At 69.2% G+C, this 53,982-nt stretch carries 65 protein-coding genes (1 of these 65 only partly in view); 34 read left to right on the forward strand and 31 right to left on the reverse strand.

The window, feature by feature from the left end:
* The first annotated feature begins 261 nt into the window (after nt 1-261).
* The 7 genes from BLW43_RS17255 to BLW43_RS17285 all read left to right on the forward strand — a co-directional run bounded on the left by BLW43_RS17255 (nt 262) and on the right by BLW43_RS17285 (nt 6,792).
* Complete coding sequence (locus tag BLW43_RS17255; RefSeq protein ID WP_093255479.1) at nt 262-801, forward strand: recombinase family protein; 540 nt, start codon at nt 262-264, stop codon at nt 799-801.
* A 392-nt stretch (nt 802-1,193) separates the two neighbouring features.
* The gene (locus BLW43_RS17260; protein WP_093255374.1) at nt 1,194-2,282 is read left to right on the forward strand and encodes a LacI family DNA-binding transcriptional regulator; all 1,089 of its coding nucleotides are present in this window, start codon (nt 1,194-1,196) and stop codon (nt 2,280-2,282) included.
* A gap of 4 nt (nt 2,283-2,286) precedes the next feature.
* Nucleotides 2,287-3,282, forward strand: a complete 996-nt coding sequence (locus BLW43_RS17265; RefSeq protein WP_093255375.1) for an ABC transporter substrate-binding protein — start codon at nt 2,287-2,289, stop codon at nt 3,280-3,282.
* Nucleotides 3,283-3,352: 70 nt separating this feature from the next.
* Nucleotides 3,353-4,156 (forward strand): ABC transporter permease, encoded by an 804-nt coding sequence (locus tag BLW43_RS17270; protein WP_093255376.1) that lies wholly within the window; start codon nt 3,353-3,355, stop codon nt 4,154-4,156.
* A gap of 4 nt (nt 4,157-4,160) precedes the next feature.
* Nucleotides 4,161-4,949 (forward strand): ABC transporter permease, encoded by a 789-nt coding sequence (locus BLW43_RS17275; protein WP_093255378.1) that lies wholly within the window; start codon nt 4,161-4,163, stop codon nt 4,947-4,949.
* Nucleotides 4,946-5,977 (forward strand): ABC transporter ATP-binding protein, encoded by a 1,032-nt coding sequence (locus tag BLW43_RS17280; RefSeq protein WP_093255379.1) that lies wholly within the window; start codon nt 4,946-4,948, stop codon nt 5,975-5,977. The genes BLW43_RS17275 and BLW43_RS17280 overlap by 4 nt, the downstream gene beginning before the upstream one ends.
* Nucleotides 5,977-6,792, forward strand: coding sequence for a phosphodiesterase (locus BLW43_RS17285; protein ID WP_093255380.1), 816 nt, complete (start codon nt 5,977-5,979; stop codon nt 6,790-6,792). The genes BLW43_RS17280 and BLW43_RS17285 overlap by 1 nt, the downstream gene beginning before the upstream one ends.
* Before the next feature lie 467 nt (nt 6,793-7,259).
* On the opposite strand, the gene BLW43_RS23030 is transcribed toward BLW43_RS17285, so the two are convergent.
* The 4 genes from BLW43_RS23030 to BLW43_RS17300 form a co-directional block, all read right to left on the reverse strand.
* On the reverse strand, nt 7,260-7,508 hold the full coding sequence (locus BLW43_RS23030; protein ID WP_139284117.1) for a hypothetical protein: 249 nt from the start codon (nt 7,506-7,508) through the stop codon (nt 7,260-7,262).
* 357 nt (nt 7,509-7,865) lie between these two features.
* Entirely contained in the window at nt 7,866-8,957 is a 1,092-nt protein-coding gene (locus tag BLW43_RS17290; protein ID WP_093255381.1) for an endonuclease/exonuclease/phosphatase family protein, read from the reverse strand.
* A gap of 225 nt (nt 8,958-9,182) precedes the next feature.
* Nucleotides 9,183-9,596 carry a MaoP family protein gene (locus BLW43_RS17295; protein ID WP_139284118.1) on the reverse strand — a complete coding sequence of 138 codons (414 nt, stop codon included), beginning with the start codon at nt 9,594-9,596 and terminating at the stop codon, nt 9,183-9,185.
* Nucleotides 9,597-9,631: 35 nt separating this feature from the next.
* Entirely contained in the window at nt 9,632-9,964 is a 333-nt protein-coding gene (locus BLW43_RS17300) for a hypothetical protein (RefSeq protein WP_093255384.1), read from the reverse strand.
* Nucleotides 9,965-10,127: 163 nt separating this feature from the next.
* On the opposite strand from BLW43_RS17300, the gene BLW43_RS17305 reads away from it, so the two are divergent.
* The gene (locus tag BLW43_RS17305) at nt 10,128-10,376 is read left to right on the forward strand and encodes a hypothetical protein (protein WP_093255385.1); all 249 of its coding nucleotides are present in this window, start codon (nt 10,128-10,130) and stop codon (nt 10,374-10,376) included.
* On the opposite strand, the gene BLW43_RS17310 is transcribed toward BLW43_RS17305, so the two are convergent.
* The 24 genes from BLW43_RS17310 to BLW43_RS17415 all read right to left on the reverse strand — a co-directional run bounded on the left by BLW43_RS17310 (nt 10,361) and on the right by BLW43_RS17415 (nt 35,201).
* Nucleotides 10,361-10,543 carry a hypothetical protein gene (locus tag BLW43_RS17310; protein ID WP_093255386.1) on the reverse strand — a complete coding sequence of 61 codons (183 nt, stop codon included), beginning with the start codon at nt 10,541-10,543 and terminating at the stop codon, nt 10,361-10,363. The genes BLW43_RS17305 and BLW43_RS17310 overlap by 16 nt on opposite strands.
* Before the next feature lie 4 nt (nt 10,544-10,547).
* On the reverse strand, nt 10,548-10,781 hold the full coding sequence (locus BLW43_RS23035) for a hypothetical protein (protein WP_139284119.1): 234 nt from the start codon (nt 10,779-10,781) through the stop codon (nt 10,548-10,550).
* Nucleotides 10,781-13,855, reverse strand: a complete 3,075-nt coding sequence (locus tag BLW43_RS17315) for a conjugal transfer protein TraG N-terminal domain-containing protein (protein ID WP_093255387.1) — start codon at nt 13,853-13,855, stop codon at nt 10,781-10,783. Before BLW43_RS17315 ends, BLW43_RS23035 begins: the two co-directional genes overlap by 1 nt.
* 13 nt (nt 13,856-13,868) lie before the next feature.
* Entirely contained in the window at nt 13,869-15,254 is a 1,386-nt protein-coding gene (locus BLW43_RS17320; protein ID WP_175478972.1) for a conjugal transfer protein TraH, read from the reverse strand.
* Between the two features lie 56 nt (nt 15,255-15,310).
* Complete coding sequence (gene traF / locus BLW43_RS17325; protein WP_093255390.1) at nt 15,311-16,282, reverse strand: conjugal transfer protein TraF; 972 nt, start codon at nt 16,280-16,282, stop codon at nt 15,311-15,313.
* Nucleotides 16,270-16,824, reverse strand: coding sequence for a YcbK family protein (locus BLW43_RS23040; protein WP_139284120.1), 555 nt, complete (start codon nt 16,822-16,824; stop codon nt 16,270-16,272). Before BLW43_RS23040 ends, traF begins: the two co-directional genes overlap by 13 nt.
* Entirely contained in the window at nt 16,821-17,411 is a 591-nt protein-coding gene (locus BLW43_RS23045) for a hypothetical protein (RefSeq protein ID WP_139284121.1), read from the reverse strand. Before BLW43_RS23045 ends, BLW43_RS23040 begins: the two co-directional genes overlap by 4 nt.
* The gene (gene traN, locus BLW43_RS17335; protein WP_093255391.1) at nt 17,408-20,149 is read right to left on the reverse strand and encodes a conjugal transfer protein TraN; all 2,742 of its coding nucleotides are present in this window, start codon (nt 20,147-20,149) and stop codon (nt 17,408-17,410) included. Before traN ends, BLW43_RS23045 begins: the two co-directional genes overlap by 4 nt.
* Nucleotides 20,146-21,156 (reverse strand): TraU family protein, encoded by a 1,011-nt coding sequence (locus BLW43_RS17340; protein WP_093255392.1) that lies wholly within the window; start codon nt 21,154-21,156, stop codon nt 20,146-20,148. The genes traN and BLW43_RS17340 overlap by 4 nt, the downstream gene beginning before the upstream one ends.
* Nucleotides 21,153-21,425: a hypothetical protein gene (locus BLW43_RS17345; protein WP_093255393.1), complete on the reverse strand. Its 273-nt coding sequence runs from the start codon at nt 21,423-21,425 to the stop codon at nt 21,153-21,155. Before BLW43_RS17345 ends, BLW43_RS17340 begins: the two co-directional genes overlap by 4 nt.
* Nucleotides 21,426-21,665: 240 nt before the next feature.
* Nucleotides 21,666-22,922, reverse strand: a complete 1,257-nt coding sequence (locus BLW43_RS17355) for a TrbC family F-type conjugative pilus assembly protein (protein WP_093255396.1) — start codon at nt 22,920-22,922, stop codon at nt 21,666-21,668.
* Entirely contained in the window at nt 22,919-23,488 is a 570-nt protein-coding gene (gene lepB, locus BLW43_RS23675; protein WP_175478973.1) for a signal peptidase I, read from the reverse strand. The genes BLW43_RS17355 and lepB overlap by 4 nt, the downstream gene beginning before the upstream one ends.
* Nucleotides 23,485-24,036 (reverse strand): hypothetical protein, encoded by a 552-nt coding sequence (locus BLW43_RS23680; protein WP_175478974.1) that lies wholly within the window; start codon nt 24,034-24,036, stop codon nt 23,485-23,487. Before BLW43_RS23680 ends, lepB begins: the two co-directional genes overlap by 4 nt.
* A gap of 27 nt (nt 24,037-24,063) precedes the next feature.
* A complete protein-coding gene (gene traC / locus BLW43_RS17365; protein ID WP_093255398.1) occupies nt 24,064-26,460 on the reverse strand; it encodes a type IV secretion system protein TraC in 2,397 nt (798 codons plus the stop codon).
* On the reverse strand, nt 26,457-27,242 hold the full coding sequence (locus BLW43_RS17370; RefSeq protein WP_093255399.1) for a thioredoxin domain-containing protein: 786 nt from the start codon (nt 27,240-27,242) through the stop codon (nt 26,457-26,459). Before BLW43_RS17370 ends, traC begins: the two co-directional genes overlap by 4 nt.
* A gap of 15 nt (nt 27,243-27,257) precedes the next feature.
* The gene (locus tag BLW43_RS17375; protein WP_093255401.1) at nt 27,258-27,584 is read right to left on the reverse strand and encodes a hypothetical protein; all 327 of its coding nucleotides are present in this window, start codon (nt 27,582-27,584) and stop codon (nt 27,258-27,260) included.
* Between the two features lie 198 nt (nt 27,585-27,782).
* Nucleotides 27,783-28,469 carry a TraV family lipoprotein gene (locus BLW43_RS17380; RefSeq protein ID WP_093255402.1) on the reverse strand — a complete coding sequence of 229 codons (687 nt, stop codon included), beginning with the start codon at nt 28,467-28,469 and terminating at the stop codon, nt 27,783-27,785.
* Nucleotides 28,466-29,881, reverse strand: a complete 1,416-nt coding sequence (locus BLW43_RS17385) for a TraB/VirB10 family protein (RefSeq protein ID WP_093255403.1) — start codon at nt 29,879-29,881, stop codon at nt 28,466-28,468. The genes BLW43_RS17380 and BLW43_RS17385 overlap by 4 nt, the downstream gene beginning before the upstream one ends.
* Before the next feature lie 13 nt (nt 29,882-29,894).
* Nucleotides 29,895-30,845, reverse strand: coding sequence for a TraK domain-containing protein (locus BLW43_RS17390; protein ID WP_093255404.1), 951 nt, complete (start codon nt 30,843-30,845; stop codon nt 29,895-29,897).
* Complete coding sequence (locus BLW43_RS17395; protein ID WP_093255405.1) at nt 30,842-31,441, reverse strand: TraE/TraK family type IV conjugative transfer system protein; 600 nt, start codon at nt 31,439-31,441, stop codon at nt 30,842-30,844. The genes BLW43_RS17390 and BLW43_RS17395 overlap by 4 nt, the downstream gene beginning before the upstream one ends.
* Complete coding sequence (gene traL, locus BLW43_RS17400) at nt 31,438-31,719, reverse strand: type IV conjugative transfer system protein TraL (RefSeq protein WP_175478975.1); 282 nt, start codon at nt 31,717-31,719, stop codon at nt 31,438-31,440. The genes BLW43_RS17395 and traL overlap by 4 nt, the downstream gene beginning before the upstream one ends.
* 221 nt (nt 31,720-31,940) lie before the next feature.
* Nucleotides 31,941-32,693: a hypothetical protein gene (locus BLW43_RS17405; RefSeq protein ID WP_093255408.1), complete on the reverse strand. Its 753-nt coding sequence runs from the start codon at nt 32,691-32,693 to the stop codon at nt 31,941-31,943.
* Nucleotides 32,694-32,847: 154 nt separating this feature from the next.
* Entirely contained in the window at nt 32,848-34,671 is a 1,824-nt protein-coding gene (locus tag BLW43_RS17410) for an AAA family ATPase (RefSeq protein ID WP_139284122.1), read from the reverse strand.
* A gap of 158 nt (nt 34,672-34,829) precedes the next feature.
* A complete protein-coding gene (locus tag BLW43_RS17415; protein ID WP_175478976.1) occupies nt 34,830-35,201 on the reverse strand; it encodes an RNA chaperone Hfq in 372 nt (123 codons plus the stop codon).
* Nucleotides 35,202-35,347: 146 nt separating this feature from the next.
* Between BLW43_RS17415 and BLW43_RS17420 the strand changes: the two genes are divergently transcribed.
* From BLW43_RS17420 to BLW43_RS17540, 26 genes are all read left to right on the forward strand, one after another.
* Nucleotides 35,348-35,617, forward strand: a complete 270-nt coding sequence (locus BLW43_RS17420) for a type II toxin-antitoxin system ParD family antitoxin (protein ID WP_093255411.1) — start codon at nt 35,348-35,350, stop codon at nt 35,615-35,617.
* Complete coding sequence (locus BLW43_RS17425) at nt 35,614-35,934, forward strand: type II toxin-antitoxin system RelE/ParE family toxin (protein WP_093255413.1); 321 nt, start codon at nt 35,614-35,616, stop codon at nt 35,932-35,934. The genes BLW43_RS17420 and BLW43_RS17425 overlap by 4 nt, the downstream gene beginning before the upstream one ends.
* Nucleotides 35,935-36,051: 117 nt before the next feature.
* Nucleotides 36,052-40,365 carry a strawberry notch-like NTP hydrolase domain-containing protein gene (locus tag BLW43_RS17430; protein WP_093255414.1) on the forward strand — a complete coding sequence of 1,438 codons (4,314 nt, stop codon included), beginning with the start codon at nt 36,052-36,054 and terminating at the stop codon, nt 40,363-40,365.
* A 108-nt stretch (nt 40,366-40,473) separates the two neighbouring features.
* The gene (locus BLW43_RS17435) at nt 40,474-40,896 is read left to right on the forward strand and encodes a hypothetical protein (RefSeq protein WP_139284123.1); all 423 of its coding nucleotides are present in this window, start codon (nt 40,474-40,476) and stop codon (nt 40,894-40,896) included.
* Entirely contained in the window at nt 40,893-41,324 is a 432-nt protein-coding gene (locus BLW43_RS17440) for a hypothetical protein (RefSeq protein ID WP_093255416.1), read from the forward strand. The genes BLW43_RS17435 and BLW43_RS17440 overlap by 4 nt, the downstream gene beginning before the upstream one ends.
* Nucleotides 41,324-41,515, forward strand: coding sequence for a hypothetical protein (locus BLW43_RS17445; protein WP_093255417.1), 192 nt, complete (start codon nt 41,324-41,326; stop codon nt 41,513-41,515). The genes BLW43_RS17440 and BLW43_RS17445 overlap by 1 nt, the downstream gene beginning before the upstream one ends.
* Complete coding sequence (locus BLW43_RS17450) at nt 41,512-41,811, forward strand: zinc finger domain-containing protein (protein ID WP_175478977.1); 300 nt, start codon at nt 41,512-41,514, stop codon at nt 41,809-41,811. The genes BLW43_RS17445 and BLW43_RS17450 overlap by 4 nt, the downstream gene beginning before the upstream one ends.
* 80 nt (nt 41,812-41,891) lie before the next feature.
* Nucleotides 41,892-42,410 (forward strand): DUF7007 domain-containing protein, encoded by a 519-nt coding sequence (locus BLW43_RS17455; protein WP_093255419.1) that lies wholly within the window; start codon nt 41,892-41,894, stop codon nt 42,408-42,410.
* Nucleotides 42,407-42,925, forward strand: coding sequence for a hypothetical protein (locus tag BLW43_RS23685; RefSeq protein ID WP_093255420.1), 519 nt, complete (start codon nt 42,407-42,409; stop codon nt 42,923-42,925). Before BLW43_RS17455 ends, BLW43_RS23685 begins: the two co-directional genes overlap by 4 nt.
* Before the next feature lie 10 nt (nt 42,926-42,935).
* Nucleotides 42,936-43,403 carry a hypothetical protein gene (locus tag BLW43_RS17465; protein ID WP_093255422.1) on the forward strand — a complete coding sequence of 156 codons (468 nt, stop codon included), beginning with the start codon at nt 42,936-42,938 and terminating at the stop codon, nt 43,401-43,403.
* 71 nt (nt 43,404-43,474) lie between these two features.
* Entirely contained in the window at nt 43,475-43,816 is a 342-nt protein-coding gene (locus tag BLW43_RS17470) for a CCDC90 family protein (protein WP_093255423.1), read from the forward strand.
* Nucleotides 43,817-43,823: 7 nt separating this feature from the next.
* Nucleotides 43,824-44,000, forward strand: coding sequence for a hypothetical protein (locus tag BLW43_RS23690; RefSeq protein ID WP_175478978.1), 177 nt, complete (start codon nt 43,824-43,826; stop codon nt 43,998-44,000).
* 59 nt (nt 44,001-44,059) lie between these two features.
* Complete coding sequence (locus BLW43_RS17475; RefSeq protein WP_093255424.1) at nt 44,060-44,452, forward strand: DUF3768 domain-containing protein; 393 nt, start codon at nt 44,060-44,062, stop codon at nt 44,450-44,452.
* A 33-nt stretch (nt 44,453-44,485) separates the two neighbouring features.
* Nucleotides 44,486-44,698: a hypothetical protein gene (locus tag BLW43_RS17480; RefSeq protein ID WP_093255426.1), complete on the forward strand. Its 213-nt coding sequence runs from the start codon at nt 44,486-44,488 to the stop codon at nt 44,696-44,698.
* Nucleotides 44,691-45,116: a hypothetical protein gene (locus BLW43_RS17485; RefSeq protein WP_093255428.1), complete on the forward strand. Its 426-nt coding sequence runs from the start codon at nt 44,691-44,693 to the stop codon at nt 45,114-45,116. Before BLW43_RS17480 ends, BLW43_RS17485 begins: the two co-directional genes overlap by 8 nt.
* A 52-nt stretch (nt 45,117-45,168) precedes the next feature.
* Nucleotides 45,169-45,600, forward strand: coding sequence for a hypothetical protein (locus BLW43_RS17490; protein ID WP_093255429.1), 432 nt, complete (start codon nt 45,169-45,171; stop codon nt 45,598-45,600).
* Between the two features lie 58 nt (nt 45,601-45,658).
* Nucleotides 45,659-46,228, forward strand: coding sequence for a DUF6878 family protein (locus BLW43_RS17495; protein ID WP_093255431.1), 570 nt, complete (start codon nt 45,659-45,661; stop codon nt 46,226-46,228).
* Nucleotides 46,229-46,231: 3 nt separating this feature from the next.
* Nucleotides 46,232-46,981, forward strand: coding sequence for a DUF6915 family protein (locus BLW43_RS24415; RefSeq protein ID WP_245731108.1), 750 nt, complete (start codon nt 46,232-46,234; stop codon nt 46,979-46,981).
* Complete coding sequence (locus BLW43_RS17505; RefSeq protein WP_093255433.1) at nt 46,978-47,265, forward strand: hypothetical protein; 288 nt, start codon at nt 46,978-46,980, stop codon at nt 47,263-47,265. Before BLW43_RS24415 ends, BLW43_RS17505 begins: the two co-directional genes overlap by 4 nt.
* Nucleotides 47,262-47,552 (forward strand): hypothetical protein, encoded by a 291-nt coding sequence (locus tag BLW43_RS17510; RefSeq protein WP_093255435.1) that lies wholly within the window; start codon nt 47,262-47,264, stop codon nt 47,550-47,552. Before BLW43_RS17505 ends, BLW43_RS17510 begins: the two co-directional genes overlap by 4 nt.
* Nucleotides 47,549-47,857 carry a hypothetical protein gene (locus BLW43_RS17515; RefSeq protein WP_093255437.1) on the forward strand — a complete coding sequence of 103 codons (309 nt, stop codon included), beginning with the start codon at nt 47,549-47,551 and terminating at the stop codon, nt 47,855-47,857. Before BLW43_RS17510 ends, BLW43_RS17515 begins: the two co-directional genes overlap by 4 nt.
* A 142-nt stretch (nt 47,858-47,999) precedes the next feature.
* Nucleotides 48,000-48,221, forward strand: a complete 222-nt coding sequence (locus tag BLW43_RS17520) for a hypothetical protein (protein ID WP_093255439.1) — start codon at nt 48,000-48,002, stop codon at nt 48,219-48,221.
* A gap of 93 nt (nt 48,222-48,314) precedes the next feature.
* Nucleotides 48,315-48,542: a hypothetical protein gene (locus BLW43_RS17525; protein WP_093255441.1), complete on the forward strand. Its 228-nt coding sequence runs from the start codon at nt 48,315-48,317 to the stop codon at nt 48,540-48,542.
* Nucleotides 48,539-50,797: a ParB/RepB/Spo0J family partition protein gene (locus BLW43_RS17530; RefSeq protein ID WP_093255443.1), complete on the forward strand. Its 2,259-nt coding sequence runs from the start codon at nt 48,539-48,541 to the stop codon at nt 50,795-50,797. Before BLW43_RS17525 ends, BLW43_RS17530 begins: the two co-directional genes overlap by 4 nt.
* Before the next feature lie 90 nt (nt 50,798-50,887).
* Nucleotides 50,888-51,661 (forward strand): phosphoadenosine phosphosulfate reductase domain-containing protein, encoded by a 774-nt coding sequence (locus BLW43_RS17535; protein ID WP_093255445.1) that lies wholly within the window; start codon nt 50,888-50,890, stop codon nt 51,659-51,661.
* Nucleotides 51,662-51,701: 40 nt separating this feature from the next.
* A complete protein-coding gene (locus BLW43_RS17540; RefSeq protein WP_093255447.1) occupies nt 51,702-52,697 on the forward strand; it encodes an ArdC family protein in 996 nt (331 codons plus the stop codon).
* Between the two features lie 6 nt (nt 52,698-52,703).
* Here the strand turns inward: BLW43_RS17540 and BLW43_RS17545 are convergent, their stop codons facing one another.
* From BLW43_RS17545 to BLW43_RS17555, 3 genes are all read right to left on the reverse strand, one after another.
* Nucleotides 52,704-52,967, reverse strand: a complete 264-nt coding sequence (locus BLW43_RS17545; protein WP_093255450.1) for a hypothetical protein — start codon at nt 52,965-52,967, stop codon at nt 52,704-52,706.
* The gene (locus BLW43_RS17550; RefSeq protein WP_093255452.1) at nt 52,967-53,653 is read right to left on the reverse strand and encodes a ParA family protein; all 687 of its coding nucleotides are present in this window, start codon (nt 53,651-53,653) and stop codon (nt 52,967-52,969) included. Before BLW43_RS17550 ends, BLW43_RS17545 begins: the two co-directional genes overlap by 1 nt.
* Nucleotides 53,654-53,902: 249 nt before the next feature.
* Nucleotides 53,903-53,982 carry the 3' portion of a hypothetical protein gene (locus tag BLW43_RS17555; RefSeq protein ID WP_139284125.1) on the reverse strand. Its footprint extends 490 nt past the window's final position, so 80 of the gene's 570 nt are visible here — the last part of the coding sequence; the start codon falls outside the window, past its right edge; its stop codon occupies nt 53,903-53,905.

Here is a 53,982-nt window from a genome sequence, read left to right on the forward strand (position 1 = left end):
CGGCATCACTATCTGTTCTTCATCAAACAGGATGCCGCCGTCACCATCGTGGCGGTGTTGCACGAGCGGATGGACCTGATCGAGCGCCTGCACGAAAGGCTCTGACGTGCGCTCGCGATATCTCGCGAAAACGGTGGTTTTTGCGACGTCACGGGGCGAGTGAGTGCCATATGGCGTCTGGTTGCCGCAATACCCCCTTGCAAAACCTCTTGAGTTTAGCGAGGTTTTTGCGGTGGTTTGGACGAGGTGGTGGCGGCGATGATGACCCTGGGCTACGCGCGCGTCTCGACGCAGGGCCAGAACCTCGACAGCCAGAACGACGCGCTCGCCGCGGCGGGCGCCCAGCGCATCTTTACTGACCGCGTCACGGGCAAACTCCGCAACCGGCCGGAGCTGGACAAGATGATCGATCAGCTCCGTGCTGGCGACGTGGTAGTGGTTACGAAGTACGACCGCCTCGCGCGCTCGCTCAAGGATCTGCTGGAGATCGTCGAGGCGATCGCGGCCAAAGGCGCCGGCTTCCGGTCGCTGGCCGAGGAGATCGACACGACGACGCCGGCCGGCCGGCTGGTGTTCCACGTCTTCGGCTCCATCGCCCAGTTCGAGCGTGAGCGCATCACCGAGCGCACGCGCGAAGGCCTCGAGGCCGCACGCCGACGGGGAAGGGTAGGGGGACGGCCGAGGGCGCTGAGCCCCGACCAGGCGAGCGAGGCGCGCCGCATGCGCGACCAGGACGGGCGCCGGATCAGCGAGATCGCGCTGCTCTTCAAGGTGAGCCAGGACACGATCAGACGTGTGTGACGCCCATCCTCACGTTATCTCGGCGGCATCCAATGACCGGAGTGCGCACACTCCGGCCGTTCGTGTGGCGCGCGGCGAAAGGCGGATCGGAGCCCATAACGACCACGTTCGCACCTGCAGAATGCCGCCGGCGCAAAAAAGCCAGTGGGTTGCCGCCGGCCCTGAGCGGACCTTTGTGGTGTGACAAGATATTGCAGCGCAGCTTTGCTGAAGCGGACACTTCCTGCGAATGCATCGTGGATTTTGGAGATGTGTCCTTGGTCCTGAGGGGAATGCTTCTGTAACCCTGAACACTGCCTGTCACATTCCTGTAGCGAATCATCGGTATCACTTTTGGAAACGTTTCCATAAGATTCTCCTTGGATTGCACCTGAACCGGAAAGACTGCACGGATGGACCATAGGCAGAAAGTCACTATCAAGGATGTTGCCCGCAAAGCCGGGTGCGGGATCGCCACGGCCAGCCGGGTCCTGAACAAATCCGGCCCCGCCAGCGCCGAGGTGCGTGAACGCGTCGAGATGGCGGCGCGCGAGCTTGAATTTTCGTTCAGCGCCATCGGGCGAGCCCTGCAAGGGGGCCGCAGCATGACGATCGGCTGTCTTGTGCCATCGCTCGCCAACCCGGTCTTCGCGGAGGCGGTGCAGGGCGTGCAGGAGACGCTCTCGGGAACCGGCCACCAGCTTCTGATCGCCAGCTCGAACTATGACGGCAATGCCGATAACGAGGCGATTGCGACGCTTGTCGCGAAAGAGGTCGACGGTCTGATCGTGACGATGGTCGCACCCGAACGCAGCGTGGCGCTGAAGCAGGCGCGGAGCCGCGGCCTGCCGGTGTCGCTGATGTTTCACGACCCGGTCGACGGCTTCCTGACCGCCCATGTGGACAATTTCGAGGCGGCGCGGGAGGTGGCACGGCGGTTCGCCGATCTTGGGCACCGCAACACCGCATTTCTGGCGTTGCGCTTTTCCAGTTCTGACCGGTCACGCAACCGCTATGCCGGGTTTCACGCCGAATGCAGGGCTCGGGGCCTTCCGGACCCGGCCTTGATCGAACTCGGTGAGGCCGAGGTCAACACGCCCGAACTTCTGGCAGAGATCCTCGCCACCCTCGGCGCCGTGACGGCCATCTTTGCGTCGAACGATTTTCTTGCCATTGCCGTTCAGAAGGCCGCGCGCCTGATGGGCAAAAGCGTTCCGCAGGATCTGTCGGTCGTGGGTTTCGACGGGATCGAGATCGGCCGCCTGCTTGATGTGCCGCTCGCCACGATCGAGACCGCGCCGGACGCCATGGGCCGTCAGGCCGCGCAGACCCTTTTGGACATGTTGCAAGGAAAGGTCTGTGTGCAGCGGCCTCCCTTGTCCTTCGATTTCCGTGCGGGCGCCACGCTCGGCTGCCCCCGCACGGAAAGCCGCGACGACGACCAGGTTGCCTCCTGGCCGCCGTCTGTTCCCTCGCTCAAGACCGATCTCAAACAAGGATGAACCTATGAAACATACTGTTCTTTCGGCGCTTTTCGCAACCGCGATTGCCGCACCCGCATTGGCAGAGGATGCCATCTGTTACAACTGCCCACCGGCCTGGGCCGACTGGGCCTCGATGCTCGAAGCGATCGACGAAAAGCTCGACATCCAGATGCCGCATGACAACAAGAACTCGGGCCAGACCCTGAGCCAGCTTCTGGCCGAGCGCGCCAGCCCGGTGGCCGATGTTGCATATTACGGCGTGACGACCGGCATCAAGGCCGGCAACGAAGGCGTTGTGGAGCCCTACAAGCCCGCCGGTTTCGACGAGATCCCCGAGGGCCTGAAAGACCCCGAGGGCAAGTGGTTCGCCATCCATTACGGCACGCTGGGCCTGTTCGTGAATGTCGACGCGCTTGGCGGCGCGCCGGTTCCGCAGTGCTGGTCCGATCTGACCAAGCCCGAGTATCGCGGCATGGTCGGCTACCTCGATCCGTCCTCGGCCTTTGTCGGCTATGCCGGTGCCGTGGCGGTGAATCTCGCCAACGGCGGCGACCTTGGCAATTTCGACCCGGCAATCGAATATTTCAACGCCTTGGCCGAAAACAACCCGATCGTGCCCAAGCAGACGTCGTTCGCGCGCGTCGTGTCGGGTGAAATTCCGATCCTCTTCGATTATGATTTCAACGCCTATCGCGGCAAATACGAGGAAGACGGCAATTTCGAATTCGTGCTACCCTGCGAAGGGTCGGTGCGTGTGCCCTATGTCATGAGCCTTGTCGCCGATGCGCCTAACCCGGAACTGGGCAAGCGCGTTCTGGATTTCATCCTGTCGGATGAGGGCCAGGCGATCTGGACCAACGCCTACCTGCAGCCCGCCCGCCCGGTCGAGCTGCCCGCGGACGTGGCTGCAAAGTTCCTGCCAGCCTCCGACTACGAGCGGGCGGTCGCAGTGGACTATGCCGAGATGGAGCGCGCTCAGGCCGCCTTCGGTGAGCGTTACCTGAACGAAGTCAAGTAACCATCCCGACCTTTGGGCCGGGCAGGGCTTTTGCTCTGCCCGGCACCCTTCCGCGATTGGAGCCGCGTCCATGAACCAACGTCATTTCATCTTGCTGTGCCTGCTTCCGCTGGCCATCTTCACGCTTGCCTTTCTGGCCATCCCGCTCGGGCGGCTGATCCTCGCCTCGGGTGAGAGCGATGCAGGCTGGGGCATTTATCTTCAGATACTGCAGACCCCGCGCTATCTGTCGACCCTTGTGCAAACGGTTGTCGTATCGCTGGCCGTCACAGTTGCGGCGCTGGCGATTTCGACCACGGCGGGGCTCTTTTTGGTGCGCAACCGTTTCCGCGGCCGCAACGTCCTGCTTTCAATCCTGACGCTGCCGCTTGCCTTTCCCGGCGTCGTCGTAGGCTTCATGATTATCCTGCTGGGCGGAAGGCAAGGACTCGTGAACCAGATCCTGCCCGGACACTGGGTGTTCGCCTATTCAATCATCGGCCTGTTTCTTGGGTATCTCTATTTCTCGATCCCGCGCGTGTTGCTGACCGTGATGGCCGCCGCTGAAAAGATTGACCCCGCGCTGGAAGAGGCGGCGCAGACGCTGGGCGCGCCACCTTGGCGCGTCATCATCGACGTGCTTTTGCCTGCACTTTCACCCGCGCTGATCGCCGCCGGTGCCATCGCCTTTGCCACCGCCATGGGGGCTTTTGGCACCGCCTTCACGCTGGCCACCGATATCGATGTGCTGCCAATGGTGATCTACACCGAATTCACGCTGTCGGCGAACATTGCCATGGCCTCGGCTCTTTCGGTCGTGCTGGGTGTGGTGACCTGGGCCATGCTGCTGATCGCGCGTAGCTTCTCCGGCGAAGCCGTTGCGGCGGGAGGGTAAAATCATGAAATCCGTAACCAAATCCATCCCGCTGATCGTCACGCTTCTGGCCTGCGCTTTTCTGCTGATCCCGATCATCCAGTCGGTACTGGCCGGGCTGACGGTGAATTATTTCCGGGGCCTGTCCTCGGGTCTGACGCTGAAATGGGTCGGACAGGTCTGGGAGCTTTATTCCGGCAGCATCTTCCTGTCGATCTGGCTGGCGCTCGCCTGCCTTGTCGTCACCCTGATCCTCGGCGTGCCGGCTGCCTATGCGCTGGCACGCAACCCCGGTCGGGCCTCGCGTATCCTCGAGGAATTCATCTCCCTGCCGCTGGCGATCCCGGGCCTCGCATTGGCGCTGGCGCTATTGCAGCTTTACGGCACCTTGCAAGGCTTTCGCACAAGCTGGAGCTTCATCCTCGTCGGTCACGTGCTTTACACGCTGCCCTTCATGGTGCGTTCGGTCCTGTCGGTCCTGGCCGCGATCGACCTGAAATCGCTCGAGGAAGGTGCCGCGTCGTTGGGGGCCGGGCCCGCAAGGCGCTTTTTCGACATCGTTGTGCCCAACGCGCTGCCCGGCATCCTTGCCGGGGCGCTGACCGTCGTCACCCTGTCGATCGGCGAATTCAACCTCACCTGGATGCTGCACACGCCGTATCTGAAAACCCTGCCCGTGGGGCTCGCCGACAGCTACGCCTCGATGCGGCTCGAGGTGGCCTCGGCCTACACACTCGTCTTTTTCGTGATGATTGTTCCGCTTCTCATCGCCATGCAATGGGCCAGCGCCCGCGCTCAAAGGATCGTGCAATGACACTGACACTTACCAATATCGCCAAGACATTTCCCGGCGGCACCAAGGCGCTTTTGCCCACCGACCTGGAAATCTCGAAAGGCGAAATCGTCTCGCTTCTCGGCCCGTCGGGCTGTGGCAAGTCTACGCTGCTGCGGATCATCGCCGGGCTGGAAACCCCCGATGCAGGTGCGAAGATCGTCTTCGACGGCGAGGACGTAACGCATCAATCGGTCGAGACCCGCAAGATCGGAATGGTGTTCCAGTCCTACGCGCTGTTTCCCAATATGTCAGTGCGTGGCAATATCGGCTACGGTCTGAAGATGCAGCGCTTGCCAAGGGCCGAGATCGACTCGCGGGTGAACGAGGTCATCGCGCTCTGCCGTCTCGATGCCTATGCTGATCGTTCCATCACTGCGCTTTCGGGGGGGCAGCGCCAGCGTGTGGCGCTGGCCCGCGCCATGGCTCCGCGCCCGCGGGTGCTGCTGCTGGACGAGCCGCTTTCGGCGCTGGATGCCGCCCTGCGCGGCCAGTTGCGCGACGAACTGGCGCTTTTGCTGCGCCAGTTCGGGATCACCGCCATCTTCGTCACCCACGATCAGGACGAGGCCATGGCCATCGCCGACCGCGTCGCGGTGATGAGCCAGGGCGAGGTGGCCCAGATCGGCACGCCCGAGGTGCTGTATCGCAACCCCGCCACCGGCTTTGTCGCGCGCTTTGTGGGTGATGCCATGCCGCTGGAAGGCCGGATCGAGGCCGACCGGCTGCACCTGCGCGGCGGAGTGCTTGCCCTGCCGAAACCGGCAGACGGAAGCGAGGTTCTGGTCCGGGCCGAGGATATCCGGATCGACCCCGAAGGACCGGTTTCGGCCCGCGTCGAGACGGTGACCTTTCTCGGCACGCATTACCGCATCGCGTTGGGTGGGCTGGCGGAGGGACCACTTTTTGCGCTGCACACCGGCCTCAGCGCGCCGAAGCCCGGTGAGGATGTGCGTCTATCCATCGCCAGCGAAGCGCTGCTGATCCTGCCGAGGGGTCTTGCCGCCTGATGCCCGGGTTCATCCAGATCACCGACACCCATATCGTTGCCCCCGGCAAGCTGGTCTGCGGGCACTCGGACACCGCCGAGGCCTTGCGCCGCGCCGTCGAGACGATCAACGCAAAGCTGCCCGTGCTGGACGGGATCGACTGTGTCATCGTCACCGGCGACCTGACAGATCACGGAACACCCGAGGAATACGGGCATTTCGCGAAGATCATGGCCGATCTGGTGCTGCCTTGGCGGGCAGTCCCCGGCAATCATGATCGGCGCGACGCGATGCGCGCTGCCTTTTCCGATAGGCCTTGGATGCCTGAGGCCGGGCCGATCCATTGGTTGCGTGATTTCGGACCGTTTTCCGTGATCGCCCTAGACACACTGCTTGAGGGCGCTCATCACGGGGAGCTCTGTACCGAAGGGTTCGCGTTTTTCGATGCCACGCTGGCCGACCTTGGTGATCAGCCGGTCGTCCTTGCAACGCACCATCCGTGGATGCATTCGGGAATCCCGGCGATGGATGCCGACAACCTGCACAACGGCGCGGCACTTCTCGAGAGGCTCGAGGCCCATCCCGGCCCGGTGCGGATGCTCTCAGGCCATGTCCACCGCGCGATGACCGGCCAAATCGGGCGCGTCGTCTGCCAGATCGCCCCTGCAACCTGCCACGCCGTGCTGACCGATCACCGACCCGGCCTTGATGCGCAGATGGTTCTAGAGCAGGGCGGCTTCACGGTCTGCCGCTGGATCGATGCGCCGGGTTCAGGCCTTGTGTGCGACGTCATCGCTTCTGGCGCGTTCCTTGGACCCTTTTCTTTTCAAGAGTAATCGGTCCGAAGCTGCCAATACCAGGCTGAATGCACAGTATTAATGGATCTGATAGTCTGCTTTCGGCTCCGCCCACCTGCAATTTTGCATATGTAGCGAAGGACCGCTTCCCGCCCTCTCTGCCGGGGCCTTCGCATACGCAGCATAGATCGAGCATCTGCAGCGAACGGCAGGAAGGTGCGCATTTCTGCCGGTCGTCGCCGGAACCCGAACGACAGCAATGTCCGCACTGCCGACCTCCAGGTCGCCCGGAGCGAACGGCGGGAGTCCGCGCACTCCCGCCTCGCGATACACAGTTGCATTGATCAGAAAGGCTCGGAGCGGGCCATGGTTACGAAAGGCTGTAGGCCACTTTCGGCACCAGGCGCTTTCTGGCAACGGCAGGCGGTGGTTAAAAGTCGCTTGTCTGACGGCGTCAAGTTTGAAGCCGATCCCACCCATACCCGCGGAAGCCTCTTGTCGACTACTCATCTTTGCAGATTTCCGGGCTGGGTAGAGGTACATTTCATCCACATGAAGTACCTTATTTCTTCCATCTCGCCGAGGGCGCTTGAGCCAAGATTCAACCGCTGCTCATCGACAAAATGTGCGTTTGCACACGTCGGTTTTAAATAATCTTTGGTGAATTGAATTCGATCGTTTTGGTTTTCGAGGTCCCATGTATGTCCATCTAAAGTCAGCGCCCACGCAATCTTTACGCGGTAGTCAGCATCCAATCTATCACTCGGCTCTATAGATATTCGTCCTACGCTCTCTTGCGCTCTATAATAGCCAGACGTTCCATAAATTGCATCACCGCATCCGCCAATTATTATAGAAAGGCTCACGATGAAGCTGGACCTTTTGAGCATTGTTTAACCTCATTCTCCTAGTCAAGCTTCAATTGATCGCTACAGCCAGATCAAAGTGTCATTCTGGCACGTTTACTAATATTATACAATACAATGCATTGAGAAGTGGTGTCATCAAAGGAGAACTTTCATGGCGTTTGTTCCTCTGTACATAGGTACTGGCGAAACCGGGCTGTGATCCAGCCCTCCGCCGCGCGCGGCACGAATGACCTTTGCCTGCGCTTAGCGGCCGATCAGCGCCTCGAGCTCCGTGAGCCGCGCCCTCATCTCGTCGATGAGGGCGCGTATCCGCGCTCGGTCTGAACCGTCTGTCTCCCCATCCGAGGCGGTCGCCAGCACCGGCCGATGATCAGACCCGAAGAAGCTCGACCCGTTGACGACGGGTGTCGACGCGAGCTGAAACGCGCCGGCGCGCGCGCCGGCGACGACGAGGTGGTCAATGGCGCCGCCGGGAAAGAACCGACCGATGAACGTGTTGTCGAGGTCGGCCGAGAGCAGGCGCGCGCCCGAGACCCCTGCGAGGAGGGCGCTGATGCTGTCGTCGTAACCGTCGAGGCCGTCGGCGCCGCAGACGCCGTCGCAGCTTCCCGCCGGCGCGCAGTCGGAGCCGAGATCCATGCCGACCCGCGCGGCGCGGCCCGGCGCCTGGATGTTGAAGTCGCCGCCGACGATCACCGTCCTCGCTGGATCGGAGAGCCTCCGCGCGAGGTCCTGCGCGAGCCCCTCGGCCTGCTCCTCGCGCTGCAGCGCGTTCAGGAGATCTGCGGCGTTGCAGCTCTCGCCACGGGAAGACTTCCAGTGGACGGCGTAGACCGAGAGCTCGCCATCGAGGTCGACGCGCAGAAACCCCCGATCCGGCGTGTCGTCGGCGAAAGTGACGTCGATCGGCAGCTCCTCTACCGGCGCGGCCGCGTCGGAGACGCGCGGGGCGAAGCCGTCGCCGTTGGGATCGCGTCCGGTCGGATCCCACTCGGCCGCCCCCAGGATCGGCGTGCGGCTGATCACGGCGACCTCGAGCGAGCTGAACGGCGAGCGCGTGATCGAGGGCGGGGGCGAGAAGTCGCTGATCGCATGGTGCTCAAGCCCGAAGCCGCGCGCGATCGCGGCGACCTGGTCTTGCGAGATCACCTCCTGCAGCATCACCACGTCCACGGGCCCGAGCTCGGCGAGGGCTCCGCGGGCGTTCTCCTCGAGCGCCGCCGGCGTCGCCTCGGCGCCGTTGATGTTCCAGGTCATCACCCGCAGCGCCTGGGCGTCGGCCGCGCCGGCGGCAAGGGCGAGCAAGGCTGCGATCTGCGTCGGGCGCATCGTCATGACCGGGTTCTCCTCGGCGTCGTTGACTGGCCTTCACCATACGCTCGCCGCGTGACAGGAGCGTCAAACCGGGCGCGCCACGAAACGGGCAGGAATATACGGCAAGGAGACAAAGTGAGAACGACGGCCAGGCCGGGCAGGCATGGCGGAGCCATGATAGCGTAAGCTACGGTATGATAGCCTACGCTCGCACCGCGACCGGGCTCCCGGAGCAGCGAAGGCGGCTCAGCGCGGGCTCGCCCGACCGCCTGGCACGAACCGCGCGGCGATCCGGTTGAAGCCGGAGAGCGAGTGCATCCGGGCGATGTCGGCCTCGGTCCAGCGCGGCTTGCGCGGCGCCTTGGCGGCCGACACGCTCATGCCGGTGCGGATCTTCGGCTTGCGGCGCTTGCGCTTTTTCTTGGGCGGGGCACGGACGGCGGCGTCAAGCGGGGGACAGCCGAGCGCGCGCCACCGCATGAAGGCGAGCTCGTAGTCGCTGACGGCCTCGAGGCGCCCTGCGGCGACGTCGACGAAGCGCGCCTGCGCCTCGGTCTGGGGTGGGCGACGACCTTCCGCGAGATCCACCAAAGCGCCGGCGCAAGGACGCAGGAGGTCTGCGTCGCACTGCGAGAGCGGCTCAAGGGTGTCTGCGGCCATCTTCCCCAATACCTTATTCGCGGCGCCGTCAGGCGTCAGGTTCCATCAGCGTCCGGCGCGGGCTCCATGAACCGGCACAGGAGAGCCAGAGCGGGCGTGAGAACGGCCGACAGTCGGCCAAGCTCACCCATGCGCGCCATGGACCATGTCGCCTCGAGACGGGCGAGCGGCGCGACGCTCCAGCGGACCAGCGCCTCCACCAGATCGATCACGGTGAACAGGAGCGCCGGCGCCAGCGCGCCGACGATGAAGCCCATGATGACGCCGACGACGACCTGCCGGCCGAGCGCCATCCTGCGCCAGGCCGTGATCGCGGCGTCGATGCGGCCCCAGTACGAGCGATCGAAGGGACAAGCCGTGTCGAGCATCGCAGCCTCCTCCTTGCGCCCCGCCAAAAATACCATTCCGACGCGGTTTCATCGACAGGTTTCAGCCGCCGGCATGCGCTTCGTGGCAAGGTTTCAAGCTCGCCGTCGCAGCGCGACCCGCGACGCGATTGTGTGAGCACGTCGGTTCGTTCTAGATCGACTAATGGAACGAAAGCGGTACATTCCCGACATCGTCGCGCCGCGCTACCAGCTGCGTGTGCGGGACCTCGCGCCGGGCCACTATCTTCATGTGCGCTGCGACGGGTGCCGGCGGATCGCGCTGATCGAGGCAGCCGAGCTGGCGCGCAAGGCGCCGGAGTACAGCCGGATCATCGAGCTCGCGAAATCGATCCACTGCGTGCGCTGTCCGGCCGGCACGCCGGCGAACTGGTCGATCTACCGCGAAGAGTGATCGGCCGCGTCGGCCGCCAGGATCGTGTCGCAGCGCTCGGCAAGCACGCGCGCGAGGATCTCCGCGTCGCGCGCCGCGTCAATCGGATCACGGTCGAGCGCTGTGCGAAGAGCGTGCTTCAGCCAGAAGGATGCCGCGTAATCAGACAGAACGCTCTCCAGTAGCATAATCTCAGGTGCCAGCTTGCTTTGAAGTTACACTATCGAAAGCTTCGCGCACATTCTCTCTATGCCAAGATTCAATTGCCAAATCAGAACAAACTGTTTTTTGACTACTATCGACATAGGGGGTGTGAGGAATTACTCGAAAAAGAGGTGGAAGATTATAGCGCCGCCAGATTTCACGGCCAACCGCCCAAACCATGTTGGCGGCGACGAGTCCCACTACGATCAGAAACAGCTCCATCAGCGCATGTTCCTCTGCATCATGTCGAGGTCTGCGTCGTCCGCGTCGGGCGCTACGCGCTCGCCACGCTCGGCGACGGACCCGAGCAGTTGCGTGTTCCTGACCCCAGCGGCGCGAGCCGCTTCTTCGATCTCCGCAATCTGCGCGGCGCCGGCGTCGGGCACCGCAGCATACCGTTCTTCGACCGCGCCGCGAAGCGCCTCGTACTGCGCGGTCTGCTCCGGCCCGTCGACATTGGGCGTGGCGCGCATGAACGCGTAGTACTGCGCCTCGGCCGGCGCGAGACCGGCGTTCATCGCGTCGGTCTCGAACCCAGCGAGAAACTGCCGCCGCACCGCGCCGAGACCAATGTCGGCCGCACCGTCGGCCATGCTCGCGATGGCGGAACCGACGCGCGCGCCAACACCTGGATTGGTCAGCGCGTCATCGCGTGCGCCTTCGGCCGCGCCACGGTCTTCCGCGAGACGATCCTGCACGATGGGGCGGATCTTCTCATCAACTCTCTCGCGCACGGCCTCGCGATTGTTCGCGTTGACTGACTCCGGCGACCAGTCGGGCGCAACGTCGGGATTGAACCCGCCCGCCCGCGCGCCGCTGAGATCGACGGACGGCCCGGCGCCGAGGGCGTCGCTGGCGCCCTGGTGGCGGTCAAAGTCGCCGACGATCGGCGTGGTGAAGCCGTCGGGCGCTATCGCGGCGGCGAGATGGTCGTATCGCTTGGCGTCGGCCAACGCGAGAAGACCGCCGGCGGCCAGCGCCATGCGCTCGCTGTCGCGGGTGGCGCGCGACCATCCCCAGGCGTGCAGCTCCTGGGCGCGCTCGGTGGCGGGGCGTACGAGGTCCTGCTGACCGATCATGCGCGCGAAGGCGAGGTAGCGGGAGGGATCGTCGACGATGCGGCGGGCGAGCATGGCGACGTCGGGGTTGGCGGAGACGCCGACGCTGCCGGCGAAGCTGTTGGCCTGCTCAAAGCGCCATTCTGCGGCGGCGTAATCCTGAGCCTCCTCGCGCACGGACTGGCTGGAGGTCAGCGCGTTGCTGCTGTAGCCCGACTGGCGGAAACCCCGGTCGCTATCGCGGCTGAAAGCGGTGGTGAGGCCGGCTGAGAGAGATTTGTCCTCGGAGTATGCACGAGCGATATCATTGCCCCATTCTTGGAGTTTTTGCTCAGAAATGCCTTTGGTGCTGCTTGAAGCAAAATCACCAGAAATCTTTGGCGCTCCCCGTCCAGCTGCAACACTTGCGCCGACTGTCGCAGTGAATGTCGCTGCTTCATTGGCAGTCATGCCATTTGATTGCATATCTCGCATAATGGTCCGAAACGCTTCATTATTCGCATGCTGATACACGTCGGACATCTGCGCGCTTGTCCCGTCGCGCCAGAGCGAGCCGCTGAAGCTTTCGCTGCTGGAGCCGGTGGTGCGGGTGAGCGCCTTGTCGATGGACTGGGCGAAGCTGACGCGGCGGCCGCCGAGCTCGGTGTCGGCGCTGGACAGGCGGTTCTCGGCCATCTGGCTGAGGTTGATGCGCGGCATCTGCTGCGCCGCTCCGGTCTGCATCAGCCCGTGCATCGGGCTGACCTCCATTTCCGGCAGGACCTGGATCTTCGGCGAGAGCGCCTGACGCGCCGGTGCGGCGTTACCCTCGCTGATGGTGTCCGGACCGCCCACCGACGCGGCGACGCCGTTGAAGGTATACATCGAGCCGGTGACGAGCAGGAGCGCGAGCGCAGGCACGGCCGAAGCGAAGAGCCCCGCGACGCCAAGATAGTTCTGGATGACGCTGTCGGCGGCGAACTGGCCGGCCAGCGAGGTGAGGGTGAGCGCGGCCTGATCGAGGTTCGAAAGTTCCCCGACCATCGTGTGATGGACGAAGAGGTTCACAATGGCGATGCAGGGGCCCCATAGCTGAATCCAGAGACCGATCTGCAGAAAGCGGATCATGACCATGAGCCCCTGCGCGCCGAGCAGCAGCGCGATCACGACCAGAGGGAACGTCGCGTACCAGAAGCCTTCGATGAAGCTCAGCAGCGGCTTGACGTATTGCTGGAAGATGTCGCCCTGGGCCATCCACTGCGCGTTGCGCGCGCGGATTCCGTCGCCTGTCATGATCGCGTAAGCGTCTTTGCGGTCGAGCTGGAGCCGCCGCATCCTGCCGTGATCATAGATGCTGCCGACGAACATCGAGAGCAGCGCGTCGTCGAGCGAGATCGCCCCTAAGCCGCCGAAGACGTTGAACATCGACGTGAGCTTCGGCTCGACCAGCGCCCAGGACGGCGTGCCGGGGCCGGCGGAGACGGCGTCGCGCACCGGATCATAGAAGTGCTGGGCCAGCACGCTGTTCTTCAGCGCCGGCAGGAACGTCAGCCGCGAGTAGATCATGAGCTGGGCGTGGGCGTCGACGCAGTCGAGATTGCTGGCGAGACCGCCGCCCACGTAGACCTCCGCGCCGAAGGAGCGGCTGGGGTTGTAGACGCCCGAGGTGACGAGGTTATCGCGGTTGATCCCGGTGGAGGTGAGATTGCCGACGTCGAGGCCGAAGGCGGTGCAGGTGGAGATGTAGTTGACCCAGGAGCGCGCGAAGTCGCCGCCGCCCGCGTTGTTGGCCGCGCCGTAGTAGGAGGCGTCGCCGGCGACGAGGCGAAGCGTGCGCCAGTTGTCGAGCGCTTGCGTGAGCCCGTCGTTGGTGACGCCGGGATAGGTGTAGGCGGTCTCGGCGAGTTCTGTGAGCCGCAGGCCGATGAAGCTGAAGGTCTGGCCGGCGAGCGCGATGCCGTAGGGCACGTTGGCGATGGTGCGCGTCACGCCGGAATAGACGTTCTCCATGGTGACGGTGACCTTTGGGACCATCATCATGGCGAAGAAGATCGGCACCATGAGGAAGCGGCTGATCGGCAGCATGCCGCCGGAGCTCATGCCCTGGATGAACATCACCGCCACGCCGATGATCGCGGCGATCTTCACGATGCCGGTGTAGTCGTCGACGTTGGCGGAGCCGACGGTCGCGGTCATGGCGGCGACGCCGTTGACGATGTCGGCGAGAAACAGCAGATCGCCGAAGACGAACCATTGCATGGCGCGTTCCTCCTCAGAAGGCCGTGCTGACGAGCCGCGAGCGGCTGTCGCTGTCGATGACGGGCTGGATGGCGTCGAGGTAGTTGTTCCAGAGGCCGACGAGCTCGGGGACGGACCCGAACTTCTTCTGCAGCCGGGCGAACTCCGCCTCGTTGGCGCGGGCGGCCTCGGCCATGACGCGCTTCACTTCCGGGGCGAAGGGGTCTTCGCTGGCGTCGACGGCGCGCGCGACGGTTCCGTAGAGATCGCGCAGGAGGTTGGACGCCATCTCCAGGGCGAGATGGTTGGCGGCCTCGCGGGCGAAGGTGACGGCGGCCGCGTCGGAGATCGCCGCCAGCCGCACGAACATAGCGCCGGCCGAGGCCGGCATGGCGCCGACGAGGCCGCGCTGCTCGGCGGTGGGGTTGGTGTTGGTGCGGATGACGCGGATCAGACCGTCGGTGGGATTGGTGAGGCGGTCGTAGATGCGGTCGACGAAGGCGTTCGCCTGCCAGTTGGAGGTCGCGATCGTCGGCGAGAGACAGCCGTTCTCGCCCTCGCCGGCGCAGGAGTAGTAGCGGGCTTCGCGGCCGAAGACCCAGGACTCGATCAGCTCGGCGTTGCCGGCGAGGGTCTGGATCTGCGGCTCGTCAGTGGCTGGGTCCCACTCCACGATGACGGTGCCGGCGATCGACATCAGCACGCTGTCGACTTCGTCGCCGCCGCCGGTCGCGAACCAGCCGGCCGTGTTGCCGCGTTTCAGCGCGCGCCAGACGACGTTGCCGGAGATGCGCTCGGTCATGGCGGGATTGCCGGCGGCGGTCAGCGCCTCGGTGGGCGACTGGCCGTCGCCGATGGTCCAGCTCTCGAAGACGTCGCCGAGACCCTCGGCCATGCCGACGATGGAGGCCTCGCCGTATTTCTGGCCCATGAAGGCGGAGATCCCGTCGTTCACGATGCCCTGGGCGAGCTGGCAGGAGTTGCCGGCGAACTGGTTGAGCTCCTGGATCTTCCGCTGCAGCGTCTCGATGTGCTGCATGCAGTCGCGGCAGATCTGACCCAGCGCGAAGTTGAAGGCGTAGCCGGCGGCGTTGGCGGCCACCGCGCGCATCAGCTGCACGAACTGCTCGGCGTTGATGAAGCTGAAGGAGCCGGCGAAGAAGTCGATGCCGCCGCAGCCCGCCCGGAAGCTCGGCGGGTTGAAGCCGATCATGTTGGGCGAGACGATGCGGTTGCGGACGTAGATCGAGCCCCCCGACAGCTCGCCGCGCCGGAACGTGTCGTAAAAACCCGGCGGGGTGGTGTTGACCAGGCTGTTGAACATCGAGGCCATCTGGCCGTTCATGTCGGCCGAGGCGGGCGGCGTCAGCGCGAGGATCGCTGCGGCTGCGAGCGCTGCGGCGCGGTTCAGGATCGCCATGGATTTCCTCCGGGAAAGCGGCGCGCGCCATGCGCGGGCGGCGTCGAGGCGGGCGCTCATGGTCTGGCCATCGCGGCGCGCAGATGCGCGACGAGCGCTGCGGGATCGTCGAGCAGGGCGGGATCGAGCTCTTCGGGGGCGACGGCGACGGTGGTGCGGCGCTGGGGCCGGGTGGCCTCCCACGCCTCTTCCGAGATCCATCCCTTGCGGCGCGCGATCAGCAGGAGGCGCGCCTGCAGGTCGGAGAACTCCATCATGCCCTGCGCGACCATCTCGATGTCGCCGGGCGGGCGCATGACGAAGATCGTCGGCGTCGTCTGGACGCCGAGCTGCGCGGCCTGGCCGCGATCGACGACGAAACTGTCGGCGAAAGCGCCGGAGGGCAGGCCGGCGCCGTCGAGCGAGACCGACATCACGTTGAGCCCGGTGGCGTACTCCAGCGCCTGCATCATCGGCGCCTGACGCTCGCAGTAGGGGCAGTCGGAGCGGAAGAACCACATCACGCCGATCTCTTGCGCGAGATGGCGCAGGAGCCCGGTGCGCGCGGCGAGCGCGGCGCGGTCGACCTCCTGGGCGGCGAAGTTGGAGAGCGGCCGCTCGAACTCGGTGTCGAGGAAAGGATCGCCGAGCGTCACCGCCTGGCTCAGCTCGGCGTACTGCGTTGCCTTGTCGACGGCGATGCGCTGCAGGTAGAGCACCGCGCGCACGTTGTCGGGCGAAGGATCGTCCATCGCGCGCTCGAGATACTCGGGGATCGCGGTCTTGAGCCAGGCCGAGGACAGCGGCTTCGGCCCGGCGGGCTCGGCCGGCGCAGCCGCCTGCGGCGGGGCGGGCGGCGCCGCTTCGGGCTCGGGCTCCGGCTCAGGCGCCGGGTCCTGATACCAGAACCAGCCGTCCTCGCGGCCGTCGTAGAAGCGAACGGACATCTCGGACGCCAGTGCGCCGCTGGCGATGACCGCAAGCAGGAGCGCCAGCGACAGCATGCGAGCCTGCGACGCGCCGAGGCGCCCGCGCGTCAAAAACCCCATCGCCGTCCCTCCCGTCCGACGTCGACATGAACGAACCGCCGGTAGCGCCCGACGCCGGCGGCGCCGGCGTTGTCGGCGAGGCGCGCCAGCTCGGCGACGTCGAGGTCGGGCGTCGCGAGATCGGCGGCGCGGCCGACGATGTGCTGGGAGTGGCGCGCGGCGCCCTCGATCGTGCGGTTGCGCCGCGGCGTGCGGTAGGCGCTGTTGACCACAAGGGGCGCCGGTGCGCCGGCCTCAAGGCTCGCGGCGGTCTGGATGAAGGCGAGCACGTCGAAGAGGCGGTAGTCGATCCAGACGGCGGCGTCGTGGTCGCGCCAGTCGCGAAACGTCCAGGACAGGCGTCGCACGCCGTCTTCGAGCAGCCGCCCGTCGTCGGTGCGAAACCGCACATGGGCCTCCTCGCCGATGCCGGCGAGCTTCAGCCACAGATGGGTCTGGGCGATGCCGCCCCATTGCGTGCGGTAGAGCGTCGGCGCGGCCAGCGCAGGGACGGCGGAGGTCAGCGCTGCGGCGAGACCGCCGAGAAAGGCGCGGCGTCTCATGGCAGGTCTCCCGGCATGAACGGCACAAGACGGCCGCGGGCGACGGGAGCGGCCGCGGCCTGATGGGGCTGGACCGGCGCGCCGGGATCGAAGGCCGGCGCCGCCGCCATCGCCGCTGCGTCCTCTTCGGCGCTGGCGGCGGCTTCGGCCTGCAGGGCGGCCAGCAGCGCCGCGATGCGCTCCTGGCGCGAGGCGAGCGTCTGCGCCGTCGCGGGCGCGGGCTCGCCCGGCGTCGGCGAGGTTCGCGCGGGGACGACGGGGGCGCGCGCCGCCTCCAGCGGCGCCTCGGAGGGCGCAGCGACGCGCAGAAGCGTCGGCGTGCGCGGCGCGACGTCGAGCAGAAGGGCGAGATCGCGCGACAGATGCAGGCGGCCGGGATCGGGGCGGACGACGAGGCCCGGCGGCAGATCGTCGACACGGGTCAGCGCGACGCCGGCCGGCACGACGGCGCCCTCGGCGCGGAACCAGACGCCGGGGTTGTCGGCGCCGTCCCACCACGCCACGACGTAGCGGGCGCTCCCGGCGGCGGCGGCGAGGGGCGTGAGCGCCGCAAACAGCGCGGCGAAGACTGCGGTTCTCGGCGTCATTCGAGCTCTCCCCTGATCTGTCTCTGGGCTGCATCCTCGATGTCGCCGACTGCGACGCCGCCGGTGCGCGACAGCGTTCGGTCGACGACGTCGAGACGGGGCATGTCGGCAGGCGCGGCGTCGGCGAGGGAGCGCCCTGCGCCGGTCATGGCGGCGATCGTCGCGTCGGCGCCGTCGGGCATGACGCCGGTGTCGAGCAGGATGTCCATCCACTCGCCGAGATCGAGCGTGGCGAAGTCGATCGCCTGCAGGTCGGCGACGCTCATGCCGCCGCATTGCGGGTTGCGGGCCGTGCCCCAGCCGGCGCCGGTCTGGAGACGGATCTGCTCCTGCATGATGCGCGAGAGCGGCGAGGCGAAGCAGCAGTAGCTGCGCCGGCGCTCAAGGCAGACGCCGAAGAAGCTGCTGGCGCAGTACTGGCCGTTGTAGCGGCAGGACTTGAGCTCGCGCTTGACGGCGGTCTCGAGCTCCTGATCCGAGCACGCCCAGACGATCGTGGCGATGAGCACCGCGACCTGATAGATCGCATAGGCGATCATGACGACGCTGAGCACGGAGGCCGCCGTCGCCAGCGCCGGAGCCAAAGCGACGTTGCCGGCGACGACGCCGCCCGTTGACGCAGGGACCACGCTGCCTGCGGTGCTGGTCGCAGACACGAAAAGCGCATTCGCGGCGGCGTCGCCGAAGGTGGTGGCGATCCACTGCGCGGTCTGGTTCATGAGCTGCTGCTTGAGCGTGCCGATGACGCCGTCGCGGACCAGATCGTCGATGAAGGCGAGTTCGCTGCCAGTGACCGAGTTCCAAGCCGACCCGAACCCCTCCAGCACCACGTCGTAGGCTGCGTCGAAGGGGCCCGTGACCACCTCCCACGCACCCGAGAGCGCGGTGTTGGGATCGAGCGCGCTCACGGCGCCTTCAAGCTCGCCCATGGCGAAGGCGAGCTGCAGGTACTGCGCCAGCGAGATGCCGCCGGGGCTTTCGCAGCAGTCGACGACCCCGAAGGCGGCGACCTTGCAGGTGCGCCGCTCGCCCTCGAAGACGGTGCATTCCAGCGGATCGACGGAAGCGTCGCTCTCGTCGCCGCAGGCGGTGTCCATGGAGGTGAACTGCAGCGCGGCGAGTTCGGCGGCGACTTCGTGAAAGCTCGTGTTCGTCTCATAGACAGGCGTAACGAGATCGCCTTCAAGACCGCGCACGACCGGCGGACAGCTGAGCGCTCCGGTAGCGGCCGCCGTGCGCACGGTGCGCGCGGTCTCGCAGTCGTAGACGTCCTCGTGCATACCGCCGGCGCCGCCGACCGGCCAGGTGGTGCGGTATGTGCAGGCCGGGTCGGCGACCAGAGGCGCGCAGGTCTCAGTGGGCGAGACGACGGGCGTGCAGGTCGCAAGATCGGCCTGGACGCGCATGGCGAGCCGCGAGACGACGGTCTCGCCGGGATCGAAGGGCGGCGGTCTGATCAGGTCGAAGGCGAGATCGCCGGGACAGATCTCGCCGCCGCCGAGGTTGAGGCACCGCGCCGAGGTCAGGGCGCCGCCGGCCACCGTCGTCAGCGCCGGCGAGCACCCTGACGCTTGCAGCGCAAGCACGCCGTCGACGGTGCTCGTCAACCGCCAGGCGTCGGCCTCGATGATCGTGATCGCAAGATCGAGATCGACGGCGCCAGACGGGCACACCGTCTCGGTCACCCATTCGCCGTCGTCGCCGCCGACGAACCGCGTCTGGGTCCAGCACGCGGCGCCGGTCAGGGTCGCGGAATAGGTCAGGCCGTTGGCGCAGTCGGGCCGGTCGCCCGGCCCCAGCGTGCGCGTGACGCCCGTCGCCTCGAAATACTCGCGCGCGACCGTGGCGACGCGATCGGCGTCAGGCCCGCAGAACGCGTCGAAATCCCATGCCGGCGCCGGCGCCACGCTCACGCGCGGCGTGACCGTGGTGACGTCTTCGCAGACCTCGCTGCCCACGCCGGTCTCGGATCCGCTCTCGCGATACTCGCAGACTTCCTCTGTGACGGAGGTCGACCAGAAAATCCGACGCTCGCCGGCGAGGAAATCGACCTCGACGCGGTCGACGCGCTGCGGCGTCGCGAAACTCAGCGCCTGCATGTCGACGCTCATGTCGAGATCGTGGAGCATCTCCACGACGCCGCTGGGCGCGGACACGCGCAGGCAGGTGCGCTCGGTGGTGACGCGGTTGACGATGTCGCGCGGCTTGAAGCTGTCGACGGGCGCGCACGCGGTGAACTCCGTCGCCAGCGCATCGAGCGATCCCACCAGCGCCTTCGTCTGATCGAGCACGGGGTCGTCGCGCAGATCGACGCCGGCGCGGTCGCGGCTGCCTGCGGCGGTGCGCCACGCGGCGCCCGGCGGCGTCGTCGCGCCCTCCAGCGCGCCGGCGGCCGCGACGCCGGCGGTGCGGGCGGCCTCGTCGTCGCCGTAGAAGGCGCGCGGATCGACCACGGTCGGACCGCCTGAGGCGGGAAACAGGTCGGCGAGATCGACCACCCGCGGGCTCGCCGCGTCGGGATAGAGCGAGACGGCCGTCCCGTCGGTGTTGAGCCGGGCGAGCGTGGCGGGATCGACGATCAGGGTGTTGGCGAAACCCTGGCCCTCGGCGGCGCGGTCCTGCATCGGATCGGCGAAGGCGGGCGCGGTCAGAACGGCGAGATGCGCCGCGGCGGCGACCACAGTGACGCCGCAGCGCGCTGCGCGCGCAAGAGCGGGTATGGCGGCGGCGCGCGTCATCGGCTCGCCGTGCAGCAGTCGTTCCAGCGCCAGACGACATAGACGGTGTCGTCCTGGCCGGGAACATTGCGCCACTCGCCCCACTGGAGCGAGCTTTCTCCGATGGCGTGCTTGCCGTTCGCCTCGGGCAGCGGATGCCACATCGACATCTGGTACTGGCTCTTGGGGATGAACGGATCGAGCTTGGCCGCGCACATCGTGTCGGAGCCCATGGTGCGCCAGGAGAGGCCCCGGCGGTGGGCGACGGCGAGCGCGCGCGTCGCCATGATCGAGGTGGCGACCGGGCGGCTCGCCGGCGACAGCACGACGCCGTCGAGCGCGTAGAGCGACCCCCAGGAGCCGGCGCACCAGAAGAGCGCGTCGATGGGCTCGCCGGCGTTGGCCGCGATCGCGTCGCCGACGCAGAGCAGCGCGACCTCCGGCTGGGCCACGAGCGCCACCTCGGGCGTGGTCCAGTAGGCGAGCTCCGAGCGCGTCCAGGTGGGATCGAGCTCGGAGATGTACATGAGGTCGAGGTCGAGATAGCCGTCCTGGACGCAGCGGTCGACGGTGAGCAGCTGCAGCATCACCATCACCGGGAACGACCACATGTGGTAATGCTGGAAGGCGGCGTCGCCGACGGTGTTGAGCGGCGTGCCGAGCGTGCCGTAGTTGGTGATCCCGGCGTTCGGCAGCTTGAGGCCGCCGAGCGCGGGCGAGCAGCCCGGCGCGTTGACGAGCTCGATGACGCGGGCGGGCTCCCAGTAGGAGATGGCGACGCCGACATGGGGCACGCCGAGCGTGTCCTGGCAGAGGCAGATCGGCTGGTCGTTGGCGCGCGAGGGCGTCTCGCCGGCCGATCCGCCGACGCCGGCGATGCGGATGGGAAACACGCAGTCCCAGCAGAAATCGGTGAAGAGCGCCGGGCCGAAGACCGGCGCGCTGTCGCAGTCGACCGTCTCAGCCTGCGCCGCGCCGCCGGCGAGCACCGCCGCGAGACCGGCGGCGACGAGCGCACGGGCGATCATGGCCGATCCTCCAGGGGCGCGGCGGACGGAGCCGCGGGGTCGGCGGCGGCGCCGTCGCGGTCGCGGTCGCGGCCGAGACGGCCGAGGGTGGCGGCGACGGCCGAGGACATGCCGTCGTCGCGATCGCTCCGGCCGACGAAGACCCAGACATGCAGCGGCGAAGCCCTGCGGCCGCGCGCCCATGCGAGCGCCGTCGCGGCGGCTCCGACCGCCAGCGCGACGGCGACCGCGACCGCGGCGTAGCCGGCGATCTCAAGAAGACGCGTCATGAGCACATCCCGGTATGGCGAAGGGAGGAAACCTGACGGCGAGCGGCGCGTGGGAGCAGGCGTCGTAAGGCTCGAAGAAGGCGCCCAGAAGGGGCGCCAGGATGGGCGCCATCGCAGCGAGAAGACCGAGAGCCGTGACCGACAACAGGGTGAGCAAGACAAGAAACAGGCTCGCGCGCGCCACCAGCAGGATGGCGGGGTCGAAACAGCGGCCGAGGGCCGTGAGACGAGCGCGCCACATCAGCCCCGAGCCTCGCCCAGGGGCCGCGGGATCTCGCGGACCTCGAACCAGCCCGAGCCGCGCGGCCCGCCGGTGACGACGGAGACGGTGCGCTCGAGGGCGAAGCGCGACCGGATGTCGGGCTTCAGCAGATAGACTGGCTCATTGAGACGCGCCGCCAGCCGCTCGAAGGTCTTCCAGCCCTCCAGCGGATCAATCTGGCTGGCGATCAGCACGGGCCGCGCGATGTCGGGCAGGAGATCGGCCACGATGTCGACCTCGCGCGCGTCGCGGGGGTCGAACACCACCAGCGTCAGCGTCAGCGGCATCAGTTCGGTGGGATCGAGCAGATCGCCGGCCCGCGCGACGACGCGGCCGTCGGGCAGCACGAAGTCGTTCGCCAGCCGCACGCGCGCGTCGATGCGGCGGGTGCGCGCCTCGCGGGCGGGCGCGAGCCGCTCCATCCTGGCGCGCTCGAAATACGTGTCGGCCGCAGTCTGCATGCGGCCGGTCCAGTCGACGGCGAGCGCGCGCTCGCGCATCGCCGTCGCCATGTCGATCTCGGAAACCTCGACGAGGCTCCCAAGCACCTCGCCGCCGTCGCGGCCGTCCATGGCGTCGGGGTCAGCGACGCCCCAGACCAGTTTCCCGGTGGCGCGGTCGAGGATCGCGGGGACGCGGTCGACGCCGTGATCGCGAAACGGCCGGGGATCGATCGTCGCCGGAGCCGCAGTGCGACCGCGCAGACGGCGCTCGGCGAAAGCGTCGATGCTCTCGCCAGGGCGCAGGCCGCGAAACGCCACCTCCATGTCGCCGCGCGCGGCGGCGAGCGCGTCGATGGCGGCCAGCGCGCCCGATCCCAGCGCTTCGCTGGCGAAGACGAGATAGCGCAGCGGCGTTTTTCGGTCGGGCGCGGCGGGATCGGCCGCGGCGACCGCCGCCGGCGCACCGACCGCGTCGGCGGGACGTTCCGGCATCCCGGCGTCGGCCTCGATGAGCCGCCGCAGCCGGGCCAGCGCGTCGGCGCCGGGACGCTGCGCTTGCGGCAGCAGCGCCTCCAGCGCCAGGCCGTCGAAGGCGCCGCCTCCGGCCTGACTGCGCGCGGCGACGTCGGCGGCGACGGCGGCGGGATCGAGGCCGCGACGGCCGTTCGGCTCGTCGGCCCAGAGCGCGGTCGCGATCAGCGCGGCGGCGGCGGCGTAGAAGACCGGGCTCTGGCTGACGGCGGCGACGCCGCAGATCAGCGCGTCGCGCAGCGCGCGGCCCCGCGAGATCACAGCAGCCTCCGCGCGCGGCCGAGGATCGAGGCGAAAGGCGTCAGGCCGTAGTAGCGGCCGTCGTAGCTGTCCTCGGTCTCGCCCATGGGAAACAGGAAGCCTTCGGGCACGGTGAACGATCGAACGAAGAACCCGACGTCGGCCTGCAGGAACGCGGCGAGGGCGAGGCCTTCGCCGACGACGACGCCGTTGACGCGGGTGTCGCGGACCGTGACCTCGACGCGGTCGCCGGGCAGGCCGGCGGCGCGCTTGATGAACTTCAGCCGCTCCGGTTCGGGAAAGAGCGCCGCCGCATGCGCCGGCGGGCGGAAGGCGACGATGTCGCCGCGCTGAAGCTCCGGGCCCGCCGCGCGCTTGTCGAGCAGGAACAGCACCCCCTCGGCGAGCGAACGGTTGGACTGCGGGTCGAAGGCGAGCTGCCAGTTGGCCGCGACGGCGTCGACGGCCATCGAGCCGTAGCCACCCAGCCCGATGAGCAGCGCCACGACATGACGCCGTCGGCGAACGCCCGCCCGCGCATAGCGGCCGAACAGGCGCAATCGCCGCATCATCGAGGCCGCGTTCACCGGACCGCTCCCGGCGCGGTGAAGGCGCGCAGCATGGCGGCGGCCTCGGCGTCCGTCATCGCGCCGCGCGGCGAAGGCGCGTCCTGCGCCGGCGTCGGCGCTGGCGACGCACTCTGAGAAACGAGGCCCGGCGCGACTGGCGCGCGCGGGGCGAGATAGACCGGGGCGGCGGTCAGCAGGAGACGGTCCGGCGCCGTCTCCACCGCGGCGCGGTTGATGACGAGGAAACCCTGTTCCTTGAGCGCCGCGGCGCGGCCCTTCACGGCGGCGAAGGCGGGCTGGATGTCGGCGGGCGCGGCGCCGGCGGCGAGCGCCTCCTGGATCGAGGCGTAGTCGATGACGGCGACCGGAGGGCGCGACTGGAGCGCCGCCTCCAGATCGGCGATGCGGTCGACGACGCCGAGTTTGAGATACGCGGCGCCGGCGACGCCGAGCACGGCGACGGCGGCGACGACGACCCAGTCGATGCGCGCGGACGCGGGAGGCGGTCCGGCGGGCGCCGCGTCGGCGCCAGGCAGGCGGGCGATGGTGGATCTGAGCGCGGTCATGGAGCCTGGTCCTTCTTGCGAATGCGGTCATTCAGCCGCCATGGCCGTGCGCGCGCGCTCGGCGAGGACCGCGTCGACGGCCTGGTCGAGCGTGAGGCCTGCGGCGCGATGGCGGCGGATGGCGGAGACGTCGGGGGCGTGGCTGGAGAACAGGAGCCGCATGGCGGGATCGACGACGATGCGGCCGATCCCGGTCCCGCGGTCGGTCTGGAAGAAAGCCTCCGAGAACGCGTCGCGCACCGAGCGGACGGTCTTCAGCTGCTCGATGTGGCCGGGGTCGAGCAGGAGCTGGCCTTTCGTCACCAACCGCTCGATGACATCGGCGCGCTGGCCGAGCAGGATCTTTGTGGCTGAGTTCTCGGCGATGGCGAGGCCGACGTCGGAGCCGTAGAGATCGCCGAGCGACTGGGTGGCGATGACCATCGCGCCCCATTCCTTGCGGAAGCGCCGGTAGCCGCTCTCGATGAACTTGGCGATCTCGCCCTCGCGCAGGAGCTCCCACGCCTCGTCGATGAACATCAGCGTGCGGCGCTGGCGCGACAGCTCCGCCATGGCCTGCTGGATCTGGTAGACGAGCTGCTGCAGCACCACGGCCTGCAGATGCGGCTGGTTCTTCAGCCCGCCGAGCTCGAGCACGGTGTAGCTGGCGGAGAAGCTGATGGTGTTGTCGCCGGCGAAGTAGTGCCCGTACTGGCCCTCGGAGGTGAAGGCGTAGAGCCTGCGGCCGAGATCGACGTCGCGGCTGTCTTTCGAGGACTTCAGGCGCTTCGCGATCAGGTCGACCGTCATGTCGAGGCCGTACTCGGCCCAGACCGCCTTCATGCACTCCTCGAGGGTGGCGTTCTGCAGATCGTCGAGCGGCTGGGTGGGGGCGGCCATGGAGGCGACCAGCCGCTGCAGGAGCGCGTTCTCGCGGGCGTAATCGCGCACCAGCCGAAACGGGTTCAGCGACATCGGCCGTTCGCCGAAGTCGATGTACTCGCCGCCGAGCGTCTCGCAGAGGTTGGCGTAGGAGCCGCCGTTGTCGATGGTCCAGACCATGGCTCCCTGCGCGAGGTAGCTCGTGGTCATGAGCTGCATGAGAAAGCTCTTGCCGGCGCCGGACTCCGCGGCGATCACGCCGTTGAAGTTCGTGGAGCCGTCGAAGAGATCGAAGCTCATGACCTGTCCGTCGCGCGCCGCGAGATGCAGCGACGGGCTGCCGGTGCCGCGCCAGGCGCCGAAGAGCGGCGCGAAGCAGGCGACCTCCTGCGTCGTCATGGTGTGGTAGCGGCCGAGATCGGCGTCGCAGCGGCGGTCGGCGCCGAGCGGCAGGCTGTTGATGAGCAGCGGCCGGCAGATGTAGCGGTCGCGCAGCAGGATGGTGTTGTACTCGCCCCAGTAGCCGATGGCGTCGGTGACGGCGCGGTCGAGCTCGTCGCGATCGCGGCCGTAGACGCCGAGCGTCACCGAGAAGCGCACCGGGCGGCGACCGTCCTCCATGGCGCGGCTGATGGTCTCGAAATCGCGGTAGCGGCCCTCCAGCGCCGGCATCCAGCGGCGGAACTGCGTGCCGACGAGATTGACGGTCCAGGCGCGCTTCTTGCCGAGGCGCGACTTCATCGACTCCGCCGAGGGGTAGTGGATGTTGACGTTGACGAAGAACGGTCCGCGCAGCCCGCGCCTGCCCTGCATCAGATCGCCGACAAGCGCGGAAGACATGCCGAACCAGGCGCTCTCGCCGAAACTGCGCGGCGACAGGAAGGCGAGATGGCCGCCGCCCTCCAGATCGACCGCGCCGCTCTCGAAGCGCAGCCGCGAGCCGAGATCGAGCAGCTGGCGATTGAGCGGCGTCTCCTCGTCGACATGGACCTCGCCGAAACGCCGCCACGAGGCGTGCTCGCCGCGGTTGAGAAGCTCCGAGCAGGTCGTGATCCAGCTCTTGGCGGTCATCGGCTGCGGCGCGACGTCGAGCGCGTTCAGCGCGCGCTCCATGCGCCGCGCCGTCTGGCGGGCGCGGTCGATCTCCGCGTCGGTCGGCGTCGCGCCGTCCATCGGCGTCTTCAGCGAGATCGCGACGCGGAAATCGCGCAGCCAGACGCCGGCGAACTCGTCGAACGGTCCTCCCGCGTGGTCGTAGAGCCAGGAGACCGCGCCGCGCATCATCGCCGCCGGCGCGTTGCCCGCGTCGGCGCAGAAATGCGTCATCGCCCGCTTGCGCGCCTCCACGAGGTTGGGCGAGGCGTAGAGCAGGATCTGCATCATGGTCCCGGGCGGGAACTCATCCTCCAGCAGCGTGCGGACGTGCTGCTCGGAGCGGTCGCCGGCGCCGGGGCGCGGCAGGCAGTGAAACCCGAAACCGATGGTCTGGTCATGGCCGACGAAGACGCGCTCATCCAGCGCGTAGGCGATCACCGGCGACAGGACCGAAGCTGGCAGCGTCATCGTCCCGCCTCCAGCCAGGCGGCGAGATCGTCGGGCTCGCCTTCGATGAAGCGCCCCGACGGTGCGTGGATCATGAAAGGCACGCCCTGCAGACCGATGAGCTGGGCGGTGGCGATGCGGCGCAGGATGGCCTCGCCGTCGCAGTCCGGCCGCACCGCGAGCTTCGCTGCGGGCGCGCCGTCGCGCACCACGGCGCGGGCGGCGTCCGCGTCCTGCGCGCAATGGACCGTCTTGACGATGCGCCCGGACGCCTCGCCGAGGATCGGGATCTGCAGGACGACGATGCGGTAGCGGTCCTCGAAGCTGCGCAACCTGTGGATCAGCGCCTCGCAGGTCGGACAGCGCGGATCGGAGAAGACGATGACGTCCTCGGCGCCGTCGCCGAAAGACACCGGGGCGAGGTCGTTCCAGATCGGCCCCAGTCCAGTGAGCCGGATGCTGCGCGTGGAGGCGCGCATCGCCTCGAAATCGCTGAGCCGCTCGCCTCCCCAGAGATCGTAGGCCTCGCCCTTGACCACCCAGCGGCCGTTGCCGGAGACGAAGTAGAGCGCGTCGGAGCCCGCCACGCGGGCGGCGCGCCAGGGGCCGCCGGGCACGACGGCCATCTCCTCGACGCCGCCGAGAAGCGGCGACGCCGCCAGGCCCCCGGCAGTCGCCGGCGGCGCGGCGAGCCCGAGGCTGACAAGCGACGCCGCAAGCGTCGCGACAAGAAGCGCCGCGGGCGCAGGGCCGACCCAGTTGCGCGCTGCGACGGTTGTGTTTTGCTGCGCCCGCGGCGTCATGATCCTGCCCTCCCGTCAGCCGGCGAGCGGCAGCGTCGCGCCGAAGAAGGCGTCGACGATGGCGCCGATGTTGGCGAGCATGAGCGCGACGACGAAGGCGAGCCCGGCGAGGCCGAGGCCGCCGCGCACCACCTGGAACATCGTCACCGCGAACAGGACGATCACGCCGATCTTGCCGGGCACGCCGGTCAGCAGGGCGACGATGCCGGCGTAGACCGGCGTGAACTGCGCGCCGCCGAGCGTGGTCGCCGACAAGAGCGCCGGGATGGCGACGGCGAAGAAGGCGCCGAGCGCAATCATCCACGCCATCCGTGGATCGACGCGGAACTTCATCAGGGTCATTGCAGTACTCCTCATTGCTTGTGGTTGCTTCGATAGCCCATGTATCGGGCCGCCTCAGGCTATCATGTATTTCCGCTTTTGTCACTTATTTTGTTTGTCAGCGGCATTTTTTTCTTGCGCGTACTCGACGGTCTCAAGACAAACCTCTCCCGTCCGCCCAAAAGGGCGGTTGCGCGGAGCCGGCGGCTCTCGCGTCGTCTAGGAGCGGACTTCGATCGTCCTCGGCCGACCCGGCTGCGGGCCGCCCGCGGGCGGAACGGGACGCGCCGGCTGGGCGGCCGGCAGCGTCAGGGGAGCGCCGGCCGTCGGCGCATCCCCGTCGCGCGCCTGGATCATCTCAGGCGTCATCAGCAGATTGGAGGCCTCCGCGACCGGCGGCGGCGCGCCAAGGCTCCAGCTGCGCGGCGAGACCTCGGCGTAGATGTGGCCGGGCATGCGCAGATCGCCGTGCTGGTCCTGCCAGGGCGCGATCCAGATCCGCACCACCCGCGCGTCGCGGCGCGTCGGCCCCGCGACGGAGGCCAGCGCGAAGGCGCGCGGATCGGCGACCGGCGCAGGGGCCGGCGCAGGGATCGCGGCGGCGAGGACGCCCTCGCGCGGCGCCGTCGGCGCGGCCGAGGCTGCCGGCGCGCCGGCCGGCGAGACCGCGACAGGGGCGCCGCCGGCGCCGGGGCTGACGGGCGCCGCCAGATCGTCCTGATGGACATGGTCGCGCGTGTCGGTCAGCGCGTAGATGCCGCGCGTCGACTGGCACACCACGCCGTCGGGGCGGCCGGCGCAGGAGTATTCGGTCTCGCCGGGCACGGCGACGCCGGAGGAGCAGCCGGCGAGCGCTGCGCAGCCGAGCGCCAGCGCGCCGAGCGCGGAGAGGGGTTGCAGGCTCATCGCACGCCTCCAAGATCGAGCCGGAACTCCAGCCCTTCGGTGAGCACAATGTCGACCGAGCGCCCGACATCGATCTCGATGACGGGAAACAGCGCGTCGGCCTGTTCGAGATACCAGTCGGCGATGCGGTCGAAGGCGGAGCCGAAGCCCACGCCGAAGCCGCTGATCGCGGCGCCGCCGGCGGACTCGGCCTGACCGACCGAGACCTGCACGCCGTCGTTGAAGGCCTGCGCCACGCCGTCGAGCACGCCGACGAGGATGGCGCGGGCGATGAAGGCGCCCTGGCGCGTCACCACGCGGCCGCGCGTGCCGGCCTTGCCGTCCTCGCCGACGCCATAGGCCTTGAGCGGCCGCTGCATGACGGTGCCGTCCATGAGGATGCAGGAGATCTGCTCGCCGCGCATCGAGGCGCGCTCGGAGCTGAGATCGCCGAAGGCCGAGAGCAGCGCGAAGCACTCGCGCACGTCGGCGCCGAAACGGTTGGGCAGGATCGCCTCGTGCTTGAGCCGCAGGAGCACCGGCACCGGATTGGCCTTGGCCGCCGAGCCGCCCGGCGCGTCGAGGCCGGTCAGCAGCACGCCCGACAGGATCGAGCCGGTCGGCAGGAAGACTTCCGCCCCGCCGACGGCGCTGCGGCGCGGACCTGACGCCGTCGCCGCCGCGACCAGCCGCACGCCGACGTCGGGCGTCGCCTCGAGCCCGGCGGCGGAGACGGACGCGGGCGTCGCGACGCGCGACCCGCCGGAGCCGCCCGAACGCTCGAAGGCGGCCTGCAGCTCCTCGGCGCTCAGCACCTGCGGCGGCACGGGCTCGCTGCGGGCGAAGGCGTTGGGGCGGGGTTTTCGCTCGACCGGGGCCGCTTCCGGGCTGGGCGCGGGGGCGGACGGCGCGGCCTCGTCGTCGCCGGCGCCCTTCAGCGCGTCGACCGCCGCGGCGCCGTCGCCCGACGGCAACGACAGGACCGACGGGCCGGCTTCAGCGGCGGGCGTCTCGCGCGGCGTCGGCGCAGTCCCTTCGGGAACCGCGATCCCGAGCGCGGCCATCTCCGCGCGCAGGCTGCCCAGTTCGATCTCGGCGGCGCGCCGGCGCGCGGCGTCGGCGCTCAGCATCTCCGCCTGCAGGGTCGCCGAGAGGTGCTGAAGCTCGCGCCGCCGCGCGTCGCGCTCGGCGACATTGGAGGCCTCCAGCGCGGCGAGCCGGCGCAGCATCGCCTGCATGGTCGCCGACACCGCCTCCAGCGACTCCGAATAGGTGTCGCCCGGCATGATCAGCGCGTCGATCGCCGGCGTCTCCACGACCCGCACGCCATCCGCGTCCTCCAGCGTCATGAACCACGCCACAGCGAGAACGCCGCCGACGACGCCGACCCAGACCAGCCGTCGACGGCTGCGCGGGGTTATCTGCACGGCCATGGCGAGATCTCCCCTACTCGACGCCGACGAGGCTGGCGCGCATGCGCATCGGCCTCTCGTTCACCGGCGCCCGGCGGCGCACGACCAGGACCTCGGCGCGCTGGCCGGGACCGAGATCGGCGCTCGGCCAGAGCGCCACGGCCGCGACGTCGGGACCGGCGCACCAGGTCTCGTCGAAGGTTTTTCGCGCGCCGCTGTCGTTGGCGGCGACGCCGACGAAGACCTCGAAGGCCGGGCCGATGAAGCGCTGTCCCGCCCCGAAAGCCGTCGACATGGCGCCGACGTTGCGGCAGCGCGGATGGGCCCCGGTCTGGCCCGCCGCCGCATAACCCTGCGGCACCATGCCGACGACGAACGCCTTCACGAGCGCGGCGAGGCTGTCCTCGTAGGGCCCGCTCTCGAAGCTCGGCGCGGAGATCGCCGGCGTCGCCTCGACGTAAGGCGCCCTGTCGGCGCCCGCGCCGGCCCCGCCGGGACCATAGGCGATCGGGATCGGCAGGGCGCCGTCGGCCGAGCCGAGGCGCAGCCGGATCTGCGCCGGCGGGATCGCGGCGGGGATCAGCATCAGGCTGAAGGCGAGGCGTTCGTCGCCTTTCGGCGTCACGAACATCGAGATCGGACGGTCAGAGCCCGGCGAGACGTAGAAGACGTGGCCCCGCTGCTCGAACTCCTCGGAACTCTCCGTCCAGATGTCGAACTCGGGAAACGGCGTCTCGACGCGGTTGATGTGACCCTGCGCGACGCGCAGCGCGACCTCCTCGCCGGGCGCGACCCACACGTCGTTCGGCCCGACGGACACCTTCGCGACGACGGCGTCGGAGGCCGACGCGGACGCGTCGCCGGCCCCGGCGCGAAGCGCCGCCTCGGCGCCGTCGACCATGCCGTCGGCGCGCGCGGCGCCCATGAGAGCGCCGGCCGCCAGCGCGGCGAGGACGGCGGCGCAGAAGGTCGTTCGCGGCGTCATTGCGCGGGCTCCTGCATGCGGGCCAGGACGTCCGCGGTGCGCGGGTCGCCGGCGTAGGTGGTCAGGAAGGTGAGGCGCGGCGCGTAGTTGCTGACCGCGATGGTCATCTCGAAGGTGCGCGCGGTGCGGACCTCGCCGCCCAAGGGCGTGCGCACCGTGCTGATCCCGTGGACGAACACCCGGTCGCGGTCCTCCTCGACCAGCACGCGGTGCGGCAGGAAGCTGATCGAGAGCTGGTCGCGGCGCACCTTGTCGAGTTCGGCCTCCAGCCGGTCGGTGACCTCGCGGTAGATGCTGGCGTCGACCAGCCGCTCCACGGTCTCGCGCATGAAGGCGAGGTTGGCCGGCGTGATGTCGCCGAGCGTCTCGGCGACGAAGACCGCCCAGGCGCGCTTGTAGTCGATGTCGGCCGAGGACCGCCCGATCGCCATCTCGCGATCGAGCACCGGCGGCGCCACCACCACGATCTGTTCGCGGCGCACCAGCGAGATCCCCATCGTCGCCAGCGCCACGGTCATCACGACCAGCACGCCGAAGAGCACGATCAGCACGCGGTGCTGCGCCTCGTAGGTGAGGCTGAAAGCGCTGAGCTTCATGCCTCGACCTCGCGCTCGAAGGCGTTGATGAAGCTGTGGCCGCGGTCGGGGTAGAGCCCGTTCCAGTAGGCCAGATGCACCACGTACATCTCTGGCATGCCGAGCCGCAGCCGCATGTAGACGAATGAAAACAGGACGCCGCCGAAAAACAGCGGCAGCATGTAGCCGATGATGCCGCCGATCATCACACCCAGTATCGGCAGCAACGCTTCGTCAAGCCGCCAGAATAGTATCTGGATAGGCTCGTCTACGGTTCTCGGCAGCATGTATTGGGACATGGCGACCTCCTGCATTCAAGGGTACGCAGAACGATCGATTTCGCACGTGTAAACATTTTGGTGCGACAAAATGGTAATTAGAACTTAGTGTTTACAGCCAACATATTGTTTTCATGGCGCGAATTGAATCTGCTTAATTTTCACGCATTATGGCTTTTGTAAGGCAGGCGCGATTCGCGTCATGGGGGCCCGCGCGGCGCCCCCTATAGCCGTAGCAAAGACTAATACCGGGAGCGCGAGAGCAATCCGTACTGCAGATAAAAACGAATACGATCCGCAGCAGTGAGCCCCTTGTCAGGATCGTCCATAAATGACGCGCATCGCGTATTTAAAACTTTTCTGGTGAAATAGAGCTGAGTCACGCGGTGGCAGATGCGCACCTCAAGCTCCCCGAGGATCAGCGCGATGAAGACCGACCACGCCTCGGCGGCGCTCAGTTTCTCGTTCTCGACATCGACGACCGCGTCATACTCGGCGAACGCGAGCTCGAAAGCCCGGATGCTGTAGAGGATGTTGTCGGCGCGGCCGAAGAAGAGCCGCTTCAGGAGGCTGTCGATCAGGGAGTTCGCCTGCGACGCAGAAGGATGCAGGCGGAAAATCTGCCGGATCGTCGGCAGCGGGCCGGGTTTCTGCCCGCATCCCAGGGTGTCGACCAGACCGTGCACGACGTGCTGGTTCATCGCCAGATCGCGATGCAATTGCGCGCCGCGAACCCCTAGCCGCAACAGCCCGATCGCGATGTCGAGCTGTTGCGAAGGCTCGACCGCGGACCAGAGGCGGTTGAGCGTCTCATCCGGCGGATCGCTCAGAAAAGGGCCGGGCTGGGCTCCGACATAGGGCGTGGAGCCCCACAGCATCGGCGGAAAATCCTTCGGCGGCCGACGCGCGCCGCGATTGGCCTTGAGCCAGCGCAGACAGTCCCAGAAATCGGCGAGGGGATGCCCTTCCGGCGGCGGCTTCGACAGATCGAGCATGGGCAACCCTCGCGACTGGTCACGGGATCAACGCGAGGATTCCACCAGTTACCCACAATTCCCACAACTGGAAATGGTGTCGGTGAGGCAAAAACATCACGCTTTGCGCGAGCCGTTACGCTGCAGCGCAAGATATGGTGGCCGGACGGCGGCGTCAGGCCGCCGCCATCCGCTCGGAGACCGCCGCCGCCGCCTCTTCGCCGCTCAACGTCTCCCGCTCGAGCAGAAGGCGCGTCAGCGTCTCGTGCGATTCGCGCAGAGCGTGCACGCGCTCCGTCGCCTCGGCGAGCGCGGCGGCGGCGATGCTGCGCGCCTGCGCCATGACGGCTTCGGAGGGCCGCTCCAGCATGCCGGCGTCGGGCTCGCTGAAAAATCCCGCCGCGTCGGCCATCGCCCAATGGTGCGCCATCTCCAGCGCCAGCCTTGAGACCTCGGCGATGTCGGCCGCCGCCAGCGTGCTGCGCCGCTCAGGACCGCACGCCACGATCTCGCCCGCGCGCCCGCCGGCCAGCACCCGCAGCCGCGCGCGCAGGCGCGCCTCGTCGATCACCCGAAGATCCTCAGGCGGCCGCGCCGCGACGTGGCCGAGCGACTGCCCATGCGGCACGATGGTCACGCGCTCCACCGGATCGGCGTCGGGATCGGTCAGCGCCAGCACCGCGTGACCAGCCTCATGCGCCGCGACCAGTCGACGCGCCTGCGGCGACAGCGGCGCGCCCTCCACGCGCTCGCCGATCGACACCTTCATCAGCGCGATGCGGAAATGCTCCAGGCCGACCGCCGCGGCGCCGAGCCGGCCCGCCTGGATCGCGGCCTCGTTGGCCAGCGCCTCCAGCTGCGCGCCGGAGAACCCGTGCGCCATCACCGCCGCCTCGGCGAGGTCCAGGGAGTGCTCCAGGACAAGCGTCCGGGTGTGGATGCGCAGCATCGCCACGCGGGCCGGCAGATCCGGCAGCGGCACCCGGATCACCCGGTCGAAGCGGCCCGGTCGCACCAGCGCAGGATCGAGCGCGTCGACATGGTTGGTCGCGGCGAGGAAATAGACACCCGAGGACGGCGCTATCCCGTCCATTTCCGCCAGCAGCTTCATCAGCGTCGTCTCGTAATCGGTGTGGCTGGTCTTGCCGCGCGCCCTGCCGATCGCGTCGATCTCGTCGATGAAGACGATGCAGGGCGCCATGCGCCGCGCGCGGGCCATGACCTGGCCGACGTCGCGCGCCCCCTGCCCCACCAGCATGCCGCCGAAATCGCTGCCGGCGCAGGCGATGAAGTTCACCCGCGCCTCGCCGGCGGTCGCGCGCGCCAGCAGCGTCTTGCCGGTGCCGGGCGGGCCGACCAGCAGCGCGCCCTTCGGCGTGCGCGCGCCGACGGCGCCGTAGGACAACTCGCCCCGGATCATGCGCGCAAACTCGGTCAGGTCGCGGCGCGCCTCGTCGGCGCCCGCGACGTCGGCGAACCGCGTCGCAATCTCGTCGACCCAGAGCGCCTCACCGACCTGGCGGCCGAACCCGGTCATGGTCATGGCGTAGCGCCCGAGCACCGCAAAGAGCGCCAGCGTGAACAGCATGCCGAGCACGGAGCCGACGCTGCTCCTGATCCCGAGATCGCTCACCGGCACCGCGGCGCGCACGAAAAGCCCGCTGACGACGTCGCCGGCGAACGCTGGAATGCGCGCCGCCAACTCGCCGCCGTTCTGGCGCGTTAGAAACAGCCAACCGTTGTCGAGCTCGCCGGACAGGACGCCGTCGGCCGACGCGGCGTCGGGCGTGGTGGCCAGCGCGAAGGCGCGCGAGAACGCGACCTCTTCGGCCTGACGGCGGCGCTCGCCGAAGGCTGACATGTCGCTCAGCGCATAGAGAAGCGCGAGGAGCGCGGCGAGGCTGGCGGCGGCGATGGCCAGACCTCGGACGTTGGCGTGTCTGCGCCCCAGCGTGCGCAGCCGCGCGACGCCTGGCGTGGCGGCGAGTTTGTCGAACATCGGCGGGTTCCCGTGAATGAAGACGGAGACCGCCGCAGCGCGCCGAACGAATATAGCCCGCATCGGGCGCGTCGGGTAGCCGCGCGATCAACGCGCCGACGATCCATCCACAGACTCTGTGCGCGCTTCTGTGCGCAACACGCTCCGCGTGCAGTTGCTCAGCGCAACTTGCGGCGCTCGACCAACGGCTTGCGGACCACGCCGTCGGAATGCCCGCCAAAGCGGCGGGCAGGCGCCCGGTTTGCGCGCTCCCGGTCGACGCCGGGAGGACCGCCGTCCTCGTGGAGGTTCAGGATCATGGCGCTCTGCACGCTCGCAACCGAACTCTTGTAGACGAGTTGCGCAGCGCCGCCGCGCGCCAGAAGGAACGCGTAGGCGTCGAAGGCCGTCACCACGCCCTCGAGCTTTACGCCGCTGCGCAGATAAATCAGCACCGACGCCGCCTGCGCCGCCGCCGCCGCGAGCCAGACGTCCTGCAGCGGGCGCCTGGTCGACCCTTTTGAAGCCCGTACGCCGCCGCCGCCGTCCATCGCCGCCATCCTCCGCGCAACCTGCGCCATCGCTCGACATGCTGCACTGCACAACGACGATTGTCGAGAAACAACGCCACGGGCGGCGGCGATCGCCTTGGCGACGCTGAGCAGAAATCGTATGACTTGGTCATACGGAGGGCGGCATGACGGTCAAGACCACGCTGAGCTTCACCGAGCGGCACCACAGCTATCTCCGCGAAAAGGTGCGCGACGGGGTGTTCGCCACGACGAGCGCCGCAGTCGCGGCCGCCGTGGAGCGGCTGATCGAAGATGAGGAGGCGCGGGAGACCGCGCTCGGCGCGATGGCCGACGACATTCGCGCGCGTCTCGGCACGTCGCGCGACGACTATCGCGACATCGACGCCGTGTTCGCCGATGTCGAACGCGACATCGCGGCGCCCGACGGCGCGTGAGCCACGCCGTCAGGCTGCACCCCGCGGTTCGCAGCGACCTGGTCCGCATCGGGCGGCTGATCGGCGACTACGCCGGCGAGGCCGCCGCACGGCGCAAGCTCACGGAGATCCGCGCCGTCATCGAGAAGCTCGGCGAGATCCCCCACCGCGGCTCGATCCGCGACGAGATCGCGCCGGGTCTGCGCGCGATCCCCGCCGGACGCCGCGCTGTCGTCGTCTTCACCGTCGACGACGCGACACGCACCGTGTTCGTCCATGCCATCGGCTACGCCGGCTCCGACTGGATCAGCGCCGCGCGCAGCCGACCGGCGCGCTGACGCATCCTCAGCCCCGTCCGACCGGACCGGCTGCGCGAGCGCTGCGCGCCAAAGCCCAAGCGCCATCCCTTCCTTCCGGCCCCGCATGGGGGCCGCAAGAAAGAGGGTCCCCGCGCCATGAACCTGCTCACCCCCATCGCAGACGCCGCGCCTTCCGCCGCCGGCCCCGCGCTCGCCCAGCTCGCGCGCGCCCTGTTCCTGCGCGCGCTCTCGGGCCCCGCGCTGACGCCGGCGCTCCTCAGCCGGCTCATGACCGACGCCTTCGACGGCGGGGACGCCAGTGGGCGGTGGTCGTGGCGACAGGCCTACGACGTCGGCGAGGCGGCCGCGGCGAAGGCGTTCATTCGCAACGCCGAGGCGATGAAGCGCCGCGACGCGGAAACCCTCACGGCGCTCGCCGCGAAGACCGCCGCCCGCCTGCCGCTGCAATCGCGCCGCAGCGAGACGCAGAACCGTCTGTCGCAGTTCTCCACGCCCCTGCCGCTCGCCGTCGTCGCGGCGATAGCGGCCCATGTGCGCGCCGGCGAGCCCGCGCTCGAGCCGAGCTGCGGCACAGGACTGCTCGCAGCGCCGCTCGCAGCCCTCGGCGCAAGGCTCGTCCTGAACGAGATCGACGCAGATCGCCGCGCGTTGGCCGAGGCCGCCACCGGCGTCGCGCCGACGGCCCATGACGCGGAGTTCATCGACGACCTGCTCGACCCCGACATCCGCCCCAGCCTCGTCGTGATGAACCCGCCCTTCAGCGCCACAGTCGCGCGCGCCGGCGATCCGACCGTCGCAGGCAGCCATCTCGTCTCGGCGCTGAAGCGCCTCGCCGACGGCGGCAGGCTCGCGGCGATCATGCCGTCAGGCTTCTCGGCGGAAGGCTCAGGGCGCGCCGGCTGGATCGCGGCGACGGAGCGCGCCTGCCTGCGCGCGCGCATCGCGCTGCCGGGCGCGGCCTTCGCCCGCCACGGCGTGCGCGTCGACACGGTGCTCGCGGTCTTCGACAAGATCGCCCAGAGCGACGTCGCGCCGCTCATCGCGCAGGCGGCTACGCTGGACGAGGCGCTGGCGATGGCCGCGACGCTGACGCGCGGACCCTCTGAGGCCGCGCGCCCGTCGCCGACAGACGCCCACATCGTCGCGCCGCCCGCCGCGAAACGCTCTGAGCGCGTCGCAGAGCCGTCTTCCGCGAACGCCGAGCGCGAGCCGGAGCTGCTCTTCGCCATCCGGCGCGAAGCGGGCGCGCCGCTCGTCTACACGGTGCGCGACGAGGCGACCGCATCCGGCGAGGACGGCCTCTATGCGGCCTGGCGGCTTGGGCGCGTCGCCATCCCGGACGCGCGCGAGCACCCCACGCCGCTGGTGGAATCTGCGGCGATGGCGTCGATCGCGCCGCCGGCGCCGACCGCACAGCCCGTGATTCCGGCGTCGCTGGTGCGTCGCGGGGCGCTCTCCGACGCCCAGCTCGAGACGCTGATCTACGCAGCGGAGGCCTTCGAGCGCGACCTGCCCGGCGCGGTGCGCATCGACGCCGAATGGCGCAGCGCCGTCGCCTGCCCCGACGACGCGCCCGACGCGGTCAAGCTCAGGCGCGGGTTCTTCCTCGGCGACGGCACCGGCTGCGGCAAGGGCCGCCAGGTAGCCGGCGTCATCCTCGACGCCTGGAACCGCGGCCTGCGCCGCGCGGTCTGGCTCTCGAAATCCGACAAGCTGATCGAGGACGCAATCCGCGACTGGACCGCCCTCGGCGGCGACGCCGGCGACGTCCGCCCGCTCGCCAAGTGGAAGCTCGGGGAAGACGTCCGAAGGCGGGAAGGCATCCTCTTCGTCACCTACGCCACGCTGCGCGTCGGGCCGCGCCAGGGCAAGGCTGGCCGGCTGGAGCAGATCGCCGCCTGGCTCGGCGCCGGTTTCGAAGGCGTCATCGCCTTCGACGAGGCCCACGCCATGGGCGGCGCCGCAGGATCCAAGTCCGATCGCGGCGACAGGAAGGGCAGCCAGCAGGGCGTCGCAGGCCTGCGCCTGCAACTCGCAGCCCCCCGCGCGCGCGTCCTCTACGTCTCGGCCACCGGCGCCACCACCATCGAGAACCTCGCCTACGCCAGCCGCCTAGGCCTCTGGGGCCAGGGCGACTACCCATTCCAGACCCGCGAGGCCTTCATGACGGCGATGGAGGCCGGCGGCGTCGCGGCGATGGAAGTCGTCGCGCGCGACCTCAAGGCGCTGGGGCTCTACACCGCCCGCGCGCTCAGCTTCGACGGCGTCGAGTACGAGATCCTCGAGCACGCCCTCACCCCGGCGCAGACCGCCGTCTACGACGCCTTCGCCGACTCGTTCCAGGTCATCCACAGAAATCTCGAGGCGGCGATGAAAGCGACCGGGATCACTGGCCATGACGGCGCCTGCAACGACAAGGCCGCGAAGGCGGCGGTGCGCTCGCGCTTCGAAAGCCTCAAGCAGCGCTTCTTCAACCACCTGCTCACCGGCATGAAGACCCCGGCCATGCTCGACGACGTCGAAGAGACCCTCGCGGCCGGCATGAGCGCGGTCATTCAGATCGTCTCCACCGGCGAGGCGCTGATGGACCGCCGCCTCGACGCGCTGACGGCCGAGGAGCGCGAGGATCTGGTGATTAGTGCGACGCCTCTCGAATACGTAGTCGAGTACCTGCGCGAGGCCTTTCCCACCGAGTTGCGCCGGGTGTGCGAAGACGAGAACGGCGCCCCCTACACCGAGCTCGTGCGCGACGAGACGGGCCGCGTGGTCGAGAGCCGCGAGGCGGCCGCCCTGCGCGACGCGATGATCGAAAACCTCTGCATGCTGACGCCGGTCCAGACCGCGCTCGACCAGATCCTCTGGCGCTTCGGACCGCGCGCCGTGGCGGAGGCGACCGGGCGCACGCGCCGCGTCGTCGAGGTCGAGGACGGCGGCGAACGCCGGCTGCGCGTCGAGCGCCGCGCCGGCGCCGCCAACACCGCCGAGACGCAGGCCTTCATGCGCGGCGACAAACGCATCCTGGTCTTCTCGGAGGCCGGCGGCACCGGACGCAGCTACCACGCCGACCGCGACGCGCCCAACCGCGAGCGGCGCGTCCACTACCTGCTCGAGGCGGGCTGGAAGGCCGATACGGCCGTCCAGGGCCTCGGCCGCACGCATCGCTCCAACCAGGTCTCCGCCCCGCTCTTCAAGCCGGTCACGACGGACGTGAAGGGCGAGAAGCGGTTCATCTCCACGATCTCCCGGCGGCTCGATTCCCTGGGCGCGCTCACCAAGGGCGCTGCCAGAACCGGCGGCCAGGGCATGTTCCGCACCGAGGACAACCTCGAGAGCCGCTTCGCCAAGGCGGCCCTGCGGGTGTTCTACGCCGCCGTGTCCAGCGGCGAGGCAAGCTCGATCGCGCTGGAGGCGTTCGAGGCGAAGACCGGCCTGAAGCTCGTCGGCGAGGACGGCGCGCTGCTGGAGGAGCTGCCCCCGATCACGCGGTTCCTGAACCGCATCCTCGCCCTGCGCATCGCCGAGCAGAACGCCATATTCGAGGAGTTCACCGACATCATCGCGGAGCGCGTCGCCGAGGCCGAAGCCGCCGGCCAGCTGGAGGACGGCTGCGCGACGCTGGTCGCCGACAGCGTCGAGCTCCTGGAGACCCACATCCTGCGGACCTGCGCGGTCAGCGGAGCCGAGACGATCGGCTGGCGGCTCAGGCTTTCCACCCGCATCGAGCGCTTCAGCGTCGCAGACATGCGCCGCCGCTACGGCGAGGCGCTTGCGACGATGGTCAACGACGACAGCGGCGCCGTCGCCTTCCAGCGCGGCTGGAACGCGCGCTACCACGACGACGGCATGGTGGAGGAGCAGGTGCAGCTGCTCCGCCCGCACGGCCGCGAAGTGATGACGCTGGCCAAGCTCGGGAAATCCTGCTGGCGAGCCTGCGACGAGGACCGCTTCGCAGCCCTCTGGCAGGCCGCCGTCGCCGCCCTGCCGGAGTTCGAGCGCGAGGAGGTCATCCTGATCGGCGGGCTGATCCTGCCGGTCTGGAAGCACCTCGGCGAAGAGGCCCCGACCATCCGACGCGTGACGACCGACTGCGGCCGCACGCTGATCGGCCGCGTCGTCGCCCCCGACCGGCTCAAGGGGCTGACAGCCGTCATGCGCGCCGCGGCCCCGACCGACGCGCAGGGCGTCGCCCACGCCGTCATGATCGGCGGGCGGAAGATCGCGCTGGCGCAGGACGCGCGCCTCGCGCGGCGGCTGGTCGCCGGCAGCCAGCGCTGCGAGATCGAGAACGCCCCCGCCGACCTCGCCCGCGCGCTCAAGGCCGCCGGCTGCTTCGTCGAGATCATCCAGTACCGCGCGCGCGTCTTCGCGCCGGTGACGGCCGACCTCGAACCCGCAGGCGTCGAGGCGCTGGCGCGCGTGCTGGCGCTGCTGCCGCCAGTGGAGGCCTGAGCGCGGCCGGACGCCGGCGGCGCGTCAAAGAGCAAGAGCCCTCCCCTCCGGGCGGCCCCATGGCCGCCTGCAGAGAAAGGCCTCTCCCCCATGTTCACCGAAATCGTCATGCTGGATCATCGGCGCCCGCTCGCCGAGCGCCGCCGCAGCCGCCGGACCTGCGGTCCCTACCGCTGGCGCCCCTGCCCGCCCAACCGTGGGCGCGGCTTCTACGTCTCTTCGCACGACGCCGCCGCCGTGGACGAAGCCGGCTCCTCGTTCCGGCTGCGCTTCGGCCTGGCCGCCGCCCACTGGACCTGCGCGCAGGACTGGCGCGGCGCATTCGGCCTCGACGCCTGGACGCCGATCGTCGCGCGCCTCAACCACGGCCGCGGGTTTCTCGCCGGCGCCTCGCTCGGCCGCGGCATGTGCGCCTTCGTCGACGCCGACATCTTCGCAGACCCGGTCGACGCCGCCATCGCCGCCGACGACGCCGCGCGCGAAGCGGCCGAAGCCGACATGCGCGACGGCGACACGGAGCAGGCGGCGTGACCGCCCGCAGCCCCCGGGAAAGCCGCAAGGCGCTCGACTTCCCCGACAACCCTTTCGACGCCGCCGGCTATGTCGGCGATCTCGTCTGCCTCGTCCTCGGGGCGGAGGAGCCGCCGCCCGCCGCGCAGACGCCCTACCGCCACTGGCGCGCCGACGCGGTGCGCAGGATCACCGGCTGTCTTGACGCCTGCGTCTTCGCCTCCGGCGTCGACTTCGCGGCCATAGCGGCCGCCGTCGCAGCCCATGCGCAGGCGCATTACGGGAAGGACGGCTGGGACTTCATCGTCGAATGCTGGACGCTGGACGAGATCATCGCGGAGCTGCGCGAGGAAGGCGTCGCCTCGCGCAGCGCGGCCATCGCGGATTTCGCCAGGATCGCGGCGCTTCTGGACGAGCGGCGCGCCGAAGTCCGCGCGGAGGCGTGGTGATGGGCGCGCCCGACCCGACGCCCGGCACGATCGGCGCGCTGGAGGCGCAGGCCGGCGTGGGCCGCGACCATCACGACCGCTTCGCCTTCTGGATCGCCTTCAAGGGCGAAGCCGACCCCATCGCCGCCGGCGTCGCCGAACTTCGAAGACGCATCGCCGGCCGCTGCGACGCGCCGGCGGGCGGTCGATGACGGACGACGACCCGGCCGGCGATTTCTGCGGGTTCGCGCATCCGGTCCTCGCGGTCGCCTGCCCCGACTGCAAGGCCCGCATCGGCGCGATGTGCATGCGTCCGTCAGGCCACCGCGCCAGCGATTTCCACCAGTCCCGCAAGGCGGCGGCCGACGCCGCCTTCATCGCGCGCCACGGCGCGGCCGCCTCCATCGAGCGCACCGCCGCCGGATGGGCGATCGACCCGACCGGCGACGCCGAGGCCCGCGCCACTGATGCCGCAGGCTCCGACCTGCCGCTCTTCGCGGCCCGCTGACGCCGTCTCGCGACGGCGCAGCGCCTGCCCCCTCACCGTCAACCGGCCGCGGCGACGCGGCGCAAAAGGATCGTTTCGCAATGACCAGCACCAACACCGCGCCCCTGAGCGCCCCGCCTGACGCGCCGCGCCGTGGCGGCAATAGCCCCTGGGGCGCCGTCGACGGCGTCGAGGTTCTCGCGCCGGACGTTGTCTTCGTCTCCACGCCGAGCCATGGCGGCGCCTGGCTCTCGCCGGCGGCGCAGACCCGCATGCCCGCCGCGCTCCAGCCGATGCACGGCCGGACATGGTGGGAGGAGGACTGCGAGATCTGGGCGCCGCTCCTCGTCTTCGGACTGCACACGACCGACAACTCCCGCAGCCATGCCATCGCAGCGCTCGCCCGCTGGAAGCCCGACTGGCTCGACGCGCTGGCGGCGCCCTGCGGCGTCGTCAACGCGGCCCAGACCCGCCGCATCCAGGACCTGAGGGCGCAGATCGCGCCTGACGCGACGGTCGATCTCGCCGGCTTTCGCCGCTCCCATCGCAGCGGCTCCGTCGAAGGCTGGATCGGCGGCGTGTGGCATACGATCAGCCAGGACGGGGAGGCCGTAGGATGACGCTTCTCGCCGCTCAAAGGATCGACCGCGACGCCCCGCCTGCACCCGGCGCGCCGTCGCCATGGGGCGCCGTCGCGCAGGCGGCCATGCTCGCCCCGGACATCTGCGCCGTCAGCGCGCGCATGGGCGACGGCCTGTGGCTCGCGGAGACGGCGCGGCTGCAGCTGCCGTTCAGCATCATGTCCGCCCACGGTCCGGCATGGTGGTCGGCCGGGGTCAGCGCCGACGCGGCGCGCCTCGTCCTCGGCCGACGCGACCTGATCAGGGACTGCGCGGACGCCCTCCGGCGGATCTTCGCCGAGCGCCCCGGCTGGCTCGACGTCATCGCCGAGCCGGCCGATCTGCCGAACCTCGCGCAGGCGCGGAAGATCCTCGACCTCTGGGAACGGTTCGAACTCGCCGGGTTCCCCGATCTCGGCGCGTTCAGGCGCGAGCGCGACACCGGCATGGTCCATGGCTGGATCGCCGACCGCCTCTTCGTCGGCATTGAGCCCGACGGCCGGGCCCACTCGTGAGGAGGCGCAGATGAACGTCGCGATCTACCGCATTCTCAACCTCGGCGCGAAGGACTGGCCGCCGCACGCCGGCGACCGCGCAGCGCAACGCGCCAGCATCCAGAGCGCGCTCAAAACGATCCGGATGGCGCTAAGCTGCGAAGGCGGCCATGTCCACATCGGCAACTACGGCGTCAGCGTCCACTACTCGAGCAGACCGCGCGGCGACGACAGGACCAGCTACACCTGCGGAACCCTCAGCGGCTACTCCTTGCGCCATTGCCACACCGCGCTCGCGGCGATGGTCGCCGGCGCGCCCTGGGTCGACACGCGGCCCGTGACCGATCTCGGCGGGCTGATGCGCGCGCCGATGATCGCCTGCGGACGCGCCGCCGAGCCGGGCCCGTGGCACGCGCTCTCCTTCGCTCCGCGGGCCTACGTCTTCGAGACGCTTCGCCGCCTCGGCGCCCATGTCGGCGAGGGCCGCCGACGCCCCTGACCGGACGGTCCGCGATCGCGCATCGCGAAACGCTGCGCGATCGACTACATTAACCCGCAACGGAGGCTCAGATGCAGATGGCGTTCGACACGCTCAAGGCCGTCAAGGAACTCAAGGCCGCCGGCTTCGAAGAAGCCCAGGCGGAGGCGATGGTCGGCGCGTTCGGCCTGGCGGTCAGCGACAACACCGCCAGCAAGGCCGATGTGCAGGCGCTGCGCGACGACGTCGCGGGCCTGAAAACCGACATGCGCGCGCTCGACGGGAAAGTCGACCGCCTGCACGCAGATCTCGACGGCAAGATCGATCTGGCGCGCTCCGACCTCGGCGGCGACATCCGTCTGCTGAAATGGATGAACGGCGCGATCCTCGCCCTCGCGGCGGCGGCGTTCCTGCGTTTCGTGTTCATGGCGTGACGGCGCCATGGACGCCCTCCTCCTCGTCGGCGCAGGACTGCTGATGTCGCTCGGCGGCGTCGCCGCCGCCGCGCGGCCCCAGATCACGCCGCTCACGATGACCGGCCATCTCGGCATCATCCTCGGACTGATGGCCGTCATCCTCGGTATCGCCCTGAGCGAAACAGGGCAGCAGCCCCGATAAAGCTCAAGCGCCGGACCCTCTCTCGCGGCCCCTCCCGGGCCGCAGAGAAAGGTCCTCCCATGCCGCCCTCGTCCCGCACCGCCCCCCATGCCGCCGCCATCCCCGGCGCGCCGCCTCACGCCACGCTCGCCGAGCAGAACGACGCCTTCCGCCGCGCGCTCGGCCAACACCCCGCCTATCCCGGCCAGCTCGTCGTCACGCAGGGCGTGATGGCGCTCGACGCGCCGCGCGTCTTCCGCCTGATGCAGGCGGTCGCGCGTCACGCCGAGTTTCCCGAAGACGACGATCCCAACGGCGAGCACGAGTTCGGCGCGATCGAGCACGACGGCGCGAAGTGGTTCTTCAAGATCGACTACTTCGAAAACGCCGACTGCGAATACGGCGCCGAAGAGCCGCTCGATCCGGCGCGCTGCCACCGCGTCCTGACCGTCATGCGCGCCGACGAATACTAGGCGCGCGAACCCCTCGAACCCTGGAGTCGACCCATGCCCGACGACCCGCCTCCCCCGGCGGCGCGGCGGTTTCGCGTGCGCGCGGAACGCCGACCCGCCATCGCCACGCTCTACGGCGAAGACTTCGCCACGGCCGAGCTGGCCTACGCCCGCTGGCATCGCGCCGGCGACTACTACCGCCCCGCCGAAGGCGGCCAGGAGCGCATCCTCTTCCCCGACGAGATCGAGGAGGCGCGTCATGCGTGAGCGCAACCACATCGATCCCCACGGCGTCACCGTCATCGCGGCGCCGCTGGCGTCGCTGCCGGAGCGCGCCGGCGACGCCGAGCGCCTCGCCGTCTGGGCCGACTACGAGGCGCGCCTGCTCTCCGCGCTCGGCCATGAATGGACGCCGACGCGACGCGCCAAGGGCCCCGCCACCGTGCTCGCCGTCCATCGTCTCTTCGAGCTCACGAGCTTTGAGGACGGATACGGCCGCGCCCATGTCACGGTCGCAGCGCGACAGGACCTGAGATCGGTGGAGGCGAAGCTGGCGGCGGCGTCGCTGACGGCCTCGGCCGAACTCATCTTCGAACGCCTGGCGCTGCGCCTCAGCCTGCGCATCCCCAAGGGCCCCTTCGAGACCGCGCCCTGGCGGCGCGAGCCGCAGCGGCGCGCCGGCTGAGCGCCGCGCCGCGCGCCCCTCCCCCAACGCCGATCATCCCAAGGAGCGCGTCATGGGCGAAGGCCTTTACTGCGACCCCGGCGGACTCACGGTCTACGCCGAGCCGTTCGAGGACGGCGATCTACTCGACCCCGACGACCGCTGCGAGATCTGGCGCGACTTCGAGGACGACGTGCTCTCGTGCCTGACGCCCAGCTGGCATAGCTGCGATCGCTGGCGCAACCGCGCCAACGTCGTCGCCGCCAACCGCCTGCATGAGCTGACGCTTCACGAGGACAGCTACGGCCGCGCGCATGTCACGATCGCCGTGCGCGAGGACCTCGAACCCGGCCTCGCCGCACTGGCGCAGGCTGCGCTCGCGACGCGGGCCGAGACGATCTTCGGCCGCCTCGGCAAGCTCTGGCCGCTGCATGTCCGCACCTCGGCATGGACGTCCCGACCCTATGCGGCGGCGACGTCGCCGCCGTCCCGATCCGCCGCCTGACGCCGCGCGCCTGCGGGCGCCTCCCCTTCATTGCTCCTGACCACGAGGACTTGCCGTCATGACCGACGCCATGGACCGCCATACCGATCAGCTCGCCGCCGACTGGGCCGCGCAGGCGCGCGAGGCCAAGGCCCGCGAAGAGGCCGAGATGACGACGCTGCGCGCGGCGCTGCTCGCCGCGGCCCGCGCCGCTGAAGCGACCAGCATCGAAGCCGACTACGCCGGAGGCGGCGACAGCGGCGCCTTCGAGAGCCTTGTCGCCCAACCCGTCGCCGCCCAGGACGTGCTCGGCCGCGTCGTCGTCAAGACGACGGGCCAGCTCTGGAACCCCGACGAAGCCCGCTACGTCGAAATCGAAATCGACACGCCGTTCTTCGCCGCCGCCGAGACGTTTCTGAGCTGGGCGCTCACGGCGGAAGTCGGCAATTGGTGGGATGGGAACGTGGAGACCAGCGGCTCCATCGTCTGGCATGTCGCGGACGATCCCGACCGGCTGACCGGCGAACACGAGGAGACCGTCAGAACCTCGGAGTTCACCGCGTGGGGAGACGATGACGGCGATGCGCCGACGGAACCGACGGCTGCGGCGCCTGACCACCATCCCGAAGCCGCGTCGCGGGAGGGCTGATCCATGGCGCACGCGCTCCATCACGCCGAAAGCTCGGCGCGCCGCTTCGGCGGTGATCCAACCGCCTACATGCCCATTCATGAGTGGCTCGACGCCACCAAAATCGCGACGGCGGACCGTCGCCATCGCGCCGGCCGCCACCATGCTTTCGGCGTATTCGAGGCCGAACGCGTCTACGGGCGCGCCATCGACAACGGGGCCGGCCGCATGGTCCCGGTGCGGATGATCGCCGAGCAGCACATCCGCGAGGATCTCGGCCGCATCCCGTCGCTGCAGGACTGGGTGGCGGAGATCCCGCTCAAGCCCTGGATGATGGGCGGCGCCATCGATCAAGGGACAGCCGTGTCCGCGGAAACCGACCGCTCCGTCGAGCGGTGGCGCGCCGACGTCGCCCTGGGGCGCACCATCCTCGGCTGGCTAGACTGGCTCGAGGCGGAGGGCGGCGGCGTCGCGCGGCCCATGCTCGACGCATCGACGGGGCATCTCAGCCCCGCGACGCGCGACGCGCTCGACGCCCTTGAGGACGCCGAGGCGCCCACGACCTTCCTGCGCGGCCCCTTTGGCTGGCTGGTCTACGTCGCCAGCGAGCCCGGACTGCGGACATGGCCAGAGGACCTGGAGGCGGTGCTGGCCTACGCCCGCGAACGCGCCTGCGATTACGTCCTCTTCGACCGGGACGGACCGGTCGTGGACGCGCTCGCGTGGTTTGAGGACGATGCGGCGGCGGCGGCGCCCGCCGAGGTCACCCCATGAGCGTCGTCAGCTTCGAGACGGTCTGGACGACGCGCGCCGCAGAGCTGCTGCGTGGCCGGCGCATCGTCGACGTCGTCTACGCCGACCGCGACCAGACGCGGCGCGTCCTGCACTGGTCGCTGAGGCCGCCGGTGCTGATGCTCGACAACGGCGTCGCGCTCTACCCATCGGCCGATCCGGAGGGAAACGACGCCGGCGCGCTCATGACCTCCAGCGACCGGCTGCCCGTCCTGCCGCCGCTGCGGCTGGAGGAGTTCATCCCCCGCCGGGGCTCAGTATCATGACCGCGTCCGCGCCATCCCTCGTCGGCTTCTGGTACGCCGCCGGCCCGGCCGACCGACCCTTCGACCCCGACGATCCCGCGTTCTCGATCCACGTGATCGTCGCCGACGATGACGCTGTCTCCGGCTGCGTCACCATCCGCAACGGCGCCGGCCAGCGTTTCCCGCTGGCGCGCAGCCTGGCGCTCGACATCGCGGTCCCGCCGCCGGTGGCGGCCGACAACCCGCGACTGCGCCACCGCGCGGCGGACCGCGACGGCTCTCATGGAGACAAGGAGACCGGCCGATGACCAAGAACGAGGCCCGCGCACACACCGCCCTCGGCGCCACCGCGCCCGAGCGCTGGCCCTGGGCGCCGGTTCCGCGCCGGCTTGAGGGCCGCGCGGTTCTCGGCGCCTTCCGCAACGCGCCCGATGACGGCGACTGGACGGTGCTCTGCGACGCCACGGACGCCGACGACGCGCTGGTGATCGGACGCTGGCGCCCGGATGCGCCCGAGAGCCTCGCCGCGGTCGTGCGCCACGCAAGCGCCTTCAAGGCGATCCTCGCCTTCGAGACCGCCCGCCTCGCCGCCCAACAAGCCGATGCGGAATGATCCCGAGCGCCGGATAACCCGGGCGAACCGATAATCCGGTCGAACAAACACCTTCACGACCCCAAACCACCGCCGCGCGCGCCGCCCGCATCGCCCCTGCGATCGCGGCCGACGCCGCGCGCCTGCCGACAGGACGTCTTCCATGACTGCATCCGTCCCCGCCGCCGCTGGCGGCCTGCCGCCCGGCGTCAGCCTCGACGATCTCATTGACGCCGCCCAACACGAAGACGGCGTCGGCTTCTGCCTCGACTGCGGCGCAGAGAACCACGGCGTCGAACCCGACGCGGAGCGCTACCCCTGCGAAAGCTGCGGCGCCCTGAAAGTGTACGGCGCGGAGCAGATCGCGCTGCTCACGATCTTCTAGGGCGCCGTGATGCGCCGCCAGACCCCGGAAAAAGGCAGAGGTCCGGCCCTTCCCTGCGCGCCCTGCCGGCGCCCAGAGAAAGGAGCCCGCCCCATGACCCACTGTCGCTCGCCCGCCGCCGCGATCCTCGGCCCGCCGCCGGCGCGCATCCCCGAACGCGACCTGCGCGCCGCCGTCGCCAGCGCCGCGGCGGCGACGCTGCAGGACGGCCTCGACCGCGCCGTGCTCTTCGACGCGCGCCGGCGCCGCGTCCTGACCCAGACCTGGCCGCATGACGAGCGGCCCGGCCTCAGCGTCATCGCCGAGATCACCACCGAATGACGACGGCTGCGGCGCGCGACGCCGCATCGCGATCCCGCGTCGCCGGCCCCGGCGGCGTCCATCCCAGCATCGACAAGGAGGCCGACATGGCCGCGAAGACCTCTGCGATCCGTGAGATCGCCTTCGACAAGCTGCACTTCACCGGCAAGTACAACGTGCGCCAGATGAGCGACGCGCCGATCGAGCCGCTCGCCGCCACCATCGCCCGCGCCGGCGTGATCCAGAACCTCATCGTCGTCGAGGAGCCGAAGGGCCGCTTCGACATCGCCGCCGGCCGCCGGCGCTGGCTCGCCGTCGCCCACAATGTCGAGGCGGGGCTCACGCCCGGCGACGTCAGGATCGCCTGCAAGGTGGTCGGGCCGGAGATCGCGCTCGAGCTCTCCCTGATGGAGAACATCGAGCGCGAGGCCATGAACCCCGCCGAAGAGGCGGCCGCCTTCGCCCGGCTGATCGACGACGGCATGGAGGTCGCGGCCATCGCGGCGAGCTTCGGGCGCACCGAACGCCATGTCCGCGCGCGCGAGCGCCTCGGCCGGCTCGCCGAGCCCGTCTTCGCCGCCTTCCAGGCGCGCGCGCTCAGCATCGAGCAGGCGCAGGCCTTCGGCGTCAGCGACGACGCCGCGCGCCAGACGGAAGTCTTCGAAGCGTGGTCGCGCGCCGGCCACTGGGAGCGCGGCGCCGACGCCATAAGGCGGATGATGACGGAGAACCGCGTCGCCGCCACCCATCCCCATGCCGTCTTCATCGGCCGCGAGGCCTATCTCGCCGCCGGCGGGCGCATCGACGAGGACCTGTTCGGCGACCGGGCGTATTTCTGCGACCCTGAGCTGGTTCAGCGCCTCGCCACCGAGAAGCTCCACGCCGCCGCCGACGCCTACACGGCCGAGGGCTGGAAATGGGCCGGCGTCATGCTGGAGCAGAACTACGCCGCCATGCGCGGCTTGAGCCGCATGACGGCCGTCGAGATCGCGCTCGACGAGGCCGATCAGGCGCGCTGGGAGGCCATCGAAGCGGAGATGGAGTCCGAGGAGCTCGACGAAGAGGCCTACGACGCGCTCGCAGCCGAGATGGAGGCGCTCGAACAGAAGACCCGGACCTGGACCGACGCACAGAAGGCGCAAGGCGGCGTGCTGCTCTGGATCGACCGCGACGGCGAGCTTGGCGGCGAGCTTGGCCTGCAGCGCCCTGACGACATGACGCCGAAGGCGCGCGCCGCCGATGAACCGGGCCGCGACGATGCCGGCGGCGGCGCAGACGCTGATCGCGGAGGCGACGAGGACGCGCGCAACGACGCCGGCGGCGATGGCGCGCCCGACGCGCCGTCGGGGCCCGTCGTGCGCGCCGTCTTCCAGATCGGCGCAGGCGAAACCGTGGTCAGCGAGACGCCGAGGCCCGACGCCGACGCGGCGAAGCCGAAGCGCGACCCCTACTCTGCCGCCCTGCGCGACGACCTGCGCACCATCCTCAAGGGCGCGCTCCAGCTCAGCGTGGCCGAGAACCCCGCCCTCGCCCGCGACCTGCTGGAGTTCGAGACCGTGATGCACGCGCGCGCCCCGTATGGCTGGCGCCACGGCGCGCTCGAACTGCGGCTGACCAGCGCCGTCGCCCGGCTGAAGCAGGACGGCTGGCGCTTCGACGAGGAAATGGCCGCGACGCCTGGCGCGCTCTCCACCGTCGCCCTCGGCGGCGACGACGGACCCTTCGACGTGGCCGCAGCCTTCGCCGCCTTCCGGGCGCTTCCGAGCGCCGATCGCGACGCGCTGCTCGCCGATGCGGTCGCCACAAGCGTCAAGGCGGCGCTGCCGGTCGAGATCAATCCGACCGATTACGCCACGTCGTGGAAGGAGCTTGGCCACGCCACCGCCAACCTCGTCGCCTGCGCGCAACCGGAGATCCGGCGGATCTGGACGCCGACGAAGGACAACTTCCTGTCCCGGCTCGCCAAGCCCGTCCTGCTCGACATCGTGCAGGAGACCCTCGGTGGCGACGTCGCACGGCAGCTGATGGCGGCCAAGAAGGGCGATCTCGTCGACGCCGTCCACGCCGCCTTCAACGACGCCAAGACCCGCAGCCGCTACGACGACGCCACGCTGCAGCGACTGGACTTCTGGGTCCCGGCGGTGATGCGCCACGACGCCGTCGGCGGCCCCGTGAGCGACGACCGGACCGACGCCGACGCCACGGACCCGGAGTTCGCGGAAGACGACGACGCGGCCGCCGAGACGCCGACGGTCGACGCCATCGCCGCGGAATAACCCGCGACCGGGCCCTGCGCGCCGCCAGCCGCGGCGGCGCGCAGGGCGACGGATGAGCCTCGCACCGCGCCCCAAGCCCCGAGCCGCGACATGAACACGCCCACGCCCGCCCGGTGGCCGCCGCCGGACATCCTGCGCCTGCGCGACGCAGGCGCGCTCTTCGCCGTCAGCCATTCCGGCGGCAAGGACAGCCAGGCGATGCTTTTGCGCCTGCGCACGGTCATCCCCGACCAGCTCATCGTGGTCTTCCACGCCCATCTCGGCCGCGTCGAATGGCCCGGTACGATCGAGCACATCCGCGCGACGATCGGCGGCCTGCCGCTCGTCGTGGCGACCGCGCGGCGCGATCTTCTGACGATGACGCGGGAACGGGGTCGATGGCCGTCGCCGGCGCAACGGCAATGCACGTCAGACCTCAAGCGCGGCCCGATCGAACGCGAGGTGCGCCGCTGGCTGCGCGATCGCCGCGAGCACGGCGGCCGCGTCGTAAGCTGCATCGGCCTGCGCGCCGACGAGTCGCCCCGCCGAGCCCACGCACCCGAACTCGCGCGTAACGCCAGCGGCTCCAGGGCGGGACGCGACTGGCGCACATGGCTGCCGATCCACCGCCTCAGCGCGCAGGCCGTGTTTCTCACCATCCGCAGCGCCGGACAGCGCCCGCACTGGGTCTATGAGGCAGGACTCAGCCGTTGCAGCTGCAGCTTCTGCTTCATGGCGAGCCGCGCCGACCTGAAGAGCGCGGCGCGGCTGCGGCCCGACCTCCTCGCCGAATACGACGCCGTCGAACGCGAGACCGGTCAAACGCTCGTCATGCCGCGCCGCGGACGGTCGCCCGAGCGCCTGATCGACCTCGTCCAAGACTGACCCCCCTCCCCGCCACGCCACGCCATAATGGAGCACGACCATGCCCCTCGACGCCGCCCGGCGCCGGGCGCCGCGACGCGCCTTCACGCCAGATCCCTCCCTGCGCCGCGACATCGCGCAGGAGATCACCGACCAGATCATCGCGCTGCTGGAGGCCGGCGGCGAATTGCCGTGGCGCAAGCCTTGGACCTGCGCCGGCGGCGGCCTGCCGCTGCGCCACGACGGCACGCCCTATCGCGGCATCAACGTCTTCCTTCTCGGCCTGCGCGCAATGGCGCAGGGCCACGCCTCGCCCTACTGGATGAGCTACAATCAGGCGGTCCAGCTCGGCGGACAGGTCCGCAAGGGCGAGAAATCGACCACGGTCGTCTACTACGGCGTCGCCCGCGACAAGCGCGCCGACGACGCCGGCGACCGCGCAGGCCGATCAGGCGTCGATGGCGACAATGGCGGCGAGGACGGCGGCGCCTACCGCTTCCTGAAGCATTTCGCGGCCTTCAACGCCGACCAGGTCGACGGCCTGCCCGCGCGCTACCACCCCGAGCGCGACCTCGACGAAGACGCCGGCGCACGGCCCATCGCGGCGCTGCAGGAGATCACCGACGCCATGCGCGACGGGCTCGGCGTCGGGTTCCAGTCAGGCGGCGACCGCGCCTGCTACATCCGCGCGCTCGACGCCATCCACATGCCGAAAATCCGGCGCTTCCATGACGCGGAAAAATACTACGCCGTCATGATCCATGAGATGGCGCACGCAACGGAGCATCCGAAGCGGCTCGCCATCGATTATGGCGACAAATGTTTCGGCAACGAAGCATACGCCCTGGGCGAGCTCTACGCTGAGCTTGTTGCATCCTTGCTTGGTGCGCATCTATGCTTCGCACCAACGCACATAGAGGACCACGCCGCGTATGTACAGTCTTGGCTAAAGGTCCTGCGCGGCGACAAGCGCTTCATCCTCAAGGCGGCGGCGGACGCCCAGCGCGGCGCAGACTATCTGCTGCAGGCGGCCCAGGACTGCAAGGCGGCGCCTTGACCACCGCTACCGCGCGGCTGAGCGCTCATAGGCGTCCATGAGGATCACAAGAAACTCGCCATGCCGGTATCGCTCGGCTTTGGCCATCGCCTTGAAGCGCTCGATCTCAACCTTCGACGCGCGGATGTTCATCTGCGCGTCGTCCGCGGGCTCGCGGCTTGGAAACGCCGCAGCCCGATCGACCGCCGCCCGGTCCGGCTCGCGGCTTGGGGCACGCGGCTTGAACTCCTCCAACACCCCGAAATCCAGCGATTTGCGATCTTCCGACATCACGCCACCTTTCGCTTAGCCGCGGCTTTGCGCAGCCTTTCAATGGTCTCCGCCGCAAACGCCGCGACGTTATCGATCGCGGCTGCGAGGTTGTTCACCGACTTCGGATCGAGATCGCGCACCGTACCGCCGACGGCGAACAGCGCCGAAAAAGCGTCGCGCTCGTTGATTTCCACGTCAAAGACCGCGACGCGATCATTCTCGCGAAACTGACGGGCGATGTGGCGCGCCGTGCGGCTCTTGGCGACGACCTTGGACTGCGTGAACAACACCGCGTAATCGATCTCTCGGCGCACCGCCTTCATGTCTCGGTGGATCTCGGCGATGACGTCCAATGCGGCGGACGCGTCCTGCTGCTGCTCCTTCATCGGAACGATGACGAGATCAGATTGGCTGATGGCGTAACTCGTCAAACGCGACGCCGTGCCTTCCAGATCGACGATGACAAACGGATCGCGCACCGCGGCCGCCTCGATCTGATCGAGCACGGTTCGTTCCGTCGCATTGCTGACGATGGTCAGCGACGCCGGTTTTTCCGACAACGCCGCCCAACGCGTCACAGGCTGACGCGGATCGGCGTCGATCAGCGTGACAGACGACGAATGCGCCAGTTCGCACGCGAGCAACAGCGCAGACGTCGTCTTGCCGCTGCCGCCCTTCGAGTTGGCGAAACTGATCGTCGGCATGATCCCTCCTGATCTCGCTCCAACCGACGCAACGGCGATTGTTACGCTACTCTATCATATGTTAGCGCCACCTACCATACGCATGGATACGCTACGCTACGAAAGGGTATCGCATGGTATGAGAGGATACTAAACCGTATGATATCACAAGATATCGTATGATACGACACGGTATCATACAATCGCATATAATATCATACGACAATGCGCAGCTGCACCAGCACGCAAGCCCCCTCGCGACGATCCGCGCTACTTCTCCGGCTCCACGTCGACCAGCTTCGGCCATCCGCGCCGCTTGAGCTGCGCCGACAACGCGTCGGGCTCCCAAT

This window comes from Rubrimonas cliftonensis (assembly GCF_900107585.1).
Taxonomy (GTDB): domain Bacteria; phylum Pseudomonadota; class Alphaproteobacteria; order Rhodobacterales; family Rhodobacteraceae; genus Rubrimonas; species Rubrimonas cliftonensis.

Bases quoted from the DNA above. Each gene is read 5' to 3' on its own strand.
- BLW43_RS17255 (WP_093255479.1), top strand. From the start codon at position 262: ATGACCCTGGGCTACGCGCGCGTCTCGACGCAGGGCCAGAACCTCGAC.
- BLW43_RS17260 (WP_093255374.1), top strand. From the start codon at position 1,194: ATGGACCATAGGCAGAAAGTCACTATCAAGGATGTTGCCCGCAAAGCC.
- BLW43_RS17265 (WP_093255375.1), top strand. From the start codon at position 2,287: ATGAAACATACTGTTCTTTCGGCGCTTTTCGCAACCGCGATTGCCGCA.
- BLW43_RS17270 (WP_093255376.1), top strand. From the start codon at position 3,353: ATGAACCAACGTCATTTCATCTTGCTGTGCCTGCTTCCGCTGGCCATC.
- BLW43_RS17275 (WP_093255378.1), top strand. From the start codon at position 4,161: ATGAAATCCGTAACCAAATCCATCCCGCTGATCGTCACGCTTCTGGCC.
- BLW43_RS17280 (WP_093255379.1), top strand. From the start codon at position 4,946: ATGACACTGACACTTACCAATATCGCCAAGACATTTCCCGGCGGCACC.
- BLW43_RS17285 (WP_093255380.1), top strand. From the start codon at position 5,977: ATGCCCGGGTTCATCCAGATCACCGACACCCATATCGTTGCCCCCGGC.
- BLW43_RS17290 (WP_093255381.1), bottom strand. From the start codon at position 8,957: ATGACGATGCGCCCGACGCAGATCGCAGCCTTGCTCGCCCTTGCCGCC.
- BLW43_RS17295 (WP_139284118.1), bottom strand. From the start codon at position 9,596: ATGGCCGCAGACACCCTTGAGCCGCTCTCGCAGTGCGACGCAGACCTC.
- BLW43_RS17300 (WP_093255384.1), bottom strand. From the start codon at position 9,964: ATGCTCGACACGGCTTGTCCCTTCGATCGCTCGTACTGGGGCCGCATC.
- BLW43_RS17305 (WP_093255385.1), top strand. From the start codon at position 10,128: ATGGAACGAAAGCGGTACATTCCCGACATCGTCGCGCCGCGCTACCAG.
- BLW43_RS17310 (WP_093255386.1), bottom strand. From the start codon at position 10,543: ATGCTACTGGAGAGCGTTCTGTCTGATTACGCGGCATCCTTCTGGCTG.
- BLW43_RS23035 (WP_139284119.1), bottom strand. From the start codon at position 10,781: ATGGAGCTGTTTCTGATCGTAGTGGGACTCGTCGCCGCCAACATGGTT.
- BLW43_RS17315 (WP_093255387.1), bottom strand. From the start codon at position 13,855: ATGCAATGGTTCGTCTTCGGCGATCTGCTGTTTCTCGCCGACATCGTC.
- BLW43_RS17320 (WP_175478972.1), bottom strand. From the start codon at position 15,254: ATGGCGATCCTGAACCGCGCCGCAGCGCTCGCAGCCGCAGCGATCCTC.
- traF (WP_093255390.1), bottom strand. From the start codon at position 16,282: ATGGGGTTTTTGACGCGCGGGCGCCTCGGCGCGTCGCAGGCTCGCATG.
- BLW43_RS23040 (WP_139284120.1), bottom strand. From the start codon at position 16,824: ATGAGACGCCGCGCCTTTCTCGGCGGTCTCGCCGCAGCGCTGACCTCC.
- BLW43_RS23045 (WP_139284121.1), bottom strand. From the start codon at position 17,411: ATGACGCCGAGAACCGCAGTCTTCGCCGCGCTGTTTGCGGCGCTCACG.
- traN (WP_093255391.1), bottom strand. From the start codon at position 20,149: ATGACGCGCGCCGCCGCCATACCCGCTCTTGCGCGCGCAGCGCGCTGC.
- BLW43_RS17340 (WP_093255392.1), bottom strand. From the start codon at position 21,156: ATGATCGCCCGTGCGCTCGTCGCCGCCGGTCTCGCGGCGGTGCTCGCC.
- BLW43_RS17345 (WP_093255393.1), bottom strand. From the start codon at position 21,425: ATGACGCGTCTTCTTGAGATCGCCGGCTACGCCGCGGTCGCGGTCGCC.
- BLW43_RS23680 (WP_175478974.1), bottom strand. From the start codon at position 24,036: ATGACCGCGCTCAGATCCACCATCGCCCGCCTGCCTGGCGCCGACGCG.
- traC (WP_093255398.1), bottom strand. From the start codon at position 26,460: ATGACGCTGCCAGCTTCGGTCCTGTCGCCGGTGATCGCCTACGCGCTG.
- BLW43_RS17370 (WP_093255399.1), bottom strand. From the start codon at position 27,242: ATGACGCCGCGGGCGCAGCAAAACACAACCGTCGCAGCGCGCAACTGG.
- BLW43_RS17375 (WP_093255401.1), bottom strand. From the start codon at position 27,584: ATGACCCTGATGAAGTTCCGCGTCGATCCACGGATGGCGTGGATGATT.
- BLW43_RS17380 (WP_093255402.1), bottom strand. From the start codon at position 28,469: ATGAGCCTGCAACCCCTCTCCGCGCTCGGCGCGCTGGCGCTCGGCTGC.
- BLW43_RS17385 (WP_093255403.1), bottom strand. From the start codon at position 29,881: ATGGCCGTGCAGATAACCCCGCGCAGCCGTCGACGGCTGGTCTGGGTC.
- BLW43_RS17390 (WP_093255404.1), bottom strand. From the start codon at position 30,845: ATGACGCCGCGAACGACCTTCTGCGCCGCCGTCCTCGCCGCGCTGGCG.
- BLW43_RS17395 (WP_093255405.1), bottom strand. From the start codon at position 31,441: ATGAAGCTCAGCGCTTTCAGCCTCACCTACGAGGCGCAGCACCGCGTG.
- traL (WP_175478975.1), bottom strand. From the start codon at position 31,719: ATGTCCCAATACATGCTGCCGAGAACCGTAGACGAGCCTATCCAGATA.
- BLW43_RS17405 (WP_093255408.1), bottom strand. From the start codon at position 32,693: ATGCTCGATCTGTCGAAGCCGCCGCCGGAAGGGCATCCCCTCGCCGAT.
- BLW43_RS17410 (WP_139284122.1), bottom strand. From the start codon at position 34,671: ATGTTCGACAAACTCGCCGCCACGCCAGGCGTCGCGCGGCTGCGCACG.
- BLW43_RS17415 (WP_175478976.1), bottom strand. From the start codon at position 35,201: ATGGACGGCGGCGGCGGCGTACGGGCTTCAAAAGGGTCGACCAGGCGC.
- BLW43_RS17420 (WP_093255411.1), top strand. From the start codon at position 35,348: ATGACGGTCAAGACCACGCTGAGCTTCACCGAGCGGCACCACAGCTAT.
- BLW43_RS17430 (WP_093255414.1), top strand. From the start codon at position 36,052: ATGAACCTGCTCACCCCCATCGCAGACGCCGCGCCTTCCGCCGCCGGC.
- BLW43_RS17435 (WP_139284123.1), top strand. From the start codon at position 40,474: ATGCTGGATCATCGGCGCCCGCTCGCCGAGCGCCGCCGCAGCCGCCGG.
- BLW43_RS17445 (WP_093255417.1), top strand. From the start codon at position 41,324: ATGGGCGCGCCCGACCCGACGCCCGGCACGATCGGCGCGCTGGAGGCG.
- BLW43_RS17450 (WP_175478977.1), top strand. From the start codon at position 41,512: ATGACGGACGACGACCCGGCCGGCGATTTCTGCGGGTTCGCGCATCCG.
- BLW43_RS17455 (WP_093255419.1), top strand. From the start codon at position 41,892: ATGACCAGCACCAACACCGCGCCCCTGAGCGCCCCGCCTGACGCGCCG.
- BLW43_RS23685 (WP_093255420.1), top strand. From the start codon at position 42,407: ATGACGCTTCTCGCCGCTCAAAGGATCGACCGCGACGCCCCGCCTGCA.
- BLW43_RS17465 (WP_093255422.1), top strand. From the start codon at position 42,936: ATGAACGTCGCGATCTACCGCATTCTCAACCTCGGCGCGAAGGACTGG.
- BLW43_RS17470 (WP_093255423.1), top strand. From the start codon at position 43,475: ATGCAGATGGCGTTCGACACGCTCAAGGCCGTCAAGGAACTCAAGGCC.
- BLW43_RS23690 (WP_175478978.1), top strand. From the start codon at position 43,824: ATGGACGCCCTCCTCCTCGTCGGCGCAGGACTGCTGATGTCGCTCGGC.
- BLW43_RS17475 (WP_093255424.1), top strand. From the start codon at position 44,060: ATGCCGCCCTCGTCCCGCACCGCCCCCCATGCCGCCGCCATCCCCGGC.
- BLW43_RS17480 (WP_093255426.1), top strand. From the start codon at position 44,486: ATGCCCGACGACCCGCCTCCCCCGGCGGCGCGGCGGTTTCGCGTGCGC.
- BLW43_RS17485 (WP_093255428.1), top strand. From the start codon at position 44,691: ATGCGTGAGCGCAACCACATCGATCCCCACGGCGTCACCGTCATCGCG.
- BLW43_RS17490 (WP_093255429.1), top strand. From the start codon at position 45,169: ATGGGCGAAGGCCTTTACTGCGACCCCGGCGGACTCACGGTCTACGCC.
- BLW43_RS17495 (WP_093255431.1), top strand. From the start codon at position 45,659: ATGACCGACGCCATGGACCGCCATACCGATCAGCTCGCCGCCGACTGG.
- BLW43_RS24415 (WP_245731108.1), top strand. From the start codon at position 46,232: ATGGCGCACGCGCTCCATCACGCCGAAAGCTCGGCGCGCCGCTTCGGC.
- BLW43_RS17505 (WP_093255433.1), top strand. From the start codon at position 46,978: ATGAGCGTCGTCAGCTTCGAGACGGTCTGGACGACGCGCGCCGCAGAG.
- BLW43_RS17510 (WP_093255435.1), top strand. From the start codon at position 47,262: ATGACCGCGTCCGCGCCATCCCTCGTCGGCTTCTGGTACGCCGCCGGC.
- BLW43_RS17515 (WP_093255437.1), top strand. From the start codon at position 47,549: ATGACCAAGAACGAGGCCCGCGCACACACCGCCCTCGGCGCCACCGCG.
- BLW43_RS17520 (WP_093255439.1), top strand. From the start codon at position 48,000: ATGACTGCATCCGTCCCCGCCGCCGCTGGCGGCCTGCCGCCCGGCGTC.
- BLW43_RS17525 (WP_093255441.1), top strand. From the start codon at position 48,315: ATGACCCACTGTCGCTCGCCCGCCGCCGCGATCCTCGGCCCGCCGCCG.
- BLW43_RS17530 (WP_093255443.1), top strand. From the start codon at position 48,539: ATGACGACGGCTGCGGCGCGCGACGCCGCATCGCGATCCCGCGTCGCC.
- BLW43_RS17535 (WP_093255445.1), top strand. From the start codon at position 50,888: ATGAACACGCCCACGCCCGCCCGGTGGCCGCCGCCGGACATCCTGCGC.
- BLW43_RS17540 (WP_093255447.1), top strand. From the start codon at position 51,702: ATGCCCCTCGACGCCGCCCGGCGCCGGGCGCCGCGACGCGCCTTCACG.
- BLW43_RS17545 (WP_093255450.1), bottom strand. From the start codon at position 52,967: ATGTCGGAAGATCGCAAATCGCTGGATTTCGGGGTGTTGGAGGAGTTC.
- BLW43_RS17550 (WP_093255452.1), bottom strand. From the start codon at position 53,653: ATGCCGACGATCAGTTTCGCCAACTCGAAGGGCGGCAGCGGCAAGACG.